The sequence below is a fragment of the Pseudomonas sp. LAIL14HWK12:I10 genome (assembly GCF_900184205.1).
In the GTDB taxonomy this organism is placed as follows: Bacteria; Pseudomonadota; Gammaproteobacteria; order Pseudomonadales; family Pseudomonadaceae; genus Aquipseudomonas; species Aquipseudomonas kermanshahensis.
In genome coordinates this window covers 456228-513898 of record NZ_FXWU01000004.1, presented here as the reverse complement: position 1 = coordinate 513898, position 57671 = coordinate 456228, and the positions used below count along the sequence as shown (strand labels likewise).

The window sequence follows — 57671 nt, the reverse complement described above, 5'->3', positions numbered from 1 at the left end:
CTCCCGTGGTACCCAATAGCCATGCGACTGACTACCAAAGGCCGATACGCCGTGACAGCCATGCTTGACCTGGCGTTGCACGCGCAGCATGGGCCGGTGTCTTTGGCCGACATTTCCGAGCGCCAGGGCATTTCCCTCTCTTATCTGGAGCAGCTGTTCGCCAAGCTGCGCCGCAGCAGCCTGGTATCCAGTGTGCGCGGTCCAGGCGGTGGCTATCAGCTGTCGCGGGGCATGGAAACCATCCAGGTGGCCCAGGTCATCGACGCGGTCAACGAATCGGTCGATGCCACCCGTTGCCAAGGCCTTGGGGATTGCCATGCCGGTGACACCTGCCTGACCCACCACTTGTGGTGCGATCTCAGCCAGCAGATCCATGAATTCCTCAGCGGCATCAGCCTGGCCGACCTCGTCAAGCGCCGTGAGGTGCAGGAAGTCGCCCAGCGCCAGGACCTGCGTCGTGTCGCAGGCCGATCCGCCCAGTTGGACAAGATTGAGACGTCCGCCGTCGACTGACCGTTATGACAGCGACGAGCGACGCCACCGCCTGATAGGAGATATCCATGAAGTTGCCGATCTACCTCGATTACTCCGCGACCACCCCGGTCGATCCCCGCGTCGCCCAGAAGATGGCTGACTGCCTGTTGGTCGACGGGAACTTCGGTAACCCGGCTTCGCGCTCCCACGTATTCGGCTGGAAAGCCGAAGAAGCGGTCGAGAACGGTCGTCGCCAGGTCGCCGAGCTGATCAACGCCGATCCGCGCGAAATCGTCTGGACCAGCGGTGCCACCGAGTCCGACAACCTCGCACTCAAAGGTGTCGCGCACTTCTATCAGACCAAGGGCAAGCACATCATCACCTCCAAGATCGAGCACAAGGCGGTCCTGGATACCGCTCGCCAGCTCGAGCGTGAAGGTTTCGAAGTCACCTACCTTGAGCCAGGCGAAGACGGCATCGTCACCCCGGCCATGGTCGAAGCCGTGCTGCGCGATGACACCATTCTGGTCTCGCTGATGCACGTCAACAACGAAGTCGGCTCGATCAACGACATCGCCGCCATCGGTGAGCTGACCCGCGCCCGCGGCGTGCTGTTCCACGTCGATGCCGCCCAGTCGGCCGGCAAGGTCGAAATCGACCTGCAAAAGCTGAAAGTCGACCTGATGTCGTTCTCGGCGCACAAGGTCTATGGCCCTAAAGGTATCGGCGCGCTGTACGTCAGCCGCAAGCCGCGTGTGCGTCTGGAAGCGATCATCCACGGTGGTGGCCATGAGCGCGGCATGCGTTCGGGCACCTTGCCGACACACCAGATCGTCGGCATGGGCGAAGCCTTCGCCATTGCCAAGCAGGAAATGGCCAGCGAGAACGCTCGCATCAAGGCCCTGAGCGACCGCTTCTTCAAGCAGGTCTCGGACCTTGAAGAGCTGTACGTCAACGGCAGCCAGACTGCCCGCGTACCGCACAACCTGAACCTGAGCTTCAACTACGTCGAAGGCGAGTCGCTGCTGATGTCCCTGAAAGACATCGCCGTATCGTCCGGTTCGGCCTGTACCTCCGCTTCGCTCGAGCCGTCGTATGTACTGCGCGCTCTGGGCCGTAACGACGAGCTGGCGCACAGCTCGATCCGCTTCTCCTTCGGCCGCTTCACCACCGAAGAAGAAGTCGACTACGCCGCGCAGAAAGTCTGCGAGGCCGTTAACAAACTGCGTGAGCTGTCGCCGCTGTGGGACATGTACAAAGACGGCGTTGACATCTCCAAGATCGAGTGGGCCGCCCACTAAGCAGTCGCCGGCAAGAGCGGCTCCCTGATGAGGAAGGAATTGCACCATGGCATACAGTGAAAAGGTCATCGACCACTACGAAAACCCGCGCAACGTCGGCAAGATGAATGCCGAAGACCCGGACGTCGGTACCGGCATGGTCGGCGCGCCGGCCTGCGGTGACGTGATGCGCCTGCAGATCAAGGTCAACGAGCAGGGCGTCATCGAAGACGCCAAGTTCAAGACCTACGGCTGCGGTTCGGCTATCGCTTCCAGCTCCCTCGCCACCGAGTGGATGAAGGGCAAGACTTTGGACGAAGCCGAAACCATCAAGAACACCCAGCTGGCTGAAGAACTGGCGTTGCCGCCGGTCAAGATCCACTGCTCGGTACTCGCCGAGGATGCCATCAAGGCAGCCGTTCGCGATTACAAGCAGAAGAAAGGCTTGATCTAAGTCGCCTGTTGCGAGGTAAGGAGTTCTGATGGCTATCAGCATGACAGAAGCCGCCGCCAACCACGTGCGGCGTTCCCTGGAAGGGCGCGGCAAGGGTGAAGGCATTCGCCTGGCCGTACGCACCACTGGCTGCTCGGGCCTGGCCTATGTGCTGGAGTTCGTCGACGAAGTGGCGGGCGAAGACCAGGTATTCGAGAACCACGGCGTGAAGGTCATCATCGACCCGAAAAGCCTGGTGTACCTCGATGGCACCGAGCTCGACTTCGTCAAAGAAGGGTTGAACGAAGGCTTCAAGTTCAACAACCCCAACGTGCGCGGTGAGTGTGGCTGCGGCGAAAGCTTCAACGTCTGAGGCTGGCTGTGGGTACTCCTTGTCATTACGCTCTGTTTGATCTCCAGCCGTGCTTCCGGCTGGACCTCGACAAGCTGGCCACTCGCTACCGCGAGCTGGCCCGCGAGGTCCATCCTGACCGTTTTGCCGACGCTTCCGAGCGCGAGCAGCGGGTAGCCCTGGAGAAGTCCGCGGCCCTCAACGACGCCTACCAGACGCTGCGCAGTGCGCCGCGCCGAGCCCGCTACTTGCTGGCAATCGGTGGCCACGAAGTGCCCCAGGAAGTCACGGTCCATGATCCCGACTTCCTGCTGCAGCAGATGCAGTGGCGCGAAGAGCTCGAAGAGCTGCAGGACGAAGCCGACCTCGATGGTGTTGCCGTGTTCAAGAAGCGCCTCAAGGGTGCGCAGGACACGCTGAACGAGGATTTCGCCGCCTGCTGGGATGTGCCTGCCGAGCGCGAGAAGGCCGAACGCCTGATGCGCCGCATGCAGTTCCTCGACAAGCTCGCCCAAGAAGTGCGCCAACTGGAAGAGCGCCTCGACGATTAACCCGGCGTTGCCCGTGATGACGCCTAAGGTATTCAGATAAGCATGGCCCTACTGCAGATCGCCGAACCCGGTCAAAGCCCTCAGCCGCACCAGCGCCGCCTGGCGGTGGGTATCGACCTGGGTACCACCAATTCTCTGGTCGCTGCCGTTCGCAGCGGTCGCAGCGAGCCCCTGCCGGATGTGCAGGGTAATGTCATTTTGCCGTCTGCGGTGCGCTACCTCGAAGGGCGCAGCGAAGTCGGGCAGGCTGCGCGCGATGCCGCTTCCAGCGACCCTTTGAACACCGTGCTGTCGGTAAAGCGCCTGATGGGGCGCGGCCTGGCCGACGTCAAGCAGTTGGGCGAGCAGCTGCCGTACCGCTTCATTGGCGGCGAGTCGCACATGCCGTTCATCGATACCGTCCAAGGGCCGAAAAGCCCGGTGGAAGTGTCGGCCGACATCCTCAAGGTGCTGCGCGAACGCGCCGAGCAAACCCTCGGTGGCGACTTGGTGGGGGCGGTGATCACCGTGCCAGCCTATTTCGACGACGCCCAGCGCCAAGCGACCAAGGATGCCGCGCGCCTGGCCGGCCTCAATGTGTTGCGCCTGCTCAACGAGCCAACCGCAGCGGCCGTGGCCTATGGCCTGGACCAAAACGCCGAAGGCGTGGTGGCCATCTATGACCTGGGTGGCGGCACGTTCGATATCTCCATCCTGCGCCTGACGGCCGGTGTGTTTGAAGTGCTGGCTACCGGCGGCGACACCGCCCTGGGCGGCGATGATTTCGACCACGCGATTGCCGGTTGGATCATTGAACAGGCTGGGCTGTCTTCCGACCTCGACCCGGGTACTCAGCGCCAGTTGCTGCAGGCCGCCTGCGCCGCCAAGGAAGCCCTGACCGACGCCGACGTGGTCAGCGTCAGCCACGGTGCCTGGCAGGGTGAGCTCAGCCGGGCCGCCTTCGATGCCATGATCGAGCCGCTGATCGCTCGCAGCCTCAAAGCCTGCCGCCGCGCCGTGCGCGACAGCGGTGTCGAGCTGGAAGAAGTGGGTGCAGTGGTCATGGTCGGTGGTTCGACCCGCGTTCCACGCGTGCGTGACGCTGTTGGCACACTGTTCGGCCGTACCCCATTGACCTCGATCGACCCTGACCAGGTGGTGGCCATCGGTGCTGCCATTCAGGCCGACACCCTGGCTGGCAACCGCCGTGAAGGTGGCGAGTTGCTGCTGCTCGACGTCATCCCACTGTCCCTGGGCCTTGAGACCATGGGCGGGTTGATGGAGAAGGTGATCCCGCGCAACACCACCATTCCGGTGGCGCGTGCGCAAGAGTTCACCACCTATAAAGATGGCCAGTCGGCCATGAAGATTCACGTCCTGCAAGGCGAGCGCGAGCTGATCAGCGACTGCCGCTCGCTGGCGCGCTTCGAGCTGCGCGGCATCCCGGCCATGGTCGCCGGTGCGGCGAAAATCCGCGTGACCTTCCAGGTCGATGCCGATGGACTGCTCAGCGTCGCTGCCCGCGAACTGGGCTCGGGCGTCGAAGCCAGCATTCAGGTCAAGCCGTCCTACGGCCTGACCGACGGCGAGATCGCCCGCATGCTCAAGGATTCGTTCGAGCACGCAGGCAGCGACAAGCAGGCCCGTCAGCTGCGTGAACACCAGGTTGACGGTGAGCGCCTGCTCGAAGCAGTACAGGGCGCCCTGGACGCCGATGGCGAGCGCCTGCTCAGCAGCGAAGAGCGCGAAGCCATCGAATTCCAGATGCAAGAACTACGTGATTTGCTGACCGGCACCGATGGCCCCGCCATCGAGCAACAGACCAAGCGTCTGTCGCAGGTGACCGATGCATTTGCCGCCCGTCGCCTTGATTCGACGGTCAAAGCCGCACTGGCCGGGCGCAACCTGAATGAGATCGAGGAGTAACCGATGCCGCTGGTGACATTCCTGCCGCACGAGAAGTTTTGCCCGGAAGGGCTGACCGTGGAGGTCGAGCCTGGGACCAACATCCTGGAGCTGGCCCACGAGCATCACATCGAAATGGAAAGCGCTTGCGGTGGGGTCAAGGCCTGCACCACCTGTCACTGTATTGTTCGCAAAGGTTTCGATTCGCTGGAAGAAGCGGACGAGCTGGAAGAGGACATGCTGGACAAGGCCTGGGGCCTGGAAGCCCAGTCGCGCCTCGGCTGCCAGGTGGTCGTCGCCGACCAGGACCTGACCATCGAGATCCCCAAGTATTCGCTTAACCACGCTGCTGAAGCGCCCCACTGAGGATTTTTGCATGAGTCTGAAATGGGTTGATGTACTTGAGATCGCCATCCAGCTTGCAGAAAGCAAGCCGGACGTCGATCCTCGTTATGTGAATTTCGTCGATCTGCACCGCTGGGTGCTGGCATTGCCAGAGTTCAGCGACGATCCGTCACGCGGCGGTGAGAAAGTGCTCGAGGCCATCCAGGCGGCCTGGATTGATGAAGCCGACTAAGCGCGTCGCTGCAGGTTAGGCAATCCCCTGAAACCCGCGTATAATTCGCGGGTTTAATTTTTCGCAACACTCATATTTCTGGAGTTTTCCATGGCTGTTCAACGTACTTTCTCGATCATCAAGCCTGACGCCGTTGCCAAAAACGTCATCGGCAAGATCACCACTCGCTTCGAAGAAGCTGGCCTGAAAATCGTTGCCTCGAAAATCAAGCAACTGTCCAAAGCCGAAGCCGAAGGCTTCTACGCTGAGCACAGCGAGCGCGGCTTCTTCGGCGACCTGGTTGCCTTCATGACTTCCGGCCCGGTTGTTGTTCAGGTTCTGGAAGGCGAAAACGCCATTGCTCTGAACCGTGAGCTGATGGGCGCTACCAACCCTAAAGAAGCTGCTGCCGGCACCATCCGTGCTGACTTCGCCGAGTCTATCGACGCCAACGCCGTTCACGGTTCGGACTCCGAAGCTGCTGCTGCTCGCGAGATCGCTTACTTCTTCGCTGCTACCGAGGTAACCACTCGCTAAGCGAAAGCTTACGGGTGAGGGTGAATCCATGACGACATCTACTGGCAAAATCAACCTGTTGGGCCTGACCCAGCCGGAAATGGAACAATTCTTCGACTCTATAGGGGAGAAGCGCTTCCGTGCCGGCCAGGTGATGAAATGGATTCACCATTTTGGCGTCGATGATTTCGCCGCCATGACGAACGTCGGCAAGGCCTTGCGCGAAAAGCTCGAGGCTGTTGCCGAAATTCGCCCACCGGAAGTGGTCAGTGAAGACATTTCCGCCGACGGCACCCGTAAATGGGTGATCCGCGTTGCCTCTGGCAGCTGCGTCGAGACCGTCTACATTCCTACCGACGACCGCGGCACGCTGTGCGTATCGTCGCAAGCCGGCTGCGCCCTGGACTGCAGTTTCTGCTCCACCGGCAAGCAAGGCTTCAACAGCAACCTCACCGCCGCCGAAGTGATTGGCCAGGTGTGGCTTGCCAACAAATCTTTCGGGACCGTCCCGGCCAAAGTCGACCGCGCGATTACCAACGTGGTCATGATGGGCATGGGCGAGCCTTTGCTGAACTTCGACAATGTCATCGCCGCCATGAAGATCATGATGGATGATCTGGGCTATGGCATTTCCAAGCGTCGCGTCACCTTGTCCACCTCGGGCGTGGTGCCGATGATTGACGAACTGGCCAAGCACATCGACGTGTCGCTGGCCCTGTCGCTGCACGCGCCGAACGACGAGCTGCGTAACCAGCTGGTGCCGATCAACAAGAAGTACCCGCTGAAGGTGCTGCTGGAGTCGTGCATGGGCTACATGGCCACCCTGGGTGGCAAGCGCGTGTTGACGGTTGAGTACACCCTGCTCAAGGACGTCAACGACCAGCCTGAACATGCCGCGCAGATGATCGAACTGCTGCGCGACGTGCCGTGCAAGATCAACCTGATCCCGTTCAACCCGTTCCCGCATTCCGGTTACGAGCGGCCGAGCAACAACGCCATCCGCCGCTTCCAGGACCTGCTCCACCACGGTGGTTTCAACGTCACCACCCGTACCACCCGTGGCGAAGACATCGACGCCGCCTGTGGTCAGCTGGTCGGCCAGGTCAACGACCGCACCCGCCGCAGTGAGCGCTACATCGCTGTGCGCCAGCTCTCTGCCGACGCCGAGCTGCAAGACAGCGCCGCGCGCCACTGACCGAGAACTCGCCATGACCCTGCGCGCCGCGCTGTCGATCCTTGCGCTTTTGCTGCTGGCCGGCTGCGTGTCGGGCGGCGCGGGTGACCCGCTGGCCAGCCGCCAAGGGCGGCAAGAGGCGGGCAGGGCGTATGTGCAGTTGGGGCTTGGTTATTTGCAACAAGGCTTGACCGAACAGGCCAAGGCCCCGCTGGGCAAGGCGCTTGCCCTGGACGCCAGCGATGCCGGCGCGCATGCGGCGCTGGCGCTGGTGTTTCAGGCTGAAGGTGAGCCAGCCCTGGCCGAGCAGCACTTTCAAAAAGCCCTGCAGGCACGCCCTGGCGATACGCGAATTCGCAACAACTACGGCAGTTTCCTTTATGCTCAGGGGCGATTTGCCGAGGCCAAGAAGATGTTTCGCCTGGCCAGTGCCGATACCCTGTATCCTGAGCGCTCACGCGTGTACGAGAACCTTGGCTTGACCGCCCTGAAGCTCGAGCGTCGAGACCAGGCGCACGCCTATCTGCTCAAAGCGTTGCAACTCAACCCACGGCAACCCAAGGCGTTGCTGGAAATGGCTGAGTTGTCCTACGAAAACAGGCATTATGTGCCGTCCCTGGACTACTACGATCGTTTCAGCCAGTTGAGCGACCACGACGCCCGTAGCCTCCTGCTGGGCAGCCGCCTTGCCCGGGTGTTCGACGAGCAGGGCACATTGGCCAATTTGGGCCAGCAATTACAACGACTTTATCCCGGTACGCCGGAATATCAGCAATACCTGTCGGAGCAACGATGAACGCCGCGCATCCCGAAGTAGCCGTAGCGCCTGGCCAGAACCCCGGTGAGCTTTTGCGTCAGGCCCGTGAGAAGCGGGACTGGTCGCAAGCCGAGGTGGCCCGCAAGCTCAACCTCACTGTCAGTTCGTTGAACCACGTTGAAACCGGCGCCTTCGACAAGTTGCCCGGGCACACGTTCGCCCGTGGCTATATCCGCGCCTACGCCAAACTGATGGACCTGGACCAAGCCACGCTGGTCGAGGCCTTCGACCGTTACACCGGCACCCACGCCAAAGGCAGCGAAGTGCATTCGCTGGGCCGCATCGAAGAGCCTGTACGCCTGTCGCACAACATCCTGCGCGGCGTCAGCCTGTTGCTGCTGGTGGCGGTGGTCGGTGGCGGCTTCGTCTGGTGGCAGGACCAAGGCAGCCTGCGTGGCAAGGACCTGGCCAAGATCGCCCTGGAGCACGTCGAAGTCGAGAGCGCCGACGGCACCACGCAGATTCACCCGCTGGATGAGCCTGAAGACCAGGCCGTGAGCGCCGGCCAGCAACCCGAGAGCGCCCCGTTGCCGCTGGAGCAGCCCGCAGGTGAACCGTCGGCCGCCGCTGCCGAGCAAGCACCCGCCAGCGCTGCGCCGCCCCCTGCAACAACCGTAACACCAGCCCCCGCTCAGCAGCCCCAAGCGGCCACCGCAGCCACTGCGCCAACGCCTGCGCCTGCTCCGGCAGCGCCGGCTGCCACCGCGCCCGCTGCCACTGTGCCCGCCGCGCCCGTCGCAGTGCCGGCCGGTAGCGCCAGTGTCTCGATTCAGTTCAGCGCCAATTGCTGGACCCAAGTCAACGACGGCAATGGCAAGGTGCTGTTCAGCGGCGTCAAGCGCAAGGGCGACAACCTCGAGCTGACCGGCAAGCCGCCGTTCGCGGTACGCCTGGGCTTTGCCCGTGGCGCGCAGGTCAGCTACAACGGCCAGGCCGTCGATGTTGCTCCGTTTACAAGTGGCGAGACTGCTCGCCTGAAGTTGGGACAGTAAGTCATGCACGGCGAATCTCCGATCAAACGTCGCGAATCCCGCAAAATCTGGGTCGGCAATGTGCCGGTGGGTGGTGATGCGCCCATCGCGGTACAAAGCATGACCAACACCGACACCAACGATGTCGATGCCACCGTCGGGCAGATCCAGCGCCTGGTGGATGCCGGTGTCGACATCGTGCGTGTCTCGGTGCCAGACATGGACGCCGCCGAGGCCTTCGGCCGCATCAAGCAACGGGTCAGCGTGCCTCTGGTTGCCGATATTCACTTCGACTACAAGATCGCCTTGCGTGTGGCCGAACTGGGCGTCGACTGCCTGCGCATCAACCCGGGCAACATCGGCCGTGAAGACCGTGTGCGTGCCGTGGTCGATGCGGCCCGCGACCGCGGTATCCCGATCCGTATCGGCGTCAACGCAGGCTCCCTGGAAAAGGACCTGCAGAAGAAGTACGGCGAACCGACCCCAGCCGCGCTGGTCGAGTCGGCGCTGCGCCATGTCGAGCACCTGGACCGCCTGGACTTCCAGGACTTCAAAGTCAGCGTCAAGGCCTCCGACGTGTTCATGGCCGTCGAAGCCTACCGCCTGTTGGCCAAGCAGATCATCCAGCCCCTGCACCTGGGCATCACCGAAGCCGGTGGCCTGCGCTCGGGGACAGTGAAATCCGCCGTCGGCCTCGGTATGCTGCTGGCCGAAGGCATCGGCGATACCATTCGTATCTCGCTGGCTGCTGACCCGGTCGAGGAAGTGAAAGTCGGTTACGACATCCTCAAGTCGCTGCATCTGCGTTCGCGTGGCATCAACTTCATCGCCTGCCCAAGCTGCTCGCGGCAGAACTTCGATGTGGTCAAGACCATGAACGAGCTGGAAGGGCGCCTGGAAGACCTGTTGGTGCCGCTGGACGTCGCGGTGATCGGTTGCGTGGTCAACGGCCCCGGCGAAGCCAAGGAAGCCCACGTAGGGCTGACCGGCGGCACGCCGAACCTGATCTACATCGACGGCAAGCCGGCGCAGAAGCTGACCAATGACAACCTGGTCGATGAGCTCGAAAAGCTCATCCGCCAGAAAGCGGCCGAAAAGGTCGAAGCCGACGCGGCGCTGATCGCCCGTGGCTGACACACAGAATTCGTAAGGACTTTTCGTGAGCAAATCGCTGCAAGCCATCCGTGGCATGAACGACATCCTGCCTGAACAGTCGCCACTGTGGCGCTACTTCGAGGGCACCGTGGCCGGCCTGCTGGACACCTACGGGTACAGCCAGATCCGCACGCCGATCGTCGAGTTCACCGAGCTGTTCAAGCGCTCCATCGGTGAAGTGACCGACATCGTCGAAAAAGAGATGTACACCTTCGAGGACCGCAACGGCGATTCGCTCACCCTGCGCCCCGAAGGCACTGCCGCCTGTGTGCGTGCCGTGCTGGAACATGGCATCACCGGCAACGGCCAGGTGCAGAAACTTTGGTACATCGGCCAGATGTTCCGCCACGAGCGCCCGCAAAAAGGCCGCTACCGCCAGTTCCACCAGATCGGCGTGGAAGTGTTCAACCTTGACGGGCCGGACATCGACGCCGAGCTGATCATGCTGACCTGGCGCCTGTGGGGCCTGCTGGGCATCCAGGACGCGGTCAAGCTCGAGCTCAACAGCCTGGGTACCAGCGAAGCCCGTGCCCGCTACCGTGATGCGCTGGTCGAGTTCCTCTCGGCACGCCTCGAGCAGCTGGACGAAGACAGCCAGCGTCGCCTGAAGAGCAACCCGCTGCGCATCCTCGACAGCAAGGACCAGAACACCCAGGCGGTGCTGGTTGGCGCGCCGAAGCTCGAAGATTACCTGGACGAAGAATCCCGCGTGCACTTCGAGGGCCTCAAGGCCCGTCTGGAGGCTGCCGGTATCCCGTTCGTGATCAACACCAAGCTGGTGCGTGGCCTGGACTACTACAGCAAGACCGTGTTCGAGTGGGTCACCGACAAGCTCGGCGCCCAGGGCACTGTTTGCGCCGGTGGCCGCTACGACGGCCTGGTCGAGCAGATGGGCGGCAAGCCGACCACCGGCGTTGGTTTCGCCATGGGTATCGAGCGCCTGATCCTGCTGCTGGAGACCCTGGGCAAGGTGCCCGAGTCGATCAGCCGTCAGGTCGACGTCTACCTCTGCGCCTTCGGCGAACAGGCCGAGCTGGCTGGCCTGCGCTTGTCCGAACGCCTGCGTGATCGTCTGCCAGGCCTGCGCCTGGTGGTCAACGCTGGGGGTGGCAGCTTCAAGAGCCAGTTCAAGAAAGCCGACAAGAGCGGCGCGCTGTTCGCCCTGATTCTTGGCGACGACGAGCTGGCCCAGCAAGCGATCGGCTTCAAGCCCCTGCGTGGTCAGGGCGAACAACAGAACATTGCCTGGGATGCTCTGGCTGAGCACCTGGAAACCGCGGTCGCACAGGCGTAACGCGGTCCAACAAGCGAATAGGCGAAAAGGAGTATTGGGGTGTCGAGTACCGATGATGATGACCTGGCAGGGGTCAAGGACTGGTGGAACCGCAACGGCAAGCCGCTGCTGACGGGCGCGTTGCTGGCCGGTGTGGTGGTACTGGGCTGGAATACCTGGCACAAGTACCAGAACAACCAGTCGCAAGGTGCCTCGCAGCTGTACCAGGCTTTGCTTGAAACCAGCCTGACGCCGAGTGGCCAGCCTGACGCAACCAAGGTCGCGGAACTGGCCGGCAAGCTCAAGAGCGAGTTCGGTGGTACCGCCTACGCCCAGTACGGCAGCCTGTTCGTGGCCAAGGTCGCGGTCGAGAGCGGCAAGCTCGACGACGCTGCTGCCGAGCTCAAAGCTGTGTTGGACAAGCCAGCCGATGCCACCCTGGGCGAGATTTCGCGCCAGCGCCTGGCCCGTGTACTGGCTGCCCAGGACAAGGCCGAAGAGGCACTCAAGCTGCTCGACGGCGATGCCGACAAGGCGTTCCTGGCCAGCCGCGAAGAATTGAAGGGTGACCTGCTGGTGCAGCTGGGTCGCGCCGACGATGCTCACAGCGCTTATGAGAAAGCCAAGGCCTCGCTGTCGGATGAAGCAGCGGTCGGTGGCCTGCAACTGAAGCTGGATGACTTGGCCAAAGGGGACGCGTGACGTGATCGGTTGGAAACAAGCAGCAGTGCTGACCCTGGCCGTACTGGCCGCGGGTTGCAGCAGCAACAGCAAGAAGGAACTGCCCCCGGCCGAGCTGACCAAGTTCACCGAGGAAGTGGTACTGAAAAAGCAGTGGAGCCGCTCGATCGGTGACGGCCAGGGCGAGACGTACAACACCCTGGTACCGGCCATCGAAAACGACCGTATCTACGCCTCCGACGTCAACGGCGAAGTCTTCGCCCTCGACCGTATCACCGGCGACGTGGTGTGGAAAAAAGACCTGGACCTGCAAGTGTCGGGCGCTGTCGGCGTGGGTTACGGGCTGGTCATGCTCGGCACCCTCAAAGGCGAGGTCATCGCGCTGGACTCCAGCACCGGTGAAGAGCGCTGGCGTTCGCGCGTGACCAGTGAAGTGCTGGCACCGCCCGCCAACAACGGCGACGTGGTGGTAGTGCAGACCCAGGACGACCGCCTGATCGGCCTCGATGCCGCGACCGGCGACCGCCGCTGGATCTACGAAAACACCCCGGCCGTACTGACCCTGCGCGGCACCGGTGCACCGATCGCGACCAACCGCCTGGCGGTTGCCGGCCTGTCCACCGGTAAAGTGATCGCGGTGGATATCAACAACGGCGTGCCAGTGTGGGAGAGCCGTGTGGCCATCCCGCAGGGGCGTTCCGAGTTGGACCGCGTGGTAGATATCGACGGCGGCTTGCTGCTGTCCGGTGGTACTCTGTACGTCAGCACCTACCAGGGCCGCGTAGCGGGCCTGGACCTGGAAAGCGGCCGCGTGCTGTGGCAGCGTGATGCGTCCAGCTATGTGGGTGTCGCCCAGGGTTACGGTAACGTCTATGTCAGCGAAGCCTCGGGTACCGTTGAAAGCGTCGACGAGCGCTCTTCCAGCGCCCTGTGGACCAACGATTCCATGGCTCGCCGTCAGCTGTCGGCACCGGAAGTGTTCTCCAGCTACGTGGCTGTCGGGGACTTCGAGGGTTACCTGCACCTGCTCAGCCAGGTCGATGGCCGCTTCGTCGGCCGTGAACGAATCGACAGCGATGGCCTGCGCGCCCGGCCCCTGGTGGTCGGCGACACCATCTACGTCTTCGGCAACAGCGGCAAGCTCGAGGCACTGACCGTCCGCTGAAGCTAAGCTCAAGACCGCCAACGGTCTTGAGCCGCGGTGTAGGAAACGCCGCACAAACTCCGGCCGCTGCCTTGCAGCGGCCTTTGCATTTTCAAGAATTCAAGAGTGGAGAGCCGCATGGTTCCCGTAATCGCCCTGGTGGGACGGCCGAACGTCGGCAAATCCACCATGTTCAACCGCCTGACCAAGACCCGCGATGCCATCGTCGGTGACCTGTCGGGCCTGACCCGTGACCGCCAGTATGGTGATGCCTCCTGGCAGGGTCGTTCTTTCATCCTGATCGACACCGGCGGTATCACCGGTGACGAAGTGGGCATGGACGAGAAAATGGCCGAGCAGTCGCTCATGGCCATCGAAGAAGCCGACTATGTGCTGTTCCTGGTCGATGCCCGTGCGGGCATGACCGCAGCCGACCAGATGATTGCCGAGCACCTGCGCAAGCGCAACAAGTCGGCGATTCTGGTTGCCAACAAGATCGACAACATCGACCCCGACGTTGCGCGTGCCGAGTTCTCGCCGATGGGCATGGGCAACGCCATTCCGGTGGCGGGCTCCCAGGGCCGTGGTATCAACGCCCTGATGGAAGCCGTGCTCGGCCACCTTCCGCGTGATGCCGAGGACGAAGCACTCGACCAGGACGTCGCCGAAGGCGAGGAAGCCGCGCGCATTCCTGGCCCAAGCGAAAAAGATGGCATCAAGATCGCCATCATCGGCCGCCCGAACGTCGGCAAGTCGACCTTGGTCAACCGCATGCTCGGCGAAGAGCGCGTGGTGGTCTACGACGAGCCAGGCACCACCCGAGACAGTATCTACATCCCGTTCGAGCGCGATGGCGACAAGTACACCTTCATCGACACCGCCGGGGTGCGCAAGCGCGGCAAGATCCACGAGGAAGTCGAGAAGTTCTCGGTGGTCAAGACGCTGCAGGCGATCAAAGACGCCAACGTGGTCATCTTCGTCATGGATGCCCGCGAAGGTGTGGTCGACCACGACCTGAACCTGCTGGGCTTTGCCCTCGAAGCCGGCCGCGCCATCGTCATCGCCCTGAACAAATGGGATGGCATGGAGTCGGGTGAGCGCGCCTACGTGAAGACCGAGCTGGAGCGCCGGCTGTTCTTCGTCGATTTCGCCGACATCCACTTCATTTCCGCGCTTCACGGCACGGGCGTGGGCAACCTGTACAAGTCGGTACAGGCCGCGTTCACGTCGGCGGTCACCCGTTGGCCAACCAGCCGCCTGACGCAGATCCTCGAAGATGCGGTCAGCGAGCACCAGCCGCCGTTGGTCAATGGCCGCCGCATCAAGCTGCGTTATGCCCACCTGGGCGGTGCCAACCCGCCGCTGATCGTGATCCACGGCAACCAGACCGAGAGCATTCCCAAGTCGTACTCGCGTTACCTGGAAAACACCTACCGCCGCGTGCTGAAACTGGTCGGTACGCCGATCCGCATCGAGTATAAAGGTGGTGAGAACCCGTACGAGGGCAAGAAAAACACCCTCACCGATCGCCAGGTCAACAAGAAGCGCCGCTTGATGTCGCACCACAAGAAGGCCGAGAAGAAGCGCCGCGACAAGCGCTGATTTCGCGTCGACTTCTTCGCGGCTAAAGCCGCTCCCACAGGGATAGCGCAGTCATCGAGTGCAGCGCAGTACCTGTGGGAGCGGCTTTAGCCGCGAAGGGGCCCTTTGATCCAACGCAATCCCCCTATTGTTTCAACCTTTTTCCTGACCGCTCGATCCGCTATGCTCGGACTCCACCCCGTGCCGGATAAACCCCAGGAAAGAGGGCTCCATGATCCGCAGCAAACTGCCGAATGTCGGCACGACCATCTTCACCACCATGTCCCAGCTCGCCGTGCAGACCGGTGCGCTCAACCTTTCCCAAGGCTTCCCCGACTTCAACGGCCCGCAGGCGTTGCTCGATGCAGTGGGCCGGCATGTGGCCGCCGGGCATAACCAGTACGCGCCAATGACTGGCCTGCCGGCCCTGCGCCAGCAGGTAGCGGCCAAGGTCGCACGGTTGTATGGCGCACAGGTGGATGCCGATCACGAAGTGACCATCACCCCAGGTGCCACCGAGGCAATCTTTTGCGCCATTCAAGCGGTGATCCAGGCCGGTGACGAAGTCATCGTCTTCGACCCGTGCTATGACAGCTACGAGCCGTCGGTGGAACTGGCCGGTGGCCGTTGTGTGCATGTGCAATTGAGCGACGGCGACTTCCGCATCGACTGGCAGCGGTTCAGCGATGCCCTCAGCCCGCGTACACGCATGGTCATCCTCAACTCGCCGCATAACCCCAGCGGCGCGCTGATCACCCGTGAAGACCTGGACCAGCTGGCGCAGCTGATCGCTGATCGCGATATCTACCTGGTCAGCGACGAAGTCTACGAGCACCTGGTCTATGACGGCGTACGCCACGCCAGCGTGCTGGCCCATGCCGAGCTCTATAACCGTGCCTTCGTGGTCAGTTCGTTCGGCAAGACCTACCATGTGACCGGTTGGAAAACCGGCTACGTGATCGCCCCGCCGGCCCTGAGCGCGGAGCTGCGCAAGGTGCACCAGTACGTCAATTTCTGCGGCGTCACGCCGTTGCAGTGCGCGCTGGCCGACTTCATGGCCGAGCACCCCGAGCACCTCGATGAACTGCCAGGCTTCTACCAGGCCAAGCGCGACCTGTTCTGCGATTTGCTCGAAGGTTCGCGCTTCAGTTTTCGCCGCACGGCCGGCACCTATTTCCAGCTGGTGGACTATTCGCAGATCCGCCCGGACCTGAACGATGTCGAGATGTCGTTGTGGCTGACCCGTGAGCACGGCGTGGCGACCATTCCGGTGTCGGTGTTCTACCAGCAACCCATCCCCGAGCAACGCCTGGTGCGCCTGTGCTTTGCCAAACGTGAGGAGACGCTGCGTCAGGCGGCGGAAAAACTATGCGCGATCTGAGTACACTGCCCGACCTGAAAATCGCCTTGGTGCAGACCACCCTGGCCTGGCACGACCGCGAGGCCAATTATGCGCACTTCGAGGAACTGCTGAAGCAAGTGGGTGAGGTGGACCTGGTGATCCTGCCAGAGATGTTCACCACCGGCTTCTCGATGGAGTCCGAAAGCCTGGCCGAGCCCGAGAACGGCCCGACCTACAAATGGCTCAAGGCCCAGGCGAAGAAGTACAACGCGGTGATCACCGGCAGCGTGATCATCCAGGCCGCCGATGGCAGCCACCGTAATCGCCTGCTGTGGGCGCGCCCGGACGGTGAGATCTTGCACTACGACAAGCGCCACCTGTTCCGCATGGCGGGCGAGCACAAGCATTACACCCCCGGTGAGCGTCAGGTGCAGTTCGAGATCAAGGGCTGGCGGGTGCGCCCGTTGATCTGCTACGACCTGCGCTTCCCGGTGTGGAGCCGTGATGCCCAGGACACCGACCTGCTGCTGTACACCGCCAACTGGCCGGCGGCGCGCCGCCAGCACTGGAACCGACTGCTGCCGGCGCGGGGCATCGAGAACCTGTGCTTTGTCGCGGCGGTGAACCGCGTGGGCACCGATGGCAAAGGCTTCGCCTATTCCGGTGACAGCCAGGTGCTGGACTTCCAGGGCGAGAGCCTGCTCAGTGCTGGCGAAGCGGACGGGGTGTTCACGGTGGTGTTGAGAGCGGCGGAGCTGGCGGCGTACCGGGCCAAGTTCCCGGCGAACCTGGATGCCGATACCTTCGAGCTGCACTAACAGCCTGCACTGGCCCTTTCGCAGCACAAGGCTGCTCCTACACGTTATGCGCTACACCTGTAGGAGCAGCCTTGTGCTGCGAAAGGGCCAGATGCCTTTACATCAATATCTGATCAGTACACATCCCGCCGATACCGCCCATCCTCGATCAGTTGCTCGACCATTTCATCGCCGAGAATGCCCTTGAGCGCCGCATCAACGCCGGCCGCCATGCCCTGCAAGCTGCCGCAGACATACACACAGGCGCCATCCGCCACCCAGCGCTTGAACGCTTCAGCCTGCTGCAGCAACACATCCTGCACATACACCTTCTCGGCCTGATCCCGCGAAAACGCCAGGTCCAGGCGTGCCAAATCGCCGCTGTCGAGCCAGCCTTGCAGTTCGTTGCCGCACAGCAGGTCATGCGCGCGGTTACGTTCACCGAACAGCAGCCAATTGCGTTGTTCGCCCGCGTTGACCCGCGCGCGCAGCAGGCTGCGCAGCCCAGCCAGGCCAGTACCGTTGCCGATCAGAATCATCGGCACCGGTGACTCGGGCAGGTGGAAGCCACTGTTGCGGCGCAGGCGCACGTTCAGCAGGCCATTCACCGGCAGGTACTCGGTCAGCCAACCAGACCCCAGCCCGAAATTGCCATCCGGGTGACGTTCCTGGCGCACGATCAATTCCAATACACCGTCACTGGCGATCGAAGCGATGGAGTATTCACGCGTGCCGATCGGTACCAGCGCATCGACCAGCGCCTGCGCGTGCAAGCCCACCAACTGATCGCGCCGGCTGGGCAACTGACGGCTGGCCAGCGCCTGGCCCAAGGTCTCGCTCAGGCCGTCGAGCTGCACGGGGGCGTTGGCATCCAGGCCCAGGCCGTCGAGGAAGGCGTCGACCCGCAGCTGAGCATTGCGCGGCAGGATTTCTACCAGGTCGCCGGCTTGCCAGCTGGCAGGCTCCTCGGGGCGCAGGCCGATCAGGTAGACCGGCAAGCCCTGGCTGCCCGGGTTCATCAACTCACGTTGCACCAGCGTCCAGTTGCCGAAACTCGGCGGCTGCCAGGCCGTGACCGGCTGGGCCCCCGTCAGCTGCGCCAGTGCCTGTTGCCATTGTTGCAGCGCCGCCTGGTCGGCGTTGTCCACCTCCACCGGGCTGAACGCCGTGCTGGCGCCGCGTTCACCCAACCAAGCCTGCAGGCGACGGGCAAAGCCGCAGAAGTGCGGGTATTGGCGGTCGCCTAGGGCGAGCACGGCATAGTGCAGGTTGTTCAGCGCCCAGGGTTGGCCAAGCACCTTGCGCTCGAACGCGCGGGCGCTATCTGGCGCTTCGCCATCGCCGAAGGTACTGACCACGAATAAGGCGCGACGGGCCTGGCGCAAGTCATCCTCGCCCAGTTCGGCCAAGGCACGGACTTGCACCGGCAGGCCAGCCGCCTGCAATTGCCCGGCACTTTGCCAGGCCAGCTGTTCGGCGAAGCCGCTCTGGCTGGCAAAGCCGATCAGCCAGCTGTCGCTGCCAGCCTGGGTGCTGTCGACGCCGCCTCGGGCAGCGCGAACCTGGCGTTTCTTGCGGCGGCGGTCAAGGTACAGCAGCCAGCCGGTGACGAAGAACAGCGGCATGGTCAGGCTGGCGAGGGTGACGATGATCCGGCCCGGCAAGCCGAAGTATTCGCCTACGTGCAGGGCGTAAACGCTCTGCAGCAACTGCGCCTTGAAGGATTTGTCGGTGTAGCGGTCGTGGCTTTTCACCTGGCCGGTGGCCGGGTCGAGGACCAGCGTGTTGAAGGCGCGCGGGTGCGCGGCATCGTCCACTAGGTAGAAGAGGTTGGCCGGCTGGCCACCTGCCGGTGGCAGGCGAAGGTTGTACATGGCCAGGCCCGGGCCCGCGGCCTCCTTGAGGTTGGCCCAGATAGCGTCGTAGTCGACCACCAGCGGCGGTGCGTTCTTGTCGACCTTCTGTGGCCCGTGGCGGCCACGGCCTTCGCCGCGTTTTTGCTGCTGGCCCGCTGCCGGCGCATCGGCCAGCAGTTTGTTCAGGCCTTCGCGGTACCATTCATAGGACCAGAACAGGCCGGTGAGGGCGAACAGCAGGTAGAACAGCAGGCACCAGGTACCGGCCACGGCGTGCAGGTCCCAGTTGAAGGCGCGGCCTTTCTTGGCCCATTCGAAGGTCAGCCAGACCCGCCAGTTGAGCGCCTTGCGCGGCCAGCGCAGGTACAGGCCAGAGAGGCAGAAGAAGATCAGCATCAGGGTGCAGGCACCGGTGATCTGCCGGCCGCTGTCGCCCATGGCCAGGAACCGGTGCAGGTTGAGCATCAGGTTGAAGAAGTCCTGCCCGGCCACTTCACCCTTGAGCTCGCCGGTGTACGGGTCGGCATAACGCAGCTCACCACGGCGCTGGCCTGGCGGCGGTGTGAAGAAGATCCGCGCAGCGTTGCCTTCGTGCAGGTCCACCCACAGCATCGCGACCTTGTCGCCTCGTGCGGCCTCGACTCGCTGCACCAGTTCGGCGGGCGGTAATACGCCCTCGGGGCGTACTTCGACCTTCAGCACATCGGCATTGAAGGCCCGAAGCAGTTCTTCCTGAAACGACCAGATCGCCCCGGTGATGCCCATCAAGGCCAGCACCAGGCCAGCGGTGATGCCAAAGAACCAGTGCAATTGGAACAGCGTCTTCTTCACCACATCGATCACCTTGTCTTGCCGTTTCAGTTCAGGCGGCGTGCATTATGCCTTGATACGCAAAAGCCCCGCTCAATGAACGGGGCAGGGGTGGGTGTTGTTTACCGGTTGTATGTAGCCTGTGCCGGCCTCTTCGCGGCTAAAGCCGCTCCCACAGGGACACCACGAAACTCGAGGTCAGTGGAATACCTGTGGGAGCGGCTTTAGCCGCGAAAGGGCCGGCACAGGCACAGCCCATTCAACAGATCAACCCAATCCCGACATCAGAAGTGAACGCTGGTGGTCAGCAGCGCCGTCCGCCCAGCCGCCTGGTTGGCGAAGTGGGTGGAGAACGCCTTGTCGTAGTACACCTCGTTGGTCAGGTTCTGCACGTTCAGCTGCAGGTCGACGTTCTTGGTCAGCTTGTAGGCGGCCATGGCGTCGTAGCGCACGTAGCTGTCAACCATGGTGGTGTTGGCCACGCTGCCGTACACGTCATCCACATAGAACGCGCCACCCCCGACGGTCAGCTTCGGCGTGATCGAATACGTGGTCCACAGGCTGGCGCTGTTGTTCGGTGTGTTCGGCAGCTGGTTGCCATCGTTAACCTTGCCCAGGGCGCCGCCATCGATCTGGCGCGCCTGCATGTAGGTGTAGCCGGCAAAGACCTGCCACTTGTCAGTGAGCTTGCCGCTGGCCGACAGCTCGATACCCTGCACGCGGGTTTCGCCGACGTTTTCGTAGGTGGTGGTGTCCACCTGAACGCGGGCGTTTTCCTTCTCGGTGCGGAACAGCGCGGCGGCCAGGGACAGGCGCTGGTCGAGCAGGTCCCACTTGGTGCCGATCTCGTAGTTGGTGGTCTCTTCCGGCTCCATGTCGCTGCTCAGCAGGTTGCCGGCGCGGTCGCTGGTGTTGCCCAGTGGGTTGCCTTCGGTGCCCTCGCCGAGCATCGCGCCGGGTGGCGTCGCGGAGGTGGCGTAGGAGACATAGATGCTGCCGTTTTCGGCCGGCTTCCAGACCAGGCCCAGTTGGCCGGTGACGAACTCGCTGGTATCACGGCCCTTGGAGGCCACGCCCTTGGCGTTGACCACGGTGGCGCCAGCGGCATCGTAGGTACGGTACTGGGTGTCAAAGTGGTCGTAGCGCAGGCCCATGTTCAGCAGCCAGTCAGGCGTCAGCTCCAAGGTGTCGAAGACGTACAGGGCGCGGGTATTGCTCTTGGTATCGGTGCCAGCGTAGTTGCGCGAGATCGCGCCATTCCACGGATCATCCGGGTTCGGATTGCTCAACGAGGTGCAGTTGTAGCCGCTGTTGGCGCCGATCAGGCTTGGGTTACACGCCGTGGCAGACGAGCCGCCAGTTGCGGTATCAACGTTGTACGACGAACGCTTGCTCTCTTCCCGGCTCAGCTCGATGCCGGTGGAGAAGCTGTTCTTCATCCCACCCACATAGAACTCGCCAAACAGGTCGGTCTGGTTGGTGGTGGTGGCGGTGTTGCCAACGCGGCTGTTGGCGCGGCGCCAGACGCTGCCGTTGTTGACGTTGCCCTTGCTGTCGTCAGGCTGGGTCAGGATGTAATCCTGCATGCTGTTGCCGTGACGCAGGGTGTTCTTGATGGTCAGCGCGTCCGTCAGGTCGTGCTCGATCGCGAAGGTGGCGATGTCGACGCGGCTCTTGCGGAAGTCGCGGCCGGTCAGGCCATAGAAGTTGTCGCTGTCACCGCCATCGTACGGTTTGCTCGGGTGCGCCGAGGTACGGGCGCCGCTACCACCGGTAGGAATGGTGTACGGGATGCCGGAATCCGGCAGGTCGTCGCTTTCCAGGTGGTAGTAGTCGAGGTTGACGCGGGTCGGGGTGCCCAGGCCGAAAGCCAGGGACGGGGCGATGCCCCAGCGGTCGTAGTTGACCTTGTCGCGGCCGGCGACGTTGCTCTCGTGGGTCATCAGGTTGAGACGACCGGCCACCGTGTCGCTGAACTGGTAGTTGCCATCGAAGGTGTAGCGTTGGGTCTGGTCACTGCCCCAGGTCCAGGCGCCATCCAGCGAGTTGCCCAGGTGCGCGCGCTTGCTCACCAGGTTGATGGTGCCGCCTGCTGCGCCACGGCCACCGATGGCCGAGTTCGGGCCCTTGGCCACTTCCACCGACTCGATGGCGAAGATCTCGCGGGTTTGCGCGCCGGTATCGCGTACGCCGTCCAGGTAGGTGTCGCCCTGGGCGTCGAAGCCGCGGATGAATGGCCGGTCACCTTGCGGGTTGCCGCCTTCACCGGCACCAAAGGTGATGCCAGGTACCGTGCGCAGGGCGTCCTGCAGGCTGAGGGCGTTGGTGTCCTTGATGACCTGTTGCGGGATCACCGTGACCGAGCGTGGCGTGTCTACCAGCGGCGCGGTGTACTTCTGCGATGAGGCTTTCTCGACCTTGTAATCGGTGCTGGCCTGTTCGGCCTTGCCGTTGACGCTGGTGGCATCCAGGGTGACAGCGTTGTTGGCGGCAGGCTCGGCAGCGTAGGCGGTCGAAGCAGTGATGGCGACGCCGATGGCGGTCACGATCAGGCGTGGTGAACTCACAGCAGATGGCACGTAGTGACGCATTGGTAAGGACCTTCCCCAAGGTGATAAGGCGGCGGATCTTAATGTAAGCAATTGTGACTAACAATTGAGAGTCGTTACCATTCGTGAAGAATTTACAATCTTTACAGTTTGGCTTTACGGTTTTCAGTGGCTGAAACGTCTTAAGCGGCGAATGGGGCTTGTGGTATGTAAAAGGGAATCAATATCATTGACGCCTTTACATTTGCCCTGGTGCCGTCGCCATGCTGCTTCACATTCCCGGCCTGTTCGATGCCGACGAACTCACGCGTATCCGCGAGGCGCTGGAGCAGGCTGATTGGGCCGATGGTAAGGTCACTGCCGGGTATCAATCGGCCAAGGCCAAGCACAACCTGCAGTTGCCTGAAGGCCACCCGCTGGCCAAGGAGCTGGGCAGCGCGCTGATTGACCGCCTGTGGAACACGCCGCGCTTCATGTCAGCAGCGCTGCCGCACAAGGTGTTTCCACCGCTGATCAACTGCTACCGCGAAGGCGGCAACTTCGGCTTCCACATCGACAATGCGCTGCGCCAGCCCAAGGGCAGCCCGGAGCGCGTGCGTACCGACCTGTCCTCGACGCTGTTCCTCAGCGACCCGGACAGCTACGACGGCGGCGAACTGGTGATTCAGGACACTTACGGCGTGCAGCAGGTCAAGTTGGCAGCGGGCGACCTGGTGCTGTACCCCGGCACCAGCCTGCACAAGGTCAACCCGGTGACCCGCGGCCAGCGTTATGCGGCGTTTTTCTGGACGCAGAGCCTGGTGCGCGAGGACAGCCAGCGTGCGCTGCTGTTCGAGATGGACAATGCCATCCAGCAACTCACCGCCGATGTGCCCGATCACCCATCGCTGCTGCAGTTGACGGGGACTTACCACAACCTGCTGCGCCGCTGGGCTGAGGTCTGAACCGTGTCATACCCGTTGCGTCGTGAAGAAGTGGTGGATGTTGCAGGCCTCAAGGCCATGCTCGAAGACAGCCCCGGCAAGGCGGCCCAGGCGATCCTGGCGGCAGCGGGGGAGGGGGTGGTCGAGGCGCAGTTGCTGCTGGGTCAGATTCTGCTCGATGGGCGCGGTATTGAGCAGGATGTAGACCTGGCCCGGCGCTGGTTCGCCATTGCCACGCAGGGAGGCAGTGTCATGGCCTGCAACATGCTGGGGCGTTGCCTGGAGCATGGCTGGGGCGGTGAAGTCAGCCTGACGCAGGCGGCCATTCACTATGCCCGGGCGGCAGACGCCGGGCTGGACTGGGGCCTTTACAATTTGGGCAACCTGCTGGCCACCGGGCGCGGGGTGCCGGCCAACCAGGCCCAGGCCTTGGTCTGTTACGAGAAGGCCGCGCAGTTGGGGCATGCCAAGTCGATGAACCTGTACGGGCGTTACCTGGAGCAGGGCATTGCCACGGCGGCAAGCCCGGCGCGGGCGGTGCGCTGGTATCGGCGTTCGGCCGAGGCGGGGGACTTTCGCGGGATGTTCAGTTTGGCGATGGTGCTGGTCGAGCGGGGGCAACTGACTGAAGCCGGGCCTTGGCTGGAGCGGGCGCGGGTTGAGGGGAATGTGAATTTCTTGCGCAGTGCGGTGGCTACATTGCGTGGGGCTGGGCCGTTGCTGGCGGGGTATGCAGCAGGGTATGCCGAGGAACTCGAACAGCGCGGGGAATGATGTCTAGACTGCTGGCCTCTTCGCGGGGCAAGCCCGCTCCCACACGTTATCTGTTGCCTGTGGCACATCAGGGTCCTGTGGGAGCGGGCTTGCCCCGCGAAGAGGCCGGCACAAGCCAGCACACATGAAAACGGGGCCTTGCGGCCCCGTTGTTCATTACAGGTAGTAGGCCTTCAGCGGCGGGAAGCCGTTGAATTCCACCGCGCTGTAGCTGGTGGTGTAGGCACCGGTCGACAGCCAGTACAGGCGGTCACCGATCGCCAGGTTCAGCGGCAGGCCGTACTTGTAGTGCTCGTACATGATGTCGGCGCTGTCGCACGTCGGGCCGGCGATGACCACTTCTTCCATCTCGCCTTTCTTCTCGGTCCAGATCGGGAACTTGATGGACTCGTCCATGGTTTCGATCAGGCCGGAGAACTTGCCCACGTCGGTGTACACCCAGCGCTCGACCGCGGTGCGCGACTTGCGCGCCACCAGCACCACTTCGCTGACCAAGATGCCGGCGTTGGCGATCAGCGAACGGCCTGGCTCGAGGATGATTTCCGGCAGGTCGTCACCGAAGTCTTCCTTCAGGAAGCGGATGATCTCTTCGGCGTAGGTTTCGAGGCTGTTGGTACGGGTGATGTAGTTGGCCGGGAAGCCGCCACCCATGTTGATCAGCTTCAGTTCGATGCCGTCTTCTTCTTTCAGGCGCTCGAAGATCACCTTGACCTTGGCGATGGCAGCGTCCCAGACGCTGATGTCGCGCTGCTGCGAGCCCACGTGGAAGGAGATGCCGTAGGGCACCAGGCCCAGGTCGCGGGCGAGGATCAGCAGGTCCATGGCCATGTCGGTCTGGCAGCCGAATTTGCGCGACAGCGGCCAGTCGGCAGTGGTCGAGCCTTCAGTGAGGATACGCACGTAAACCTTGGAGCCCGGTGCGGCCTTGGCGATGTTGCGCAGGTCGGCTTCCGAGTCGGTGGCATACAGGCGCACGCCCTTCTCGTAGAAGTAGCGGATGTCCTTGGATTTCTTGATGGTGTTGCCGTAGCTGATGCGGTCGGCGCTGACGCCACGGTCCATCACTTTGTCCAGCTCGTAGATCGAGGCGATGTCGAAGCTCGAACCTTTTTCTTTGAGCAGGTCGATGATCTCGACCGCCGGGTTGGCCTTGACCGCGTAGTAGACCTTGGCGAATTCGAAACCGGCGCGCAGGTCGTCATAGGCCTGGCTGATCATCTGGGTATCGATGAGTACGAACGGGGTTTCCTGCTTGTCGGCGAACGCCTTCATTTTCTGGAAGGTGTCACGCGCGAAATAGTCTTCGACCTGGATCGACATGCTCAGGGACTCCATGGGCAAACTGAAAAGATAAGTGGCTGCAAACTGAACGTCCTCCGTATCCCCACTTTGGTTCGCCTACTCAGTACTTGAGCCGGATGGATCGTTTCCAGCATGGACGTTCGGCGCGCACTTTAGGGCGTGAAGAATGCAAGATCAACAGGCAATCCGGGCGTGTTCGTCGCGGATCGACGACCTGCCATTTGAATAACCGACTCATGTGACCGGCAGATGTTCCCCTGGGGTTCGCAAGCGTAAAAAATTGTGGAATAGACCGTATTGTCCCTTTCGCGGGTAAACCCGCTCCCACAGGGATTACGCTATGCCTGTGGGAGCGGGTTTACCCGCGAAGGGGCCGGTGGTGTTCATATTTATGGCCACGATTTACTGGCACACCCGTCCATGAAATCCGCAAAAATTTTTTGTTACCGACTGGCGGATTTGCCGGTTTTGATGAGAAACATTACTATTCGCACCCTTGTCTGCCTCCCTGACGACCCCCACCGTGTCCGCACACAAAGGCTTCCTCGACCACTACCATGAGCTGATCGGCACCTGGACGCGCAAGCTGCGCAGTCGCCAGCAGGCCGAGGACCTCACGCACGATGCCTTCGTCAGGGTTCTGGAGAACCCCCGCGAGCAGGTCGAGCAGCCACGCGCTTACCTGCACCAGACGGCGCGCAACATTGCCGTGGATGGTTTTCGCCGCGAGGACCGGCGCCAGGCGCTGGAAGTGTTCGATGAAACCAGCACAAGCAGCAGCGGCGACCCCGAAGCCTACGTGCACGCCCTGGAGCTGGCCGACAGCGTCGAACGGGCGCTGGCCGAATTGCCCCTCAACTGCCGTCGGGTGTTCATCTGGCAGAAGCTCGAAGGCCTGACCCAGGCCGAGATCGCCCAGCGCATGGGCTTGAGCAAGAACATGGTCGAAAAGTATATGATCCGCACGCTCCGACACCTGCGTGAACACCTGGATGTGTCGGGATGATGAGTCAGGAGACCTCGATGAAACAGCACGGCACCGACACCGTCCGCGAGCAGGCGGCCGAATGGTTCGCCCGCGTGCAGGACGCGCCGCGGGATGCCGAGCTGCAGGCGCGCTTACACACCTGGCTGGCAGCGGACCCGCGCCATCGCGATGAATTCGAGCAGCTTGCCAGCCTGTGGCGCGCCGCCGACTTCATTCCACGCCAGCGCCTCGAGGCGCTGTGCCAACCAGAGCCCGTGCATCAACTGCCACGCCGGCGCCTGGTACGCCAGGCATTGGCGGCCGGGGTGGCGGTGGTTGCCCTGGGGGTGGCCTGGAGTGGCTGGCAGTACCAACGCCTCAACCACCAGGGCCAGCTGCAGACCGCCTTTGCCGAACGTCGGCAGGTCGAGTTGCCGGATGGGTCGCAACTGACGCTGAACGGCGGCACGCAACTGCAGGTCGATTTCAGCGCCGGGCGTCGGCACATCCAGCTGAATGCCGGCGAAGCCATGTTCATCGTGGCACACGACAGCAGCCGGCCGTTTGTGGTCGATACCGCCCAAGGCAGCGTGACCGTCACCGGCACCCGCTTCGATGTGCGCCTGGACCCGGCCGCCACCCGCGTGGCGGTGGAGCAGGGTTCGGTGCGTGTGCAGGGCAAGGATGCCTCGCAGGCGCAACTGACGGCCGGCCTGGGCGCGCATATAGATGCACAAGGCAAGGTGACGCCTCCCTTCGCGGTCAATGCCGCCGCGCTTACCGCCTGGCGCCAGGGCAAGCTGGTGTTCGACAACGCCACCCTGGCCGAGGTGGTGGCCGAAGTGTCGCGCTACCGCACTGAGCCGCTGCGCGTTGCCCCCGGCAAGGTGGCGCAGTTGCGCCTGTCCAGCACCTTCAGCAGCGACGACACCGATGCCTTGCTGCGCGCCTTGCCGAGCATTCTGCCGGTGGCCATCAAAGCCCATGAAGACGGTTCTCGCGAAATAATCGCGAAATAGATTCAGGTTTTTTTCAGCCCGTTCGTCTTCCTCGCCAGCTGCAACTGCCAAGCATTTCCATTTGCATGCGGTTGGCGTTTATCCCGAACTTCAGGATGTCTTGACGACGTGAACAACAACAAGCCTTTCCCACGCGTGCGCGCCCTGGCGCTGGCCCTTGCGGTCAGTGCCGTGGCCGTCAACAGCCAGGCCGAGCAGGCCGACACTGCCATTCAGATCCAGGCGCAACCGCTGGCTTCGGCGCTAAGCCAGTTGGGCCAGCAAACCAACCTGCAGCTGTTCTACAGCCCGGAACTCGTGGCCGGTAAACAGGCCCCGGCAGTGTCCGGCAACCTGGCGCCGGTGCAGGCGCTGCAACAGTTGCTGCAAGGCAGCGGGCTGACGTTCGAGGTGTCGCAGGACACCGTGGTGGTCAAGCCACTGCCCACCACGCTCGACCTGGGCAGCGGTAGCCTGGAGCTGGCGCCCACCGACATCAAGGTTGTCGGCGACTGGTTGGGCGATGCTGACCAGGCCGTGGTCCAGAACCACCCAGGCGCGCGCACCGTGGTGCGGCGTGAGGCTATGGTGGAGAAGGGCGCGATGAACGTGCGCGACGTGCTGCGCGGGATCCCCGGCGTACAGGTGCAGGACTCCAACGGCACCGGTGGCAGCGACCTGTCCCTGAACGTTGGCGTGCGCGGCCTGACCTCGCGTTTGTCACCACGCTCGACCGTGTTGATCGATGGCATCCCGGCTGCCTTCGCCCCCTATGGCCAGCCGCAGTTGTCGATGGCGCCGATCTCTTCGGGCAACCTCGACAGCATCGACGTGGTGCGCGGTGCCGGCTCTGTGCGCTATGGCCCGCAGAACGTCGGTGGGGTGATCAACTTCGTCACCCGGGCAATCCCGGAGCAGGCCTCGGCGCAACTTTCCACCACCCTGGAAACCTCGCAGCACGGCGGCTGGAAGCACACCGAATCGGCCTTCGTCGGCGGCACCGCCGACAACGGCATGGGCGTTGCGCTGTTGTACACCGGGGTGAACGGCAACGGCTACCGCGAGAGCAACAACGGCAACGACATCGACGACGTCATCCTCAAGACCCACTGGGCGCCGACCGACGTCGACGAGTTCTGGCTCAACTTCCACTACTACGATGGCCGTGCCGACATGCCCGGTGGCTTGACCCAAGCTCAGTACGACAGCAACCCGTACCAGTCGCTGCGTGACTACGACTACTTTGCCGGCCGGCGCAAAGACGTGTCGTTCAAGTGGCAGCGCCAGCTCGACGACGCCACCCAGTTCGAAGTGCTGACCTACTACACCGACAGTTTTCGCGGCAGTGCCATCGCCTCGCGTGACATGAAGACCCTGTCCTCGTACCCACGCAACTACCACACCTTCGCCATCGAGCCGCGGGTGTCGCGGATCTTCTTCGCCGGCCCGACCACCCAGGAAGTCAGTGTTGGCTATCGCTACCTGAAAGAAGCCATGCGCGAGCAGTCGACCCGCCTGGCGCTGATCGACAACGTACCGACGTCGACCCCGACCTCCGATGGCCACGTGTTCCAGGACCGCAGCGGCGGCACCGAAGCCAGCGCCTACTACATCGATGACAAGATCGACGTCGGCAACTGGACCATCACCCCGGGCGTGCGTTTCGAGCACATCAACACCGACTGGCGCGACCGCCCGGTGCTGGACGCCAACAACCGCCCGGTGGCGGAGAAAAAGCGCAGCATCACCAGCAACGAGCCGCTGCCGGCGCTGAGTGTGATGTACCACCTCTCCGATGCCTGGAAGGTGTTCGCCAACTACGAGACCTCGTTCGGCAGCCTGCAGTACTTCCAGCTGGGCCAAGGCGGCACCGGCAACAGCACGGCCAATGGCCTGGAGCCGGAAAAGGCCAAGACCTACGAGGTGGGTACGCGTTATGACAATGGCGGCTTCGCTGGTGAGCTGACAGCGTTCTACATCGACTTCGATGACGAGCTGCAGTACATCAGCAACGATGTCGGCTGGACCAACCTGGGCGCCACCAAGCACCAAGGGATCGAGGCGTCGGTGCGCTATGACCTGGCCGGGCTGGATGCACGGCTGGAGGGGCTGTCGGTCAATGGCGGCTATACCTATACCCGCGCGACTTACGAGGGGGAGATTCCTGGCTTCAAGGGCCGTGATCTGCCGTTCTATTCACGCCAGGTGGCCACTGCCGGCGTGCGTTACGCGGTCAACCACTGGACCTGGAACCTGGACGCCTACGCCCAATCCAAGCAGCGCGCGCCGGGTACCGGTATCAATGCCGATGGCAGCTTCAATGGCGACTACATCACCGAGCCGAGCGCCGATGGGCAGTATGGCGACATTCCGGGCTACGTGACCTGGCATGCCCGCGGTGGGTACGACTTCGGGCCGAAGCTGTCCAACCTGACGCTGGCGGCGGGGGTGAAAAACCTGTTCGACAAGCAGTACTTCACCCGCTCCAGCGATAACAATGCGGGGATTTATGTGGGTGAGCCGCGGACGTTCTATGTGCAGGCCAGTGTAGGGTTCTGATGTAGCGTCGCCTGCTTCGCGGGTAAACCCGCTCCCACAGGAATTACGCAGGACCTGTGGGAGCGGGTTTACCCGCGAAGAGGCCAACTCATTTCTTCAGGAGACCACCGCCTCAGCCGGCGACACGATCGAAGTCTTCGCCCCCCGCGAACGCCCCGAGCTCAAGTAAGCCGCAATCGACTCCTGCGTCACCTCGCCCAAAAACACCTGCTCGGCATCCAGCACCGGCAACCACGCCCGATTGAACTCGTACATCCGCGACAGCAGGATGCGCAAGTGCTCATCGTGCGACGCCGTGGCGTTGAATTGGCGCAGGAAGTCGCCACAGGTCCCTTGCTGGCGGTGCATGTCGCGCCGGCGCACATAGCCCATCGCCTTGTTCTGCGCATCGGTCACTACCACATAGCGGCGGTCGTGCTCGTCCAGCAGCTCCAGCGCATCGCTCACTGGCGTCTCCGGGCTTACCGACGGTGCGTTGTCTGCCGCATCCTCGGCGCGCACCAGCAACAGGCGTTTCAATGTGCTGTCCTGGCCGACGAAGTTGCTGACAAAATCATCCACCGGGTGCGCCAGCAGGGTGTCCGGGTGGTCCAGCTGCAACAGCTTGCCGGCACGGAAGATGGCGATCTTGTCGCCCAGCTTGATCGCTTCGTCGATGTCGTGGCTGACCATGATCACGGTCTTGTTCAGCGCCCGCTGCATCTCGAAGAACTCGTTCTGGATCATCTCGCGGTTGATCGGGTCGACCGCGCCGAACGGCTCGTCCATCAACAACACCGGGGCCTCGGCCGCCAGGGCGCGGATCACGCCAATACGCTGCTGCTGGCCGCCGGACAGCTCGCGTGGGTAGCGCTGCAGGTACTGCTTGGGTTCGAGCTTGATCATGTGCATCAGCTCGCGGGCGCGGTCGTGGCACTTCTGCTTGTCCCAACCCAGCAGGCGCGGGACCACGGTGATGTTCTCTTCGATGGTCATGTTGGGGAACAGGCCGATCTGCTGGATCACGTAGCCGATGCGCCGGCGCAGGGTCACTTCGTCCAGCGCGCTGGTGTCTTCGCCATTGATGAACACTTGGCCCGAGGTGGGCGTGATCAGGCGGTTGATCATCTTCAGCGTGGTGCTCTTGCCGCAGCCCGAGGGGCCGAGGAATACGCAGATTTCGCCCTCGTTGACGGTGAGGTTGACCGCGTCGACGGCTTTGACGTCCTTGCCGTTGACGTTGAAGGTTTTGCTGAGGTTCTTGAGTTCGATCATGAGCGCAGTCCTTCTGGAGTCAGGGCACGTTGCAGGGTTTGCAGCAGCAGGTCGGCGATGATCGCCAGCAGGCTGACCAATACGGCGCCGACCAGCAGCATCGACATGTCGCTGCGGCTGATGGAGGTGAGGATGAGCACGCCCAGGCCGCCAGCACCGATGGTCGCGGCAATGGTCATCACGCCGATGTTCATCACCACGGCGGTGCGTACGCCGGCCAGGATCACCGGCACCGCGATGGGCAGCTCGACCATGCGCAAGCGCTGGCCGAAGGTCATGCCGATGCCGCGCGCGGCTTCACGGATGCCGGGCTCGACGTTGGTCAGCGCCAGGTAGGTGTTGCGCAGAATCGGCAGCAGTGAATAAAGGAACACGGCGGTGATCGCCGGCAGCGGGCCGAGGCCCTGGCCGAACTTGGAGTAGAACGGCAGCAGCAGGCCGAACAGGGCGATCGAGGGGATGGTCAGCAGCACCGTGGCACTGGCTTGCAGGGGGCCGGCGACGGCCGGGAAGCGAGTCATCAGGATGCCCAGTGGCACGCCGACGAGGATGGCCAGGCTGACGGCAATGCCGACCAACATGATGTGCTGCCAGGTCAATTGCAGGACCTGGGCCCAATCGAGGTGGGCGAAGGTGTCGAGCAGGCTCATGGCTGTACCTCCTTCAAGGGGTGTTCACGCAGGAAGGCTGCGGCCACGGCGGTCGGGTTCTGGTGTTCGACGTCGACCTTGGCGTTGAGCTGACGCATGGTGTCGTCGTCGAGCTGCTCGGCCAGCGGTTTGAGCAAGGCGGCCAGTTGCGGGTTGGCGTCGAGCACGGCTTTGCGCACGACAGGCGCGGCGGTGTAGTCAGGGAAGTAGTGCTTGTCGTCTTCGAGCAACTTCAGGTCGAACGCGTTCAGGCGCCCGTCGGTGGTGTAGACCAGCCCGGCGAACACCTGGTTGTTGTGCATGGCGGTGTAAACCAGCCCCGCGTCCATCTGGCGGATGTTGGCCCTGCCGACTTGCAGGTCGTACATGGCTTTGAGGCCGATCAGGCCGTCCGGGCGATTGGCGAACTCGGTGTCCAGGGCTACCAGGTGGTTGCGTTTGCTTTCGTCACGTAGCACCTGGTTGAGGTCGCTGATCGTATTCACCTGCGGGTAGGCCTCGGCGACCTCTTTAGGCAGGCCAAGGGCATAGGTGTTGCTGAATTTCGACGGGGTCAGCCAGATCAGGTCTTTTTTCGCATCAAGCGCCTTGACCTTGGCGTAAGTGGCTTCGGCGTTTGGCATGCGTTCATCGATGTGGTTGTACGACACCAACGACACACCGGTGTACTCCCACATCAGGTCGAGCTGGCCGGTTTCCTGCGCCTGGCGTGCAATGCTGCTGCCAAGGCCGGTGGTCACGCGCACATCGAAGCCGTTGGCGCGCAGGTATTGGGCGGTGATTTCGGCAAGCACGGTCTGTTCGGTGAACACCCGCGCACCGATACGCACCAGCGGTTTGTCCGCTGCCTGGGCAACACCTGCAAACAGCAGGGCTGCGCCGAGCAGCAAGGCGATTCTCTTCTTCATACGTTCCCTCGTCTTATTGGGCCAGGCCACGTTCCAGCCAGCGCTTGCTGGAGAAGCTCACCAGGGCGTCGAGCAGCAATGCCAGCAGCGCCGTACATGCGGCGCCCAGCAGCAGCTGCGGCTGGTTGTTCAGGGCAATGCCAGGGAAAATCAGGCTGCCCAGGCTATTGGCGCCAATCAGGAATGCCAGGGGTGCGGTGCCCACGTTCAGCGCCAGGGCTACACGCACACCGCCGACGATGATTGGCACGGCATTGGGCAGTTCCACCTGCCACAGTTGCTGGCGCGGGGTCATGCCGATGCCGGTGGCGGCTTCTTTGAGCGAGGCGGGGACGTTTTTCAGGCCTTCGTAAGTGTTGCGCACGATGGGCAGGAGGGAGGCGAGGAACAGCGCGAAGATCGCGGGCCCGGCGCCGATGCCCAGGATACTGAGCGCGATGGCCAGAACGGCCAGCGGGGGGATGGTGTTGCCAACGTTGAAGAACTGCATGAAGCGCTCGGCTTTGTCGACCCGGTGCGGTCGACTAAGCGCAATGCCAGCGGGGATGCCCACGGCCAACGCCGCCGCCATCGAAGCCAGCACCAGTATCAGGTGCGCTTGCAGGTAGAACCCAAGATCGTCGCGGTAACGCGCGATCGTGTCGATGCCGATCCAGTGGATCAGCAGGGCCAGGATGACGAGCACGGTGGCGCATCCCAACAGCCCTTTTCCGTAGCGTGTAGCCACAGGCGGACTCCTTGTGTTGTCGGCGAGCACACTCTTTTTTTGGCCGGCCATACCTGGCAGCGAGTGGTGTGTTCGCGAGTAGCAGCGTGAAGCAACCGAAGGCTGCGATCAGGCCATGAGCCGAACCCCGTCGGGCCCGAAAAAGCTGATGAAACCAGTCCCCAACCGAAGCGGGTTGCAGGGGAGTGGACGTCTCCGAGGGCGTAAAGGTTCCCATCTGAGGCGGCATTTGGCCAGTGTTAATCACTGGTGGATATGAAATATGGCGAGAAAAAACAGCGACTTAACGCGCTGAAGGCGTTGAAATAACTGGCCTGTAGCCTTTTGTCGTGATAAAGCGTGTGCCTTCTGAATTTGTATTGGCTGTGCCGGCCTATTCGCGGGTAAACCCGCTCCCACAGGGTTGAGCCTTGTACGGTCCCTGTGGGAGCGGGTTTACCCGCGAATAGGCCGGCACAGGCACCACTCATTCCTCCAGTTTTGGTCCAGGCCCAACTTCAGGTATGATATCGCCCCTTTTTGAATCCCCCAGTCAGGCGATTTCCCATGACCAACCAGGCCGCCGAAGTCGCGAAGCGCCGCACTTTCGCCATTATTTCCCACCCCGACGCCGGTAAGACCACCATCACCGAGAAGCTCCTGCTGATGGGCAAGGCCATTGCCGTCGCCGGTACCGTGAAGTCGCGCAAGTCCGACCGCCACGCCACCTCCGACTGGATGGAAATGGAGAAGCAGCGCGGCATCTCGATCACCACCTCGGTGATGCAGTTCCCGTACCGCGAGCACATGATCAACCTGCTCGACACCCCCGGCCACGAAGACTTCTCGGAAGACACCTACCGCACCCTGACCGCAGTGGACTCGGCGCTGATGGTGCTCGACGGCGGTAAAGGTGTAGAGCCGCGGACCATCGCCCTGATGGACGTCTGCCGCCTGCGCGACACGCCCATCGTCAGCTTCATCAACAAACTCGACCGTGACATCCGCGACCCGATCGAACTGCTCGACGAGATCGAAGCCGTTCTGAAGATCAAGGCCGCGCCGATCACCTGGCCGATCGGCTGCTACCGCGATTTCAAGGGCGTGTACCACCTGGCCGGCGACTACATCATCGTCTACACCCCGGGCCACGGCCATGAGCGTACCGAGGTCAAGATCATCGAGAAGCTCGATTCCGATGAAGCCCGTGCGCACCTGGGTGACGAATATGATCGCTTCCTCGAGCAGCTTGAGCTGGTTCAGGGCGCTTGCCATGAATTCGACCAGGACGAGTTCATCAATGGCCAGCTGACGCCGGTGTTCTTCGGTACCGCACTGGGCAACTTCGGTGTCGACCATGTGCTCGACGCCGTTGTCGACTGGGCGCCGCGCCCGCTGGCCCGTGTGGCCCACGAGCGTACCGTGGAGCCGGTGGAAGAGAAGTTCACAGGCTTCGTGTTCAAGATCCAGGCGAACATGGACCCGAAACACCGCGACCGTATCGCTTTCATGCGCATCTGCTCGGGCAAGTACGAGAAGGGCATGAAAATGCGCCACGTGCGTACCGGCAAGGACCTGCGCATCGGTGACGCGCTGACCTTCTTCTCTTCCGAGCGCGAGCAGTTGGAAGAAGCCTTTGCTGGCGACATCATCGGCCTGCACAACCATGGCACCATCCAGATCGGCGACACCTTCACCGAAGGCGAGGCGCTGGGCTTCACCGGTATTCCGCACTTCGCTCCAGAGCTGTTCCGCCGTGTGCGCCTGAAAGACCCGCTCAAATCCAAGCAGTTGCGTCAGGGCCTGCAGCAATTGGCCGAAGAGGGCGCGACCCAGGTGTTCTTCCCCGAGCGCAGCAACGACATCATCCTCGGTGCGGTCGGTGTGCTGCAGTTCGACGTGGTCGCCAGCCGCCTGAAGGAAGAGTACAAGGTCGAGTGCGCCTACGAGCCGATCACTGTGTGGTCCGCGCGCTGGATCAGCTGTGACGACAAGAAGAAGCTCGAGGAATTCCAGACCAAGGCCATGGAGAACCTGGCCATCGACGGTGGCGGTCACCTGACCTACCTGGCGCCGACCCGGGTCAACCTGTCGCTGATGGAAGAGCGCTGGCCGGACGTCAAGTTCCGCGCTACCCGCGAACACCACTGATTTCGAGAGCTTGCTAACTGACCCTGTGGGAGCGGGTTTACCCGCGAATGCGATGTTGAAGTCACCGACGCATTCGCGGGTGAATCGCAGCGGCGAACCGCCGCTCCCACAGTGACCACGTTACGGCCGCATTCAGTTGCCTGCCTTGATACTGGTCCAGATTCGCGTCCGGATGCGGTCGATCTTGGCCGGCATCGCCTCCAGCGCATACAGTTTGCCCATCAGCTCGTCGCTGGGGTAAATCATCGTATTGCCCTTCATCGCCGGGTCCACCAGCCCGTCGGCTTTGAGGTTGCCGTTTGCGTACTGCACATGGTTGCTGATGTTGGCCATCACGTCTGGCTGCAACAAGTAATTCATGTAGGCATACCCAGCCTTCTCATCCGGTGCATCGGCTGGCATGGCGACCATGTCGAACCACATTGGCGCACCTTCCTTCGGGATTGAATACCCCACCTTCACACCATTGTTCGCTTCATCCGCACGGTTTTTCGCCTGCAGCACGTCACCCGAGAAGCCCACCACCACGCAGATATCGCCATTCGCCAGGTCGCCCGTGTATTTGGAAGAATGGAAGTAGCTGATGTACGGCCGCACCTTCATCAACAGGTCCTTGGCCTTCTCGTAGTCCTTCGGATCCTGGCTGTGATGCGCCAAGCCCAGGTAGTGAAGGGCGATTGGCAGCAGCTCGGGGCCGTTGTCCAGCACCGCGACACCACAGCTTTTCAGCTTGCTCATGTACTCAGGCTTAAAGATCAGGTCCCACGAGTCCACTGGCGCGTTTTCGCCAAGTACCGCCTTGACCTTGTCGATGTTATAGCCAATACCGGTACTGCCCCACAGGTACGGAAAACCGTACTGGTTGCCCGGGTCATTGACCTCAAGCGCCTTGAGCAGTACCGGGTTGAGGTTGTGCCAGTTGGGCAACTGCGACTTGTCCAGCGGCTTCAAGGCCTTGCCCTGGATCTGCCTGGCCATGAAGTGGTTGGAGGGGAACACCACGTCGTAGCCGGAGTTGCCGGTCATCAACTTGCCGTCGAGGGTTTCGTTGCTGTCGTACACGTCGTAGGTCGGCACGATGCCCGTGGCTTGCTGGAAGTTTTTCAGGGTGTCAGGGGCAACGTAGCTGGACCAGTTGTAGATTTTCACCGTGTCGGCGGCGCTGGCCACGCTGGCGGCCAGCATCAGGGGTGCGAGAAGGAAGGTGCGCATGTCGGGTTTACCTTGCTTTGTCTGTTGTTATCGAAGGCAGGCGATCAGCGGATCAGAAAATCAGAACGTAGGTCTTGCGCACGGTTTCCTGAATGTCCCAGGTGCCCGTGCTGTTGGCCGGTAGCATCAGTGCGTCTCCGGCTTCTATGGAGAGGGTCTCGCCACCGTCGGGGGTGAAGGTGCAGCGGCCCTTGATGAAGTGGCAGAACTCCTGTTGCACGATCTGCCGCCGCCAGCGCCCCGGGGTGCACTCCCAGATGCCGGTTTCGACGCCATCGCTGCGTTCCACGCAGGTGACCGAGGTGACCGCGACGGGGTCGCCGAGCGGGACTGCTACGGGGTTGGAGCTGTCGAGGACGGCGCTGTCGGTGTGTTTGAACTGGGTGATGCTCATGACCGGTGGATCCTGTGTAGGTGAAAGGGAAGTCACTGCATGAAGCCTTCCATGAAGTCTGCGAGCGAGCTGGCCAGGCGCCGCCTCCAAGGCGCGCTGGCGGGGTTGGCGAGGGTTCGGTCCTCGTGCACGAAGCTTTGGATGATCGCGTTGTAGCCCAGCCAGCGGCAGGGCTCGGCCGGCCAGGTGGCCAGGCTCGACAGCGGACGGTTGTCGAGCACCCAGGGTTGTGCGGTCAGTGCGTTGTGCTGGTTGAGGATCAGCGCAGCCAGGGTGCGCCCGCCGAGGTTGGTGGCACCGACGCCTTCGCCGCCATAGCCACCGGCCAGGGCAAGACCGCGTTGGCGGTCGCACAGCATGTGCGGGCGGAAGCGCCGGGCCATGCCCAGGTTGCCGCCCCAGGAATGGGTGATGCGCACATGCTTGAGCTGGGGGAACAGCTCGCTGAATAGGTAGCGGCGCAGGTCAACTTCGGCATCGCTCAGGGTGAAGTCTTCGCGTAGCCGGCCACCGAAGCGGTAACCGCCGCGGGCGCCGAACACCAGGCGATTGTCGGCCGTGCGCTGGCCATAGGTGACCTGGCGGCTGCTTTCGCTGAACGCCTGGCCCTGGCTCAGGCCGATCTGTTCCCAGGTCGACTCCGGCAGTGGCTCGGTGGCCACCAGCAGGCTCTGCACTGGCAGTTGATGCTTGCCCAGCGGTGGCAGGCTGGCGGCGTAACCTTCCACAGCGGGCACCGTCCACTGGCAGCGGATGCGTGCCAGCGGGGTACGCACTTCACCCGGCTGCCAGTCGATGGCAGGGGTGTTCTCGTAAATCGGCACGCCGAGGTTTTCTACCGCCCGGGCCAGGCTGCGCGCCAGCTTGGCCGGCTGGATCGTTGCGGTGTGCGGGCTGTAGATCGCACCGTAGGCGTTACTGACCCGCAACTGGGCGTCCAGCTGCTCGGGGCGCAGCCAGCGGTAGTCATCTTCTGTCATGCCCTGGCGATAGAGGTCGTCCAGGTAGGCGCGCAGGCTGCGCTCCTGCTCTGGGTAGCGGGCAGCGCAATACAGCACGCCGCCCTTGCGGTAATCGCAGTCGATGGCTTCGCGTTGCAGCACGGCGTGCACTTCATCGGGAATGCCGTGCAGCAGGTCGATGCTGGCGCGGCGTTGTTGCGGCGACAGGCTGGCCAGCAGGCGGTCCTCGCCGAGCAGGTTGCCCATCAGCCAGCCGCCATTGCGCCCCGATGCGCCGAAGCCGGCGATGTTGGCCTCGATCACCGCGATGTTCAGCTGTGGCGCCTGGCGCTTGAGGTAGTACGCGGTCCACAGGCCGGTATAACCGGCGCCGATGATGCACACGTCAACGTCGAGGTCATCGCGCAGTGCCGGGCGCGCGCACAGCGGCTCGTCGAGCTGGTCCATCCACAGGCTGAGCGTGCGCAGGGGTTGCATCGGGTTCGGCTCCACATCGGTCAAGGTCTGTGGGCGATCCTAGTGCTGTCAGCCAGCGGCTGTCTTACGTGCGTGCACGCAGAGAAATTTGCTTGAGGTAAGCCTTGGGCGTGAGTCCGGTGTTTTCCCGGAAGCACTTGTAGAACGCCGACAGCGAATTGAAGCCCGCGCTGAATGCCAGGTCGTCGATCGGAGCATGGGCAGTATTGTCGTCCAGGCTGGCCATCAGGTGCTGCAGGCGCGCCTGGTTGACGTAGCGGTAGAAGCTTTGGCCCAGCACCTGGTTGAGCAGGTAGGAGATCTGGTTGCGGCTGTAGCCACTGGCATCGGCGACCTGTTGCAGGTCCAGTTCCGGGTCGAGGTAGGGGCGTTGACGCTGAAAGTAGTGCTCAAGGTCCTGGGCCATGGTCGACAGCTGGCGCGGCGAAAGCCCGAGGCGGCTGGTGGCCGGTCGCGGGCCGGCGTTGGTCAGGCCCTTACCCTGTTGTCGCACCAGCGTGGCGTATTCGTTGACCCGCCAGATCAGGCCATCCTTGACGGTGATGGCCTCGCTGGACTGGAACGCGACCAGGCCTTCGCCGCCTTGCACGGTGACTTGATACTGGATGAAAGCTGTGCAGCCATCGACGCGGATGCGGTCGCTGTGGATGATATCTTCACCCGCCTCACGTGGCAGGCTGGCGCGCACGTAGTCGCGCAGGTCGTTGAAGCCGAGCACGCGGTTCTGGAAGAAGTCGTGGTACCGCACGTCTGGGTGATACAGCGCAATGACGCCGTCGAGGTCGCGGTGCTTCCAGCACAGGTGATAGCGCATCACAGTTTCGGCGGTGATGGGCGTCTGTTCGGGGCCGTCGGCAGGGGGGGTAGAACGCATTGGTAAATAGTGCCGGGGGCAGTGGCGGTAGGCAAGCCAGTGGGCGCGGCCAGAAGACATTGCATAAACCCTGAGCCTGTACGAGCAAACCGGGTGTTTTGCACGACTCCAGGAAACGTGTTTGAGCTAACCCGTTGATTCGCTTGAAAGTCATTTTTTGACACATGTGGCACGGCCTCTGCACCGATCATCACGCGACTGGTCCCGATGCTCACAATAAAGGCGAAAAACCATGATCCCCTCTGCCGAATATCCGTATGTCGATTCCCAGAATCGTTCAGGCGTGTCCTGGGCGGCCATCTTCGCGGGTGCCGCTGCTGCTGCCGCGCTGTCTTTGATCCTTGTGGTGCTCGGTGCGGGGCTTGGCTTTGCCGCCACTTCGCCCTGGGCAGATGAAGGTGCCAGTGCCCAGACCTTGGGCGTGTCGGCGATTATTTGGTTGTTGTTGACGCAGATTCTCGCTTCAGGCCTGGGCGGCTATATCGCCGGCCGGCTGCGGGTGAAGTGGGCCAATCTGCATGGCGATGAAGTGTATTTCCGCGACACGGCCCATGGCTTCCTCGCCTGGGCAGTGGCCACGCTGGTTGCGGCCATGCTGATCGTTGGCACCGTCGGTGGTTTGGCCGGTGCGGGCGTGCAGGCCGGGGCGACGGCGGTTGGGGCGGCTGCGAGCATGGCGCCCAAGCCTGATGCCAATGGTTACTTCGTCGACAGCCTGTTCCGTAGCGATGGCCCAGCAGCGGTCAGCGACGATGCTGCCAACGGCGTAGCGGCGCGCATCCTGGCCAAGTCCATCGCGCAGGGTGGCACGCTGGCTGAAGGTGACCGCGCGTATCTCGCGCAATTGGTGGCCCAGCGTACCCGCTTGAGCCAGGCGGAAGCCGAAGCACGGGTGGATGAAGTGTACGCCCAAGTGCAGCAGGCCAAGGTGCAGGCAAAACAGGCGGCTGATACGGCGGCCAAAGTGGCGGCCTGGACGGCGCTGTGGACCTTTGTTGCGCTGCTCTGCGGTGCGTTCTTTGCCAGCCTGGCTGCGTTGTTCGGTGGCCGTCAGCGTGATCGCGTGCTGTGGCTGGAAGGGGAAGGCGTGGGCTACACGACCCATCGAAGCATTCAACGTTAAGGAAGGAGAAACAACATGCGCTCATTACTGCTGTGGATGCTTGGGGTACCGATTCCGGTGATCATCCTGATCGCGATATTCATGCATTGAGAACGTGGGGCCGCTTTGCGGCCCATCGCCGGCAAGCCGGCTCCCACAGATACGGCGCAGGTTTGAAGCCTGCGCCGTACTTGTGGGAGCCGGCTTGCCGGCGATGAATGTCACACCGAACTAGAGAAATTGCTCGGCATAATGACAGGCGACCTGCCGGGTCCCAACCTGCCGAAACGCAGGCACTTCCTTCCCACACCGCTCCGTCGCATACGGGCAACGCTTGTGAAACGCACAGCCATCCGGCGGGTTCAACGGGTTGGGTAATTCCCCGGCAATGCGAATCTTGGGTTTCAACGGGTCTGGATGAATCGCCGGTGTTGCCGACAGCAATGCCTGGGTATAAGGGTGCAGCGGCTTCTCGTAGATATCCGCTTTCGGCCCCATCTCCGCCGGCCGCCCCAGGTACATCACCAACACCTGATCCGCCACATGCCGCACCACCGCCAGGTTGTGCGAGATGAATACGTAAGCGGTGTTGAATTCCTTCTGCAGGTCCATGAACAGGTTCAGCACCTGTGCCTGGATCGACACGTCGAGTGCAGAGGTTGGCTCGTCCGCCACCAGCACCTTGGGCTGCAGCATCATGGCCCGGGCCAGGGCGATACGTTGGCGCTGCCCCCCCGAGAACATGTGCGGGTAGCGCTGGTAGTGCTCGGGTCGCAGGCCGACCTGCTCCATCATCTTCTGCACTTTCTCGCGCCGCTCGGCTTTGCTCAGCGAGGTGTTGATCAGCAAAGGCTCGGCCAATTGGTCGCCGATCTTCTGGCGCGGATTCAGCGAGGCATACGGGCTTTGGAAGACCATCTGCACATCGCGGCGCAATTGCTTGCGCTCGGCCTTGCTGGCGCCTGTGACCTCGGTGCCGGCGATCTGTAACGAGCCGGAGGAGGGCTCTTCGATCAAGGTCAGGGCGCGGGCCAGGGTCGATTTGCCACAGCCGGATTCACCGACCACAGCCAGGGTCTTGCCGGCCTCCAGTTCGAACGATACGCCATTGAGCGCACGCACCAGGGCGTGGCCCTTGAACAGGCCGCGGGACACTTCGTAGTGGCGAGTCAACTCGCGGGCAGTAAGTACGACGGCCATCACGCCACCTCCTGGTTCAGCGGGTAGAAGCAACGCACCAGGCTGTGTGCCTGGGGGGCGAGGGGCGGACGCTGTTGCCGGCAGTTGTCCTGCACGTACGGGCAGCGCGGCGACAGCAGGCAACCTTGCGGCCGGTCGTAACGGCCAGGGACGATGCCGGGCAGGGTGGCCAGGCGCTCGGCGCCCAGGCTGTGCTCGGGGATCGCCGCCAGCAGGGCTTCGCTGTAGGGGTGGGCGGGGACGTCGAACAGCTCGGGCACCTGGCCCACTTCTACCGCTTGCCCGGCGTACATCACACACACGCGCCGGGCGGTTTCAGCCACCACGGCCAGGTCATGGGTAATGAGAATGAGCGCCATGTTGCGCTCTTTCTGCAGGTTGACCAGCAGCTCCATGATCTGCGCCTGGATGGTCACATCGAGGGCGGTGGTAGGTTCGTCGGCGATCAGCAGCTTGGGTTCGCCGGCAATCGCCATGGCGATCGCCACGCGCTGGCTCATGCCGCCAGACAGCTGGTGCGGATACGCGTCCAGGCGGCTTTCCGCGGCCGGGATCTCGACTTTTTTCAACAGTTCCAGGGCCCGCTGGCGCGCAGCCTTGCCCTTCAGGCCCAGGTGCTGGCGCAGCACTTCTTCGATCTGATAGCCCACGGTGAAGCTCGGGTTGAGCGCGGTCATCGGGTCCTGGAAGACCATGGCGATGTCCTTGCCCACCACCTTGCGCCGCTGGCGGCCGCTGAGCTTGAGCATGTCGGTGCCGTTGAACGTCATGGTATCGGCGGTGATGCGCCCGGGGGCGTCGATCAGGCCCATCAGGGCCATCATGGTGACGGATTTGCCCGAGCCGGACTCGCCGACGATGGCCAGGATCTCACCGGCATCCACGGCCAGGTCCAGGCCATCCACCACCGGTACTGCATGGGCGTCGCCGAAGCGCACATTGAGGTTGTTGATCTGCAACAGTGACATGGCGTTCTCCTCAGGCGGCGTTCTTGAGTTTCGGGTCCAGCGCATCGCGCAGTCCGTCGCCCATCAGGTTGATTGCCAGCACGCTGAGCAGAATGGTCACCCCCGGCAGGCTCACCACCCACCAGGCCCGCTCGATGTAGTCGCGGGCCGAAGCCAGCATGGTGCCCCACTCGGGGGTGGGCGGTTGCACGCCCAGGCCGAGGAAGCCTAGGGCCGCGGCGTCGAGGATCGCCGAGGAGAAACTCAAGGTAGCCTGCACGATCAACGGCGCCATGCAGTTGGGCAGCACGGTGACGAACATCAGCCGCGGCAAGCTGGCACCGGCCAGGCGGGCGGCGGTGACGTAGTCGCGGTTGAGTTCGCCCATTACCGCGGCGCGGGTCAGGCGCACATAGGCAGGCAGCGAGACAATGGCGATGGCGATCACGGTGTTGATCAGGCCAGGGCCGAGGATGGCGACGATGGCCACGGCCAGCAGCAGCGAGGGCAGGGCCAGCATCACGTCCATCAGGCGCATGATCGAGGGGCCGAGGAAGTGCGGGAAGAAGCCGGCCAGCAGGCCCAGCAGAATCCCTGGGATCAGCGACATCACCACCGACGACAGGCCGATCAGCAATGACAGCCGGGCGCCCTGGATCAAGCGCGACAGCAGGTCGCGGCCCAGTTCGTCGGTGCCGAGGATGAACTGCCAGGTACCGCCTTCGAGCCACACCGGCGGGGTCAGCAGGAAGTCGCGGTACTGCTCGCTCGGGTCATGCGGGGCGACCCAAGGGGCGAACAGGGCGCAGAACACCACCAGGCACATGAAGGCCAGGCCCATCACCGCGCCTTTGTTGCGCGAGAAGGCGTGCCAGAATTCCTTGTACGGCGAGGGGTAGAGCAGGCTTTGGTCCACCGGGCTGGCCGGTGCGACGGATTTTGCAATCGGGCTAGTCATGGCGAAGGCCTCAGCGCTGATGACGGATGCGTGGGTTGGCCAGGCCGTAGAGGATGTCCACGACGAAGTTGACCAGAATCACCAGGCAGGCGATCAACAGGATGCCGTTCTGGACCACGGGGTAGTCACGGGCACCGATGGCTTCGATCAGCCATTTGCCGATGCCCGGCCAGGAAAAGATGGTTTCGGTGAGCACGGCGCCGGCCAGCAGTGTGCCGACTTGCAGGCCGAACACGGTGAGCACCGGGATCAGCGCGTTACGCAGGCCGTGCACGAACACCACGCGGGCGGGCGACAGGCCCTTGGCGCGGGCAGTGCGGATGTAGTCTTCGCGCAGTACTTCGAGCATGGACGAGCGGGTCATGCGGGCGATCACCGCCAGCGGAATGGTGCCCAGTACGATGGCCGGCAGGATCAGGTGCATCACCGCATCCTTGAACGCGCCTTCTTCGTCACTGAGCAGGGTGTCGATCAGCATGAAACCGGTTTTCGGCTCGATGTCGTAGAGCAGGTCGATGCGCCCGGACACCGGCGTCCAGCCCAGGCTGACCGAGAAGAACATGATCAGGATCAGGCCCCACCAGAAAATCGGCATGGAGTAGCCAGCGAGCGAGATGCCCATCACCCCGTGATCGAACAGCGAGCCCCGCTTCAGTGCCGCGATCACCCCGGCCAGCAGGCCGACGATGCCGGCGAACAGCAGGGCGGCGAAGGCCAGCTCCAAGGTGGCGGGGAACAGGGTGAGGAATTCGGTCCACACGCTCTCGCGGGTACGCAGCGATTCGCCCAGGTCACCCTGGGCGAGCTTGCCCACATAGTCCAGGTACTGGACCGGCAGTGGCTTGTTCAGGCCCAGGCGCTCCATGGCCTGGGCGTGCATTTCGGGGTCGACCCTGCGCTCGCCCATCATCACTTCCACCGGGTCGCCGGGGATCAGGCGTATGAGCGCGAAGGTGAGCAAGGTGATACCGAAGAAGGTCGGGATCAGCAGGCCCAGGCGCCGGGCAATAAAACTCAACATTGTCGGGGTTACCTCTTCAGGCCAGGCGGCAGTCAGCACGCCACGGCAGTGCCGCCGGTCCCCGTGTGGGCTGCCGGCGGTCGTTGTTTTTCTACTTCACCCGGGTGGTGGCGAAGTTGTTGTTGGTCAGAGGGTTGATCACGTAACCCTCCACGTTGTCACGCATGGCGGTAAACACCTTCGGGTGGGCCATGTTGATCCAGGGCTGGTCGTCATCGTACACCTTCAATGCCTCGCTATAGAGCCTTGCACGCGCGTCGTTATCGATCACCTCGCGAGCTTGGGTGATCAACGCTTGGAATTTCGAGTTGCACCAGCGCGCGTAGTTCTCGCCATTTTTCGCCGCCTCGCAACTGAGCAGCGGGGTGAGGAAATTGTCTGGGTCGCCGTTGTCGCTGGCCCAGCCGGTGGACACCAGGTCGGCTTCGCCTTTTTTTGCCCGGCGCAGCATCTCGGCCCACTCCATGACGCGGATGTCGAGCTTGATGCCGACCTTGGCCAGGTCTGATTGCAACATCTCGGCCGACAGCCGCGGGTTGGGGTTGGTCGGGCCGCCGCCGTTGCGGGTGAACAGGGTGATGACCGTACCTTCCGGCACACCGGCCTCCTTGAGCAGCGCACGTGCCTTGTCGAGGTCGCGGGGCGGGTTTTTGTTGTCGTGGTTGAAGCCGATCATTGACGGCGGGTAAGGGTTGATAGCGACCAGGGCGTTGCCTTTGCCGAACAGCTGATCGACGTGGGTCTGGCGGTCGAAGGCCATGTCGATGGCTTTGCGCACCCGCACATCGCTGAGGTATTTGTGCTCGGTGTTCATGGCGATGTAGCCGGTAACCAGTGCTTCGGTGTTGGCGATCTTGAGCTTAGGGTCAGCCTTGATCGACGGCACGTCCTCGGGCTTGGGGTATAGCGCTACCTGGCATTCGTTGGCGCGTAGCTTCTGCAGGCGGACGTTGCTGTCGCTGGCGATGGCAAAGACCAGGGCATCGGCCGGTGGCTTGCCACGGAAGTAGTCTGGGTTGGCCTTGTAGCGGACCTGGGCGTCCTTGCTGTAGCGCTGGAAGATGAACGGGCCGGTGCCGATCGGCTTGCTGTTGAGGTCGCCTGTCTTGCCGGCCTTCAGCAACTGGTCGCCGTATTCGGCGGAGTAGATCGAGGTGAAACCCATGGCCATGTCACGTAGAAACGGTGCTTCCGGGCGGGTGAGGGTGATCACCACGGTGTGGTCGTCAGTCTTGTCCACCGACTTGAGCAATTTGCCAAAGGCCATGCTTTCGAAATACGGGTAGCCGACGCTGGTCTTGTCGTGCCAGGGGTGTTGTGGGTCCAGTTGGCGGCGCAGGCTCCACAGCACGTCGTCGGCATTGAAGTCGCGGGTGGGCGTGAAGTAGTCGGTGGTGTGGAACTTCACCCCCTGGCGCAGGTGGAAGGTGTACGTCAGGCCATCAGCGGAGATGTCCCAGCGTTCCGCCAGTGCCGGCTGGATGTCGGTCGTCCCGGGGGTGAAATCGACCAGGCGGTTGAACAGGGTTTCGGACGAGGCATCGAACGTCACGGCCGTGGTGTACTGGACGACATCGAAGCCCTCGGGGCTGGCTTCGGTACACACCACCAGCGGCTTGGCCGCAAGCGGCGCGGCGCTGCCCAGGATGAGCGCTGCCAGGGCAGCGCGGAGCGGTAGCGATTTCATGAATACTCCCTGCAAGCTTTGATTCCAGCGTAGCCGCCACGGCCTGTTTTTTTCAGTGGGCGAAGCAGGCCGTGGCGTCATGGGTCAGAGGATGTTGAACGGAATGGTGGTCACCACGCGGAACTCGTCCAGGCTGCCATCGGCCTGAGCTTTGCTGGCGCGGTGTGCGGTGTAGGTGGCGCGGATGCTGGTGTCTTTCAGCGGGCCGCTCTGCACCGCGTAGCTGGTGCCGATGCCCCACTCGTAGTGGGTCTCGCCGTCCATCCCCTTCACGTCATAGGCGGTGCCGCGGTAGTGGGTGCCGTCGATGCCCCAGCCGCGGGCGTTGTACAGGTTGAACTTCAGGCCCGGCACGCCGTAGGGCGCCATGTTCAGCACATAGGAAATCTGCAGGGATTTCTCGTTGGGGCCGTTGAAGTCCGAGAGCAGCGAGTTGGCCAGGTAGATGCCGTTGGTTTCGTGCAGGTAGTCGAAGTACTCGTTGCCGTTGACCTGCTGCCAGGCTGCCGAAAGGGTGTGGGCCTGGTGGGTCAGGCCAAGCGATAGGCTGTAGGTGTCGTTGTCGATCTCACCCATCTTCTTGCTGCCTTCGTCCACGGTCTTGTAGTAGTTCAGACCGGTGCTCAGGCTGAGTACGGCGCTGTCACCCAGCACGTGGTTGGCGCCGAAGTAGTACTGGTTCCAGAAGTCGTCGACCTTGGTGGCGTACAGGCTGGTGGTCAGGCTCTTGAACGGCTGGTAGTTGACCCCGGTGGTGCTGGCGCGGTCGGTCTCGACGCCAGCGGCGCCGTACTCGCTGCGGAACTTGCTGAGGCTTTGCTCGGTGCGCGGCGAGACGCGGTCGAAGGTGCCCAGGTCGAACGAGAGGTTGTCGAATTCGGCACTGTGCAGAAAGGCACCTTGGAAGCTCGAAGGCAGGGCGCGGTTGCCGATGTAAGCGATCATCGGCGTGTCCACCGACTGGCGGCCGACGGTGAGTGTGGTGTTGGACACACGGGCTTTGATGTTGCCCAGGCCCAGTTTGCTCCACTGGCCAATGGGGTCGCCGTCGCTGTGGGTCAGCGTCCGGTTGTTGGGGCCGGCGATGGCCTCGCGGTCCTGTAGCAGGGCAACGGCGTTGTAGCCGGCCGCTTCAACGGCAAAGCCCACGGTGCCTTGGGTAAAGCCCGAGCTGTAGTTGAGGATGGTGCCTTGCAGCCAGTTCTCGCGGCTGTGGGTGTCGTGGCGGGTGCCGTCGCTTTTGTAGTACTTCCACAGCGGCCCGCGGGCGGCGCGCTCGCGGGCGTACCAGTTGCGGGTAGAGCCAGACAGGCTCTGGCCGTCGATGAAGCCAGTGGCTTGTTCCTGTTCGCTGCCGGTCTTGAGGGTGAGCGGGACGTAGTCCTGGCTCTGAGGGTCGGCTTCGACCACGGAGCAAAAGCTGCCGATGGTTAAGGCCAGTGCGGTTGAGGTGAATATTCTCAAGGTGAAAGCTCCCTTTCCTTTTTCTAGTTATTACCGGCCTTGTGAGCCGGATTTTTTGCTGCGGTGTTGCCAGGTTTGCCTGGGGTTGCCGGGCTAATCAGGGGGAGAGGTGTTGCCTGCACTGGCCGCTTCGTGGGGAACCTGTGGGAGCGGGTTTACCCGCGAAGAGGCCGGTGCAGGTTGAAAAATCAATCAACACTCACACCGGAAAAATCATTGCGGCCAAAGGGGCTGACCTTGAAGTCGGAAACCTTGACACTGATCGGCTGGTTCACCGTGGAATGGGCCACCGGGGTAATCGGCACCTGTTGCTTGAGCCGCTGCTGGGCCTGGCGGTAGAGGGCGGTGCGCTGTTCGCGGTCGGTCACCTGCTTGGCCTGCTTGACCAGGCTGTCGTACTGCGGGTCGCACCACAGGGAGTAGTTGTTGCTGCCGATGGCGTCGCAGTTGTAGAGGGTGCCGAGCCAGTTGTCGGGGTCGCCGTTGTCGCCGGTCCAGCCAATCAGGGCGATGTCGTGCTCGCCGCTTTTCATGCGCTTGAGGTACTCGCCCCATTCGTAGCTGACGATGCGCACCTTGAAGCCCAGCTTGTTCCAGTCGGCCTGGAGCATCTCGGCCATGAGCTTGGCGTTGGGGTTGTACGGGCGCTGCACCGGCATGGCCCATAGGGTGACTTCGGTGCCGTCCTTGACCCCGGCCTGCTTGAGCAGTTGCTTGGCTTTTGCTGGGTCGAAGGGGGCGTCCTTGAGGCTGTCGTCGTAGGACCATTGGGTGGGCGGCATGGCGTTCACTGCCAGTTGCCCGGAGTCCTGATACACCGCCTGCAGGATCGCCTGCTTGTTGACTGCCATGTCCATGGCCTGGCGCACTTCCAGGCGGTCGAAGGGCGGGTGCTGGGTGTTGTAGGCGATGTAGCCGAGGTTGAAGCCGGGCCGTTGCAGCACCTCGAGTGTCTTGTCGGCCTTGAGCGCCGGCAGGTCGGCCGGCCGTGGGTGCAAGGTGACCTGGCATTCGTTGCGGCGCAGCTTCTGGATGCGCACCGAAGGGTCGGTATTGATCGAGAACACCAGGTTGTCGATCTTCACCTCATCCGGTGCCCAATAGTCCTTGTTGCCCTTGAAGCGGATCTGCGCGTCCTTCTGGTAGCGCTGGAACACGAACGGCCCGGTGCCGATGGGCTGTTGGTTGATGTCGCTGGGGCGCCCGCGGGTCATCAACTGCTCGGCGTATTCGGCAGACAGGATGGACGCGAAGCTCATGGCAAGGTTCTGGATGAACGCGGCGTCGACCTTGTTCAGGGTGAACACCACGGTCAGCGGGCCGGCCTTCTCGATGCGGGCGATGTTCTTGTCCAGGCCCATGCTGACGAAGTAGGGGAACTCGGTGGGGTAGGCCAGCCGGAACGGGTGGCCCTTGTCGAGCATGCGGTTGAAGGTGAACAGCACGTCGTCGGCATTGAAGTCGCGGCCTGGGGTAAACGCCTTGTTGGCGTGGAACTTCACGCCCTCGCGCAGGTGGAAGGTGTAGCGCAGGCCATCATCGGAAATGTCCCATTTGGTCGCCAGGGCCGGGTGCACGGCGGTGCCGCCGCGTTCGAATTCGACCAGGCGGTTGTAGATCGGCTCGGCGGCGTCGTTGTCGGTGGCGCTGGTGTACTGGGCGGTGTCGAAACCCGCCGGGCTGCCTTCGGAGCAGAACACCAGGTTTTTCGCGAGCAGGGCCGGGGATTGGCTCATCAGGCCCAGCGCGAGCAGGGTCGAAAGGGCGGTGGCATGGCGCATGGCAAGTCCTTGTTCGTCTGTTTCGCCGCCTCGGGGTACGAATGACGGCAACAGGTTGCCTATACCGCTGCGGGTAGCAGCAGGCAGGCGTGATGGGGGGTGGCTGTGGTGGGGCAGGCACCCGCCGCGCGGCGGGTGCCGGGGGCTACCCTATTAGTTGTCCACGCTGACGCCGTAGAAGGCATTCAGCCCAAACGGACTGATCTTGAAGTCCTTCACCTTGACACTCATGGGCTGGTACACGGTGGAGTGGGCGATCGGGGTGATCGGCACCTGCTGCTTGAGGATGTGCTGCGCCTGTTGATACAACTCGGTGCGTTTGGCTTGGTCAGAGGTGGCTTTGGCCTGTTTGATCAGGTCGTCGTAGGGCTTGTAGCACCACTTGGAGAAGTTGTTGCCGTCGATCGCATCACAGCCGTACAGGGTACCTAGCCAGTTGTCCGGGTCACCGTTGTCGCCGCTCCAGCCGATCAGCATGGCGCCCTGTTCGCCGCCTTTGGAGCGCTTGATATATTCGCCCCATTCATAGCTGACGATCTTCGCCTTGATGCCGATCTTGGCCCAGTCCGATTGCAGCATTTCGGCCATCAGCTTGGCATTGGGGTTGTACGGGCGTTGCACAGGCATGGCCCACAGGGTGATCTCGGTGCCCTCCGGGATGCCGGCTTGCTTGAGCAGCTGCTTGGCCTTTTCCGGGTCGTAGGGGGCGTCCTTGATGCTGTCGTCATAGGACCACTGGGTGGGCGGCATGCCGTTTACCGCCAGCTGGCCGGCACCCTGGTAAACCGATTCGATGATCTTTTTCTTGTCCACCGCCATGTCCAGTGCCTGACGCACTTCGAGCTTGGCCATGGGGTTGGGCACGCTGCTGCCCTTGATCTTGTCCATCACGTTGTAGGCAATGTAGCCGAGGTTGAAGCCGGCCTGTTGCGGCATCTGCAGGCTCTTGTCGGCCTTGAGCGGCTCGATGTCGGCCGGGCGCGGGAACAGCGTGACCTGGCACTCGCCTTTCTTGAGCTTCTGCATGCGCACCGAGGCATCGGTGGTGATGGCGAAGATCAGGTTTTCGAGCTTCACGTCCTCGGGTTTCCAGTAATCCTTGTTGCCCTTGAAGCGGATTTGCGCGTCTTTCTGGTACTTGCTGAACACGAATGGGCCGGTGCCGATCGGTTTCTGGTTGAGGTCGGCAGCCTTACCGCCTTTCAGCAACTGGTCGGCATACTCGGCCGACTGGATGGACGCGAAGCTCATCGCCAGGTTCTGGATGAACGCAGCGTCCACGTCGTTGAGGGTGAAGCGCACAGTGTGCTCGTCGACCTTCTCGAGCTTGGCGATGTTCTTGTCCATGCCCATGTCGGTGAAGTAGGGGAATTCGGTGGGGTAGGCCTTACGGAACGGGTGGTTCTTGTCGAGCATGCGGTTGAACGTGAACAGCACGTCATCGGCATTGAATGTGCGGGTGGGCTTGAAGTAGTCGGTGGTGTGGAACTTGACCCCTTCGCGCAGGTGGAAGGTGTAGGTCTTGCCGTCGTCGGACACTTCCCATTTAGTCGCCAGGCCCGGGATCACGGCGGTACCGCCGCGTTCGAACTGGGTCAGGCGGTTGAACACGGTCTCGGCCGAGGCGTCGAAGTCGGTTCCCGTCGTGTATTGCCCTGGGTCGAAGCCAGCCGGGCTGCCTTCGGAGCAGAACACCAGGTTGGACGCTGCGTGGGCGAGCGGGGCGCCGGCCAGCAAACCTGCGCCTAGCAAGAACGGAATGACTGCGTGTTTGAGCATGGTGGCCTCATTGTTGTCATTTTTGATTGAGGTGGCCTCGTGAGCCGACCTGAGGATACTTATGCAGGGGCTGTTCCCAATGCAACACTCAGAAGGATAGTTGGCGCCAGAAAGGTGGCACGAGCGTACATGGATGTCGCATCGGTATAACTTTCGACGAAGTTGAACGTTTGCGCGGGCAAAATGATGGCAATTGCAGGATGTTTCGAGGGGGAGGAATCTGTAAGCCGCACCTTAAAAGTGCGTAGGAAATGTCTTAAATTGCAGAATTGGGGCTGCTTTGCAGCCCAGCGCGACGCAAGGCCGCTCCTACAGGTGCAGCACAAGCCTTAGGCTCTGCGCTGCCCCTGTGGGAGTCGGCTTGCCGGCGATTGGGCCGCAAGGCGGCCCCATTCAGATCAGGGCATCTGAACTTCGATCAAACCATCGGCATTCATGCTCACTTCGCTGGTACCCGCTTCGATATCCGGCGCCGGCGCCGCTTCGTCAGCGCCCATGGCTTTCATGGCCATCGGTGCGCTGCGCAGGTACGGGCGTGGGTAGCCGCTGCTGTTGAGGTTCAGGTTGACCACTTTGTAGCCCTTGCCACCCAGCGCCTCGGTGGCCAGCTGTGCGCGTGCCTTGAAGGCATTGACCGCGTCCTTGAGCAAATCATCTTCGCTGGCCTTGCGCGTGGCCGGGGCGATGGAGAAGTCCATGCCGCCCATTTTCAGGTCTTGCAGCAGGTCGGCGGTCAATTGCGACAGGGCCGGGAAGTTGGCGCTTTCCAGGCGGAGCTCGGCGCGTTCACGCCAGCCGGTGATTTTCTGCCCTTTGCTGTCATAGACCGGGTAGCTGTTGCGGCTGCCCTGGCTGATCTTCACATCCTTGACCTGGCGAGACTGCTGCACAGCCTTGTTCATGGTCTCGGTGATCTCTTTGGCAAGTTTGCCCGGGTCGGTGTTCTGCGCTTCGCTGTAGAGGGTCACGACCATCAGGTCGCGTGGCACTTCCTTGCTGACTTCGGCACGCAGCGACACCTGGTTGAAGCGCGGCTCATCGGCCGCCAGCGCAGGCAGGCTGGCGAGCAGGCCGCAAGACAGGATCAAGGCAGTGCCGCGACGAGGGATTTGCATGTAAGACTCCTTGGCAATAAAAGGGCGTGGGTGCTGGCTCTCCATTCCACGCATGGCCCATCAGACCGGGAACAGTGTAGTGGGTTCAAAAGTGCCATCATGAACCTGTGACAAAGTGTGGCGCTTTGCCGCATCGCTGCAGCGAGGCGCCCGGCTTCGGTATACTCCAGCCGATTTTCTGGAGCACTCATCAGGAGAGCTCATGCTCGCCGACGTACAACCGTTGTCCGCTACACGTCAGAACCTCTGGCGCCTGACTGTTATTCGCGTGCTGGTCCTGGCTGCCCAGGCAGGCTCCGTGGGCGTCGCCTACTGGACCGACCTGCTGCCCTTGCCGTGGTTTTCGCTGGCGGCGACGCTGGCCCTGTCGTCCATCCTGTGCGCCTTCACTGCGTTGCGCCTGCGCCTGTCGCTGCCGGTCACCGAAATGGAATATGCACTGCAGCTTGCCTGCGACCTGCTGATCCACAGTGCCTTGCTGTATTACTCCGGCGGCTCGACCAACCCGTTCGTTTCGTATTACCTGGTGCCGCTGGCCATTGCTGCGGTGACCTTGCCCTGGCTCTATTCGCTGATTCTTTCGGGCATTGCCCTGACGGCCTACAGCCTGCTGCTGGTGCAGTTCTACCCGCTGGAAGGGCTGCCGCTGGCGCGCGACAAGATGCAGGTCTACGGCATGTGGCTGAGCATCGCCCTGGCGGCAGCGGTCATCACCTTCTTTGCCGCGCGCATGGCCGAAGAACTCCGTCGCCAGGAACAACTGCGTTCCGAGCGCCGTGAGGAGAGCCTGCGCGATGAGCAGTTGCTGGCCGTGGCCACCCAGGCCGCTGGCGCTGCCCACGAACTGGGCACCCCGCTGGCGACGATGAGCGTGCTGCTCAACGAAATGCGCCAGGACCACCCCGACCCGCTGTTGCAGGAAGACCTGCAGATCCTTCAGGACCAGGTCAAACTGTGCAAGGAGACCTTGCAGCAACTGGTGCGTGCTGCCGAGGCCAACCGCCGCCTGGCGATGGTCGAGCAGGACGTTACTGCCTGGCTGGACGAAGCGCTGAACCGTTGGCACCTGATGCGGCCCGAGGCCAGCTACCGCTTCCAGCGCCTCAGGGATGGCCAGGTACCGCGCCTGACCCCGCCACCGGACCTGACCCAGGCGCTGCTGAACCTGCTGAACAATGCAGCCGACGCGTGTCCGGACGACCTTGAGGTGCGCCTTGACTGGGACGCCCAGGACATTGTCATCAGTATCCGTGACCATGGCCCCGGTGTACCCCCAGCGATCGCCGAGGCGATTGGCAAACCCTTTATTACCACCAAGGGCAAAGGCTTCGGCCTGGGCCTGTTCTTGAGCAAGGCCAGCGTGACGCGTGCGGGCGGTTCGGTGAAACTCTATAGTCATGAGCAGGGTGGCACCCTGACCGAATTGCGCCTGCCCCATGGCAAGCGAGGAGATGAATGATGAGTGACGAAACCCAGCTTGAAAGCGAAGAGCTGCCGCACCTGCTGCTGGTGGATGACGATGCCACCTTCACCCGGGTCATGGCGCGCGCCATGAGCCGTCGCGGGTTCCGCGTGAGCACTGCAGGCTCCGCCGAAGAAGGGCTGATCCTGGCCCAGCAGGACCTGCCTGACTACGCCACGCTGGACCTGAAGATGGAAGGCGACTCGGGGCTTGTGCTGCTGCCCAAGCTGCTGGAGCTGGACCCGGAAATGCGCGTGGTGATCCTGACGGGTTATTCCAGCATCGCCACCGCGGTGGAGGCGGTCAAGCGCGGCGCCTGCAACTACCTGTGCAAGCCGGCCGATGCCGACGATGTACTGGCTGCGTTGCTTTCCGAGCATGCCGACCTGGATGCCCTGGTGCCGGAAAACCCGATGTCGGTCGACCGCCTGCAGTGGGAGCACATCCAGCGTGTGCTGAACGAGCACGAGGGCAATATCTCGGCCACGGCGCGGGCGCTGGGCATGCACCGGCGGACCTTGCAGCGCAAACTGCAGAAGCGGCCGGTTCGGCGCTGAATCGGCGTTGACCCTTTCGCGGGGCAAGCCCGCTCCCACAGGGACACCACTGAGCCCGAGAAGGGTGGTTACCTGTGGGGGCGGGCTTGCCCGCGAAGGGGCCGGCACTGACAGAAATTGCCCTGTATCACATCCCGATCCCCGCAACTCGCAGCCGTTGACGTATCATTAGCCCCCTAACGGCAACTCCCTGCAGGATCGCTTGCGCATGCTCGCCCTTCTTATCCAGACGCTGAACATCACGGCACCTGTATTCGCCATGCTGTTCATGGGCGTGCTGCTCAAACGCATCCACCTGATCGACGACAACTTCAACCGCGTCGCCTCACAGCTGGTGTTCAACGTCTGCATGCCGGCGCTGCTGTTCCTCGGCATCTACCACGCCGACCTGGCAACGGCGGTCAAACCGGGCGTGCTGCTGTATTTCGTCGCGGCCACCCTGGTTGGCTTTGGTGTGGCCTGGGGGCTGGCCATCTGGCGTTGCCCGCCAGCGGACCGCGGCATCTACACCCAAGGCGCGTTTCGCGGCAACAACGGCGTAATCGGCCTGGCCCTGGCCGCCAGCCTGTATGGCGACTACGGCATCTCGCTGGGCGCGGTGCTGGCAGGCCTGGTGATCCTCCTGTACAACTCGCTGTCGGCGGTGGTGCTGGCGGTGTACAGCCCGGACCTCAAGTCCGACCCGTGGAGCATTTGCAAGAACATCTTCAGCAACCCATTGATCATCAGTGTGCTGGTGGCAACGCCCATGGCCTATGGCCAGGTGCCGTTGCCCAACTGGTTGCTCACTTCAGGCGACTACCTGGCGCAGATGACCTTGCCGCTGGCATTGATGTGCATCGGTGGCACCCTGTCGCTGGCGGCGCTGCGTGACAGTGGCAGGCTGGCCATCGATGCCAGCCTGGTGAAGATGGTCTGGTTGCCGCTGATCGGCACACTGGGTGCGTGGCTGTGCGGGTTCCGCGGTGCCGAGCTGGGCATTTTGTTCCTGTATATCGGTAGCCCGACGGCGGCAGCCAGCTATGTCATGGCGCGGGCGGCCAACGGCAACCATGAGTTGGCGGCTTCGATCATCGTGATCACTACGCTAATGGCGGCGATCACCACCAATATCGGTATTTTCATCTTGCAGTGGGGCGGATGGATCTAGATCCTTGACTGCAAATAACAGCAATAACACTGCCTCACTGAGCTAAAGGACACTTCATGCAAGACCAGAGCACGCCCGAGCGCTTGCAGCGCGGGCTGAAGAATCGCCATATCCAGCTGATCGCACTGGGTGGGGCCATCGGCACCGGGCTGTTCCTGGGGATCGCCCAGACCATTCAACTGGCCGGCCCTTCCGTTTTGCTGGGCTACGCCATCGCCGGCCTGATGGCTTTCTTCATCATGCGCCAGTTGGGCGAAATGGTGGTCGAAGAGCCGGTAGCCGGCAGCTTCAGCCACTTCGCCCACCAGTATTGGAGCGAGTTCGCAGGCTTCGTCTCGGGCTGGAACTACTGGGTGGTGTACGTGCTGGTGGGCATGGCCGAACTGACCGCCGTGGGCATCTATGTGCAGTACTGGTGGCCCGATTTCCCCACCTGGGCGACGGCGGCGATCTTCTTCGTGGCGATCAACCTCATCAACCTGACCCAAGTGAAGGTCTACGGGGAGATGGAGTTCTGGTTCGCATTGGTCAAGGTAGTGGCCATCGTCAGCATGATTGGCTTTGGTGCCTGGTTGCTGAGCAGCGGCCACGGCGGCCCGGATGCCAGCGTGGCCAACCTGTGGCAATACGGCGGGTTCTTCCCGAATGGCGTTACTGGCCTGATCATGGCCTTGGCTGTGATCATGTTCTCTTTCGGTGGGCTGGAGCTGGTGGGTATCACCGCCGCCGAGGCAGATAACCCGCGCCAGAGCATCCCCAAGGCCACCAACCAGGTGGTCTACCGCATCCTGATTTTCTACATCGGCGCCCTGGCGGTGCTGTTGTCGCTGTACCCGTGGCAGAAGGTGGTGCAGGGGGGCAGCCCGTTCGTGATGATTTTCCATGAGCTGGACAGCGACCTGGTGGCGACCATCCTCAATGTCGTGGTGCTGACGGCGGCGCTGTCGGTCTACAACAGCTGCGTCTACGCCAACAGCCGCATGCTGTTCGGCCTGGCCAGCCAGGGTGATGCGCCGCGCCAGCTGCTCAAAGTCAGCCGCAGTGGTGTGCCGCTGACGGCGCTGGGTGTTTCGGCGTTTGCCACGGGCATGTGCGTACTGATCAACTACCTGATGCCGGGTGAAGCCTTTGGCTTGCTGATGGCCCTGGCAGTGTCGGCGCTGGTGATCAACTGGGCGAGCATCAGCATCACCCACCTCAAATTCCGCAAAGCCAAGCTGGCGTCGGGTATTACCCCGTTCTACCAGAGCTGGGGGCACCCGGTTACCAATTACCTGTGCCTGGCGTTCATCGTGCTGATTCTGGTCGTGATGTACCTGACGCCGCCGATTCGCATCTCGGTGATGCTGATTCCGGGTTGGATTGCGGTGCTTTGGGTCGCGTTCCGGTTGAAGAAGGCCCGGCAGGGCTGAGGGCTTGTGGCGCCCTCCGCTGGCCTCAGTGCTGCCGCCGCCACGCACGTACGGTGGTGTACAGCAGCACCAAGGCCAGCACTGGCAGGACATAGAACAGCATGAGCCGCTCCAGGCGGCCGGCCAATGGCATGCCGGTGGTAAAGGCCACCACATGCAGCCCATAGGCCAGGTACAGGCAGAGAAACACCAGGCCTTCAGCGCGGGTGATCCGGTAGCCCGAATAGAACACGGGCAGGCTCAAGACGGCGACGCCCAGCATCACGGGCAGGTCGAAGGCCAGCGCGTTGGGTGAGATCGACAGCGGTTCAGGGGTGATCAGCGCGGTCAGGCCCAGCACGCCCAGCAGGTTGAACAGGTTGCTGCCGATCACCGTGCCAACGGCGATTTCCCGTTCGCCGCGAAGGGCGGCAATCATCGCGGCGGCCAGCTCTGGCAATGACGTGCAGACCGCGACCACGGTCAGGCCGATGATGCGTTCGGAAAGGCCCAGGTCAGTCGCCACCTCAACGGCGGCTTCCAGTAGCAAGTGGCCGGCCAGGCTCAGCAGGCCAAGGCCAAGCGCAATCTGCAGCAGCGTGCTTGACCAAAAGCGTGCACCACTGACCTTGATGTTGCTGGGTGCGGGGTAGGTGCGAGCGTAATGGCGTGATTGATGCCAGAGCATGACCAGGTAGCCCACCAGCGCCAGCAACAGCAGCAGGCCCTCCCCGCGGCCCAGGTAGCCAT

51 protein-coding genes (1 of these 51 only partly in view) are annotated in these 57671 nt (G+C 62.7%); 30 read left to right on the top strand and 21 right to left on the bottom strand.

Going from position 1 to position 57671, the window contains the following annotated elements:
• The first annotated feature begins 21 nt into the window (after nt 1–21).
• The 19 genes from iscR (at nt 22) to QOS90_RS12425 (ending at nt 17002) form a co-directional block, all read left to right on the top strand.
• On the top strand, nt 22–513 hold the full coding sequence (iscR, locus tag QOS90_RS12515; protein ID WP_027595541.1) for a Fe-S cluster assembly transcriptional regulator IscR: 492 nt from the start codon (nt 22–24) through the stop codon (nt 511–513).
• Nucleotides 514–560: 47 nt separating this feature from the next.
• On the top strand, nt 561–1775 hold the full coding sequence (locus QOS90_RS12510) for an IscS subfamily cysteine desulfurase (RefSeq protein WP_027595542.1): 1215 nt from the start codon (nt 561–563) through the stop codon (nt 1773–1775).
• A 46-nt stretch (nt 1776–1821) separates the two neighbouring features.
• Nucleotides 1822–2208: a Fe-S cluster assembly scaffold IscU gene (iscU, locus tag QOS90_RS12505; protein WP_003248539.1), complete on the top strand. Its 387-nt coding sequence runs from the start codon at nt 1822–1824 to the stop codon at nt 2206–2208.
• Nucleotides 2209–2236: 28 nt separating this feature from the next.
• The gene (iscA, locus tag QOS90_RS12500; RefSeq protein ID WP_027595543.1) at nt 2237–2560 is read left to right on the top strand and encodes an iron-sulfur cluster assembly protein IscA; all 324 of its coding nucleotides are present in this window, start codon (nt 2237–2239) and stop codon (nt 2558–2560) included.
• Between the two features lie 8 nt (nt 2561–2568).
• On the top strand, nt 2569–3090 hold the full coding sequence (gene hscB, locus QOS90_RS12495; protein ID WP_027595544.1) for a co-chaperone HscB: 522 nt from the start codon (nt 2569–2571) through the stop codon (nt 3088–3090).
• Nucleotides 3091–3132: 42 nt separating this feature from the next.
• A complete protein-coding gene (hscA, locus tag QOS90_RS12490; RefSeq protein ID WP_027595545.1) occupies nt 3133–4995 on the top strand; it encodes a Fe-S protein assembly chaperone HscA in 1863 nt (620 codons plus the stop codon).
• Nucleotides 4996–4998: 3 nt separating this feature from the next.
• Nucleotides 4999–5340, top strand: a complete 342-nt coding sequence (fdx, locus tag QOS90_RS12485; protein WP_027595546.1) for an ISC system 2Fe-2S type ferredoxin — start codon at nt 4999–5001, stop codon at nt 5338–5340.
• A 10-nt stretch (nt 5341–5350) separates the two neighbouring features.
• Nucleotides 5351–5551, top strand: a complete 201-nt coding sequence (gene iscX, locus QOS90_RS12480; RefSeq protein ID WP_024762959.1) for a Fe-S cluster assembly protein IscX — start codon at nt 5351–5353, stop codon at nt 5549–5551.
• A gap of 90 nt (nt 5552–5641) precedes the next feature.
• The gene (ndk, locus tag QOS90_RS12475; protein WP_012316140.1) at nt 5642–6067 is read left to right on the top strand and encodes a nucleoside-diphosphate kinase; all 426 of its coding nucleotides are present in this window, start codon (nt 5642–5644) and stop codon (nt 6065–6067) included.
• A 28-nt stretch (nt 6068–6095) separates the two neighbouring features.
• A complete protein-coding gene (gene rlmN, locus QOS90_RS12470) occupies nt 6096–7241 on the top strand; it encodes a dual-specificity RNA methyltransferase RlmN (protein ID WP_027595547.1) in 1146 nt (381 codons plus the stop codon).
• Nucleotides 7242–7254: 13 nt separating this feature from the next.
• Nucleotides 7255–8016: a type IV pilus biogenesis/stability protein PilW gene (pilW, locus tag QOS90_RS12465; protein ID WP_027595548.1), complete on the top strand. Its 762-nt coding sequence runs from the start codon at nt 7255–7257 to the stop codon at nt 8014–8016.
• Nucleotides 8013–9029 (top strand): RodZ domain-containing protein, encoded by a 1017-nt coding sequence (locus QOS90_RS12460; protein WP_085272639.1) that lies wholly within the window; start codon nt 8013–8015, stop codon nt 9027–9029. Before pilW ends, QOS90_RS12460 begins: the two co-directional genes overlap by 4 nt.
• 3 nt (nt 9030–9032) lie before the next feature.
• Nucleotides 9033–10142 (top strand): flavodoxin-dependent (E)-4-hydroxy-3-methylbut-2-enyl-diphosphate synthase, encoded by a 1110-nt coding sequence (gene ispG, locus QOS90_RS12455; protein WP_027595550.1) that lies wholly within the window; start codon nt 9033–9035, stop codon nt 10140–10142.
• Between the two features lie 25 nt (nt 10143–10167).
• The gene (gene hisS, locus QOS90_RS12450) at nt 10168–11457 is read left to right on the top strand and encodes a histidine--tRNA ligase (RefSeq protein ID WP_027595551.1); all 1290 of its coding nucleotides are present in this window, start codon (nt 10168–10170) and stop codon (nt 11455–11457) included.
• Nucleotides 11458–11496: 39 nt separating this feature from the next.
• Nucleotides 11497–12138: a tetratricopeptide repeat protein gene (locus tag QOS90_RS12445; protein WP_027595552.1), complete on the top strand. Its 642-nt coding sequence runs from the start codon at nt 11497–11499 to the stop codon at nt 12136–12138.
• Between the two features lies 1 nt (nt 12139).
• The gene (bamB, locus tag QOS90_RS12440) at nt 12140–13282 is read left to right on the top strand and encodes an outer membrane protein assembly factor BamB (protein ID WP_027595553.1); all 1143 of its coding nucleotides are present in this window, start codon (nt 12140–12142) and stop codon (nt 13280–13282) included.
• A gap of 117 nt (nt 13283–13399) precedes the next feature.
• The gene (der, locus tag QOS90_RS12435; protein WP_027595554.1) at nt 13400–14863 is read left to right on the top strand and encodes a ribosome biogenesis GTPase Der; all 1464 of its coding nucleotides are present in this window, start codon (nt 13400–13402) and stop codon (nt 14861–14863) included.
• A 211-nt stretch (nt 14864–15074) separates the two neighbouring features.
• The gene (locus QOS90_RS12430) at nt 15075–16223 is read left to right on the top strand and encodes a pyridoxal phosphate-dependent aminotransferase (RefSeq protein WP_085272640.1); all 1149 of its coding nucleotides are present in this window, start codon (nt 15075–15077) and stop codon (nt 16221–16223) included.
• Nucleotides 16211–17002 (top strand): amidohydrolase, encoded by a 792-nt coding sequence (locus QOS90_RS12425; RefSeq protein ID WP_085272641.1) that lies wholly within the window; start codon nt 16211–16213, stop codon nt 17000–17002. Before QOS90_RS12430 ends, QOS90_RS12425 begins: the two co-directional genes overlap by 13 nt.
• 113 nt (nt 17003–17115) lie before the next feature.
• Here the strand turns inward: QOS90_RS12425 and QOS90_RS12420 are convergent, their stop codons facing one another.
• Both QOS90_RS12420 and QOS90_RS12415 read right to left on the bottom strand, forming a co-directional pair.
• Nucleotides 17116–19671, bottom strand: coding sequence for a PepSY domain-containing protein (locus tag QOS90_RS12420; protein ID WP_085272808.1), 2556 nt, complete (start codon nt 19669–19671; stop codon nt 17116–17118).
• A 260-nt stretch (nt 19672–19931) separates the two neighbouring features.
• Nucleotides 19932–22238, bottom strand: coding sequence for a TonB-dependent receptor (locus QOS90_RS12415; protein ID WP_027595558.1), 2307 nt, complete (start codon nt 22236–22238; stop codon nt 19932–19934).
• Nucleotides 22239–22459: 221 nt separating this feature from the next.
• Here QOS90_RS12415 and QOS90_RS12410 point away from each other — a divergent pair, with 221 nt between their 5' ends.
• Both QOS90_RS12410 and QOS90_RS12405 read left to right on the top strand, forming a co-directional pair.
• Nucleotides 22460–23140 (top strand): Fe2+-dependent dioxygenase, encoded by a 681-nt coding sequence (locus tag QOS90_RS12410; protein ID WP_027595559.1) that lies wholly within the window; start codon nt 22460–22462, stop codon nt 23138–23140.
• A 3-nt stretch (nt 23141–23143) separates the two neighbouring features.
• A complete protein-coding gene (locus QOS90_RS12405; protein WP_027595560.1) occupies nt 23144–23893 on the top strand; it encodes a tetratricopeptide repeat protein in 750 nt (249 codons plus the stop codon).
• 156 nt (nt 23894–24049) lie between these two features.
• Here the strand turns inward: QOS90_RS12405 and QOS90_RS12400 are convergent, their stop codons facing one another.
• Nucleotides 24050–25213 (bottom strand): type III PLP-dependent enzyme, encoded by a 1164-nt coding sequence (locus tag QOS90_RS12400; protein ID WP_027595561.1) that lies wholly within the window; start codon nt 25211–25213, stop codon nt 24050–24052.
• Between the two features lie 505 nt (nt 25214–25718).
• Between QOS90_RS12400 and QOS90_RS12395 the strand changes: the two genes are divergently transcribed.
• The 3 genes from QOS90_RS12395 to QOS90_RS12385 all read left to right on the top strand — a co-directional run bounded on the left by QOS90_RS12395 (nt 25719) and on the right by QOS90_RS12385 (nt 29719).
• Nucleotides 25719–26201 carry a sigma-70 family RNA polymerase sigma factor gene (locus QOS90_RS12395; protein ID WP_085272642.1) on the top strand — a complete coding sequence of 161 codons (483 nt, stop codon included), beginning with the start codon at nt 25719–25721 and terminating at the stop codon, nt 26199–26201.
• Between the two features lie 17 nt (nt 26202–26218).
• The gene (locus tag QOS90_RS12390) at nt 26219–27181 is read left to right on the top strand and encodes a FecR family protein (RefSeq protein ID WP_085272643.1); all 963 of its coding nucleotides are present in this window, start codon (nt 26219–26221) and stop codon (nt 27179–27181) included.
• Nucleotides 27182–27289: 108 nt separating this feature from the next.
• The gene (locus QOS90_RS12385; RefSeq protein WP_085272644.1) at nt 27290–29719 is read left to right on the top strand and encodes a TonB-dependent siderophore receptor; all 2430 of its coding nucleotides are present in this window, start codon (nt 27290–27292) and stop codon (nt 29717–29719) included.
• A 96-nt stretch (nt 29720–29815) separates the two neighbouring features.
• On the opposite strand, the gene QOS90_RS12380 is transcribed toward QOS90_RS12385, so the two are convergent.
• From QOS90_RS12380 to QOS90_RS12365, 4 genes are read right to left on the bottom strand one after another with little or no spacing between them, the layout of a single operon-like run.
• On the bottom strand, nt 29816–30973 hold the full coding sequence (locus tag QOS90_RS12380; protein ID WP_027595565.1) for an osmoprotectant ABC transporter ATP-binding protein OsmV: 1158 nt from the start codon (nt 30971–30973) through the stop codon (nt 29816–29818).
• Nucleotides 30970–31623 (bottom strand): ABC transporter permease, encoded by a 654-nt coding sequence (locus tag QOS90_RS12375; protein WP_008090677.1) that lies wholly within the window; start codon nt 31621–31623, stop codon nt 30970–30972. Before QOS90_RS12375 ends, QOS90_RS12380 begins: the two co-directional genes overlap by 4 nt.
• Nucleotides 31620–32531, bottom strand: a complete 912-nt coding sequence (locus tag QOS90_RS12370; protein WP_085272645.1) for a glycine betaine ABC transporter substrate-binding protein — start codon at nt 32529–32531, stop codon at nt 31620–31622. Before QOS90_RS12370 ends, QOS90_RS12375 begins: the two co-directional genes overlap by 4 nt.
• Before the next feature lie 13 nt (nt 32532–32544).
• Nucleotides 32545–33258, bottom strand: a complete 714-nt coding sequence (locus QOS90_RS12365; protein ID WP_027595567.1) for an ABC transporter permease — start codon at nt 33256–33258, stop codon at nt 32545–32547.
• Between the two features lie 546 nt (nt 33259–33804).
• Between QOS90_RS12365 and QOS90_RS12360 the strand changes: the two genes are divergently transcribed.
• The gene (locus QOS90_RS12360) at nt 33805–35388 is read left to right on the top strand and encodes a peptide chain release factor 3 (protein ID WP_027595568.1); all 1584 of its coding nucleotides are present in this window, start codon (nt 33805–33807) and stop codon (nt 35386–35388) included.
• Nucleotides 35389–35520: 132 nt separating this feature from the next.
• Here QOS90_RS12360 and QOS90_RS12355 read toward each other — a convergent pair whose 3' ends face one another.
• The 4 genes from QOS90_RS12355 to QOS90_RS12340 all read right to left on the bottom strand — a co-directional run bounded on the left by QOS90_RS12355 (nt 35521) and on the right by QOS90_RS12340 (nt 39307).
• Nucleotides 35521–36600: a polyamine ABC transporter substrate-binding protein gene (locus tag QOS90_RS12355; protein WP_085272646.1), complete on the bottom strand. Its 1080-nt coding sequence runs from the start codon at nt 36598–36600 to the stop codon at nt 35521–35523.
• A gap of 52 nt (nt 36601–36652) precedes the next feature.
• Nucleotides 36653–36994 carry a cupin domain-containing protein gene (locus QOS90_RS12350; protein WP_085272647.1) on the bottom strand — a complete coding sequence of 114 codons (342 nt, stop codon included), beginning with the start codon at nt 36992–36994 and terminating at the stop codon, nt 36653–36655.
• Between the two features lie 32 nt (nt 36995–37026).
• Complete coding sequence (locus QOS90_RS12345) at nt 37027–38433, bottom strand: NAD(P)/FAD-dependent oxidoreductase (RefSeq protein WP_027595569.1); 1407 nt, start codon at nt 38431–38433, stop codon at nt 37027–37029.
• Nucleotides 38434–38497: 64 nt separating this feature from the next.
• Entirely contained in the window at nt 38498–39307 is an 810-nt protein-coding gene (locus QOS90_RS12340) for an AraC family transcriptional regulator (protein WP_085272648.1), read from the bottom strand.
• A gap of 232 nt (nt 39308–39539) precedes the next feature.
• Here QOS90_RS12340 and QOS90_RS12335 point away from each other — a divergent pair, with 232 nt between their 5' ends.
• The gene (locus QOS90_RS12335) at nt 39540–40430 is read left to right on the top strand and encodes a hypothetical protein (RefSeq protein WP_027595571.1); all 891 of its coding nucleotides are present in this window, start codon (nt 39540–39542) and stop codon (nt 40428–40430) included.
• A gap of 210 nt (nt 40431–40640) precedes the next feature.
• Here QOS90_RS12335 and QOS90_RS12330 read toward each other — a convergent pair whose 3' ends face one another.
• The 9 genes from QOS90_RS12330 to QOS90_RS12290 form a co-directional block, all read right to left on the bottom strand.
• On the bottom strand, nt 40641–41609 hold the full coding sequence (locus QOS90_RS12330) for a peptide ABC transporter ATP-binding protein (RefSeq protein WP_027595572.1): 969 nt from the start codon (nt 41607–41609) through the stop codon (nt 40641–40643).
• The gene (locus QOS90_RS12325; protein WP_027595573.1) at nt 41609–42577 is read right to left on the bottom strand and encodes an ABC transporter ATP-binding protein; all 969 of its coding nucleotides are present in this window, start codon (nt 42575–42577) and stop codon (nt 41609–41611) included. Before QOS90_RS12325 ends, QOS90_RS12330 begins: the two co-directional genes overlap by 1 nt.
• 10 nt (nt 42578–42587) lie before the next feature.
• Entirely contained in the window at nt 42588–43514 is a 927-nt protein-coding gene (locus QOS90_RS12320) for an ABC transporter permease subunit (RefSeq protein ID WP_027595574.1), read from the bottom strand.
• Between the two features lie 10 nt (nt 43515–43524).
• Entirely contained in the window at nt 43525–44535 is a 1011-nt protein-coding gene (locus QOS90_RS12315; RefSeq protein WP_016485006.1) for an ABC transporter permease subunit, read from the bottom strand.
• A 91-nt stretch (nt 44536–44626) separates the two neighbouring features.
• Nucleotides 44627–46222, bottom strand: coding sequence for an ABC transporter substrate-binding protein (locus QOS90_RS12310; protein WP_085272649.1), 1596 nt, complete (start codon nt 46220–46222; stop codon nt 44627–44629).
• An 84-nt stretch (nt 46223–46306) separates the two neighbouring features.
• The gene (locus tag QOS90_RS12305; RefSeq protein WP_085272650.1) at nt 46307–47686 is read right to left on the bottom strand and encodes an OprD family porin; all 1380 of its coding nucleotides are present in this window, start codon (nt 47684–47686) and stop codon (nt 46307–46309) included.
• Between the two features lie 188 nt (nt 47687–47874).
• Complete coding sequence (locus QOS90_RS12300; protein ID WP_085272651.1) at nt 47875–49467, bottom strand: ABC transporter substrate-binding protein; 1593 nt, start codon at nt 49465–49467, stop codon at nt 47875–47877.
• A 153-nt stretch (nt 49468–49620) separates the two neighbouring features.
• Complete coding sequence (locus QOS90_RS12295; RefSeq protein ID WP_027595578.1) at nt 49621–51246, bottom strand: ABC transporter substrate-binding protein; 1626 nt, start codon at nt 51244–51246, stop codon at nt 49621–49623.
• Nucleotides 51247–51644: 398 nt separating this feature from the next.
• Nucleotides 51645–52361, bottom strand: coding sequence for an SIMPL domain-containing protein (locus tag QOS90_RS12290; RefSeq protein ID WP_027595579.1), 717 nt, complete (start codon nt 52359–52361; stop codon nt 51645–51647).
• Between the two features lie 202 nt (nt 52362–52563).
• Here QOS90_RS12290 and QOS90_RS12285 point away from each other — a divergent pair, with 202 nt between their 5' ends.
• The 4 genes from QOS90_RS12285 to QOS90_RS12270 all read left to right on the top strand — a co-directional run bounded on the left by QOS90_RS12285 (nt 52564) and on the right by QOS90_RS12270 (nt 56942).
• On the top strand, nt 52564–53820 hold the full coding sequence (locus tag QOS90_RS12285) for an ATP-binding protein (RefSeq protein ID WP_027595580.1): 1257 nt from the start codon (nt 52564–52566) through the stop codon (nt 53818–53820).
• On the top strand, nt 53820–54380 hold the full coding sequence (locus tag QOS90_RS12280; RefSeq protein ID WP_027595581.1) for a response regulator transcription factor: 561 nt from the start codon (nt 53820–53822) through the stop codon (nt 54378–54380). The genes QOS90_RS12285 and QOS90_RS12280 overlap by 1 nt, the downstream gene beginning before the upstream one ends.
• 208 nt (nt 54381–54588) lie before the next feature.
• Complete coding sequence (locus tag QOS90_RS12275) at nt 54589–55530, top strand: AEC family transporter (RefSeq protein WP_085272652.1); 942 nt, start codon at nt 54589–54591, stop codon at nt 55528–55530.
• 56 nt (nt 55531–55586) lie between these two features.
• Entirely contained in the window at nt 55587–56942 is a 1356-nt protein-coding gene (locus QOS90_RS12270; RefSeq protein ID WP_027595583.1) for an amino acid permease, read from the top strand.
• A gap of 25 nt (nt 56943–56967) precedes the next feature.
• Here the strand turns inward: QOS90_RS12270 and QOS90_RS12265 are convergent, their stop codons facing one another.
• Nucleotides 56968–57671, bottom strand: partial view of a calcium/sodium antiporter gene (locus QOS90_RS12265; protein ID WP_027595584.1) — the 3' portion only. Its footprint extends 340 nt past the window's final position; the window shows 704 of its 1044 coding nt (coding positions 341–1044); its start codon lies beyond the right edge, outside the window; its stop codon occupies nt 56968–56970.

Bases quoted from the DNA above. Each gene is read 5' to 3' on its own strand.
- iscR (WP_027595541.1), top strand. From the start codon at position 22: ATGCGACTGACTACCAAAGGCCGATACGCCGTGACAGCCATGCTTGAC.
- QOS90_RS12510 (WP_027595542.1), top strand. From the start codon at position 561: ATGAAGTTGCCGATCTACCTCGATTACTCCGCGACCACCCCGGTCGAT.
- iscU (WP_003248539.1), top strand. From the start codon at position 1,822: ATGGCATACAGTGAAAAGGTCATCGACCACTACGAAAACCCGCGCAAC.
- iscA (WP_027595543.1), top strand. From the start codon at position 2,237: ATGGCTATCAGCATGACAGAAGCCGCCGCCAACCACGTGCGGCGTTCC.
- hscA (WP_027595545.1), top strand. From the start codon at position 3,133: ATGGCCCTACTGCAGATCGCCGAACCCGGTCAAAGCCCTCAGCCGCAC.
- fdx (WP_027595546.1), top strand. From the start codon at position 4,999: ATGCCGCTGGTGACATTCCTGCCGCACGAGAAGTTTTGCCCGGAAGGG.
- iscX (WP_024762959.1), top strand. From the start codon at position 5,351: ATGAGTCTGAAATGGGTTGATGTACTTGAGATCGCCATCCAGCTTGCA.
- ndk (WP_012316140.1), top strand. From the start codon at position 5,642: ATGGCTGTTCAACGTACTTTCTCGATCATCAAGCCTGACGCCGTTGCC.
- rlmN (WP_027595547.1), top strand. From the start codon at position 6,096: ATGACGACATCTACTGGCAAAATCAACCTGTTGGGCCTGACCCAGCCG.
- pilW (WP_027595548.1), top strand. From the start codon at position 7,255: ATGACCCTGCGCGCCGCGCTGTCGATCCTTGCGCTTTTGCTGCTGGCC.
- QOS90_RS12460 (WP_085272639.1), top strand. From the start codon at position 8,013: ATGAACGCCGCGCATCCCGAAGTAGCCGTAGCGCCTGGCCAGAACCCC.
- ispG (WP_027595550.1), top strand. From the start codon at position 9,033: ATGCACGGCGAATCTCCGATCAAACGTCGCGAATCCCGCAAAATCTGG.
- der (WP_027595554.1), top strand. From the start codon at position 13,400: ATGGTTCCCGTAATCGCCCTGGTGGGACGGCCGAACGTCGGCAAATCC.
- QOS90_RS12430 (WP_085272640.1), top strand. From the start codon at position 15,075: ATGATCCGCAGCAAACTGCCGAATGTCGGCACGACCATCTTCACCACC.
- QOS90_RS12425 (WP_085272641.1), top strand. From the start codon at position 16,211: ATGCGCGATCTGAGTACACTGCCCGACCTGAAAATCGCCTTGGTGCAG.
- QOS90_RS12415 (WP_027595558.1), bottom strand. From the start codon at position 22,238: ATGCGTCACTACGTGCCATCTGCTGTGAGTTCACCACGCCTGATCGTG.
- QOS90_RS12410 (WP_027595559.1), top strand. From the start codon at position 22,460: ATGCTGCTTCACATTCCCGGCCTGTTCGATGCCGACGAACTCACGCGT.
- QOS90_RS12400 (WP_027595561.1), bottom strand. From the start codon at position 25,213: ATGTCGATCCAGGTCGAAGACTATTTCGCGCGTGACACCTTCCAGAAA.
- QOS90_RS12390 (WP_085272643.1), top strand. From the start codon at position 26,219: ATGAAACAGCACGGCACCGACACCGTCCGCGAGCAGGCGGCCGAATGG.
- QOS90_RS12380 (WP_027595565.1), bottom strand. From the start codon at position 30,973: ATGATCGAACTCAAGAACCTCAGCAAAACCTTCAACGTCAACGGCAAG.
- QOS90_RS12375 (WP_008090677.1), bottom strand. From the start codon at position 31,623: ATGAGCCTGCTCGACACCTTCGCCCACCTCGATTGGGCCCAGGTCCTG.
- QOS90_RS12370 (WP_085272645.1), bottom strand. From the start codon at position 32,531: ATGAAGAAGAGAATCGCCTTGCTGCTCGGCGCAGCCCTGCTGTTTGCA.
- QOS90_RS12360 (WP_027595568.1), top strand. From the start codon at position 33,805: ATGACCAACCAGGCCGCCGAAGTCGCGAAGCGCCGCACTTTCGCCATT.
- QOS90_RS12355 (WP_085272646.1), bottom strand. From the start codon at position 36,600: ATGCGCACCTTCCTTCTCGCACCCCTGATGCTGGCCGCCAGCGTGGCC.
- QOS90_RS12350 (WP_085272647.1), bottom strand. From the start codon at position 36,994: ATGAGCATCACCCAGTTCAAACACACCGACAGCGCCGTCCTCGACAGC.
- QOS90_RS12345 (WP_027595569.1), bottom strand. From the start codon at position 38,433: ATGCAACCCCTGCGCACGCTCAGCCTGTGGATGGACCAGCTCGACGAG.
- QOS90_RS12340 (WP_085272648.1), bottom strand. From the start codon at position 39,307: ATGCGTTCTACCCCCCCTGCCGACGGCCCCGAACAGACGCCCATCACC.
- QOS90_RS12335 (WP_027595571.1), top strand. From the start codon at position 39,540: ATGATCCCCTCTGCCGAATATCCGTATGTCGATTCCCAGAATCGTTCA.
- QOS90_RS12330 (WP_027595572.1), bottom strand. From the start codon at position 41,609: ATGGCCGTCGTACTTACTGCCCGCGAGTTGACTCGCCACTACGAAGTG.
- QOS90_RS12325 (WP_027595573.1), bottom strand. From the start codon at position 42,577: ATGTCACTGTTGCAGATCAACAACCTCAATGTGCGCTTCGGCGACGCC.
- QOS90_RS12320 (WP_027595574.1), bottom strand. From the start codon at position 43,514: ATGACTAGCCCGATTGCAAAATCCGTCGCACCGGCCAGCCCGGTGGAC.
- QOS90_RS12315 (WP_016485006.1), bottom strand. From the start codon at position 44,535: ATGTTGAGTTTTATTGCCCGGCGCCTGGGCCTGCTGATCCCGACCTTC.
- QOS90_RS12310 (WP_085272649.1), bottom strand. From the start codon at position 46,222: ATGAAATCGCTACCGCTCCGCGCTGCCCTGGCAGCGCTCATCCTGGGC.
- QOS90_RS12300 (WP_085272651.1), bottom strand. From the start codon at position 49,467: ATGCGCCATGCCACCGCCCTTTCGACCCTGCTCGCGCTGGGCCTGATG.
- QOS90_RS12295 (WP_027595578.1), bottom strand. From the start codon at position 51,246: ATGCTCAAACACGCAGTCATTCCGTTCTTGCTAGGCGCAGGTTTGCTG.
- QOS90_RS12290 (WP_027595579.1), bottom strand. From the start codon at position 52,361: ATGCAAATCCCTCGTCGCGGCACTGCCTTGATCCTGTCTTGCGGCCTG.
- QOS90_RS12285 (WP_027595580.1), top strand. From the start codon at position 52,564: ATGCTCGCCGACGTACAACCGTTGTCCGCTACACGTCAGAACCTCTGG.
- QOS90_RS12280 (WP_027595581.1), top strand. From the start codon at position 53,820: ATGAGTGACGAAACCCAGCTTGAAAGCGAAGAGCTGCCGCACCTGCTG.
- QOS90_RS12275 (WP_085272652.1), top strand. From the start codon at position 54,589: ATGCTCGCCCTTCTTATCCAGACGCTGAACATCACGGCACCTGTATTC.
- QOS90_RS12270 (WP_027595583.1), top strand. From the start codon at position 55,587: ATGCAAGACCAGAGCACGCCCGAGCGCTTGCAGCGCGGGCTGAAGAAT.